Source organism: Methylobacterium sp. AC832, assembly GCF_979256025.1.
In genome coordinates, this window is the sequence record NZ_CEEDMV010000008.1 from 1 (window position 1) to 57671 (window position 57671).

Annotated in this window: 51 protein-coding genes and 1 other RNA gene; 20 read left to right on the forward strand and 32 right to left on the reverse strand. The window is 67.2% G+C overall.

The window, feature by feature from the left end:
- Positions 1–441 precede the first annotated feature (441 nt).
- The 4 genes from paoC to ssrA form a co-directional block, all read right to left on the reverse strand.
- The gene (paoC, locus tag AC0IXR_RS21020; RefSeq protein ID WP_471762012.1) at positions 442–2649 is read right to left on the reverse strand and encodes an aldehyde oxidoreductase molybdenum-binding subunit PaoC; all 2208 of its coding nucleotides are present in this window, start codon (positions 2647–2649) and stop codon (positions 442–444) included.
- A 3-nt stretch (positions 2650–2652) separates the two neighbouring features.
- A complete protein-coding gene (locus AC0IXR_RS21025; protein ID WP_420604714.1) occupies positions 2653–3603 on the reverse strand; it encodes an FAD binding domain-containing protein in 951 nt (316 codons plus the stop codon).
- A complete protein-coding gene (paoA, locus tag AC0IXR_RS21030) occupies positions 3600–4235 on the reverse strand; it encodes an aldehyde dehydrogenase iron-sulfur subunit PaoA (RefSeq protein WP_207411736.1) in 636 nt (211 codons plus the stop codon). The genes AC0IXR_RS21025 and paoA overlap by 4 nt, the downstream gene beginning before the upstream one ends.
- A gap of 369 nt (positions 4236–4604) precedes the next feature.
- Positions 4605–4932: a transfer-messenger RNA gene (gene ssrA / locus AC0IXR_RS21035) on the reverse strand.
- Positions 4933–5085: 153 nt separating this feature from the next.
- On the opposite strand from ssrA, the gene AC0IXR_RS21040 reads away from it, so the two are divergent.
- Positions 5086–5655 (forward strand): ClpP family protease, encoded by a 570-nt coding sequence (locus tag AC0IXR_RS21040; RefSeq protein WP_056425959.1) that lies wholly within the window; start codon positions 5086–5088, stop codon positions 5653–5655.
- A gap of 133 nt (positions 5656–5788) precedes the next feature.
- On the opposite strand, the gene AC0IXR_RS21045 is transcribed toward AC0IXR_RS21040, so the two are convergent.
- Together AC0IXR_RS21045 and AC0IXR_RS21050 are read right to left on the reverse strand one after the other, a co-directional pair.
- Positions 5789–8548, reverse strand: a complete 2760-nt coding sequence (locus AC0IXR_RS21045) for a molybdopterin-dependent oxidoreductase (protein ID WP_471762013.1) — start codon at positions 8546–8548, stop codon at positions 5789–5791.
- A complete protein-coding gene (locus AC0IXR_RS21050) occupies positions 8545–9372 on the reverse strand; it encodes an FAD binding domain-containing protein (RefSeq protein ID WP_471762015.1) in 828 nt (275 codons plus the stop codon). The genes AC0IXR_RS21045 and AC0IXR_RS21050 overlap by 4 nt, the downstream gene beginning before the upstream one ends.
- A 224-nt stretch (positions 9373–9596) precedes the next feature.
- Between AC0IXR_RS21050 and AC0IXR_RS21055 the strand changes: the two genes are divergently transcribed.
- On the forward strand, positions 9597–10469 hold the full coding sequence (locus tag AC0IXR_RS21055) for a DUF6925 family protein (RefSeq protein ID WP_471762016.1): 873 nt from the start codon (positions 9597–9599) through the stop codon (positions 10467–10469).
- A 30-nt stretch (positions 10470–10499) separates the two neighbouring features.
- Here AC0IXR_RS21055 and AC0IXR_RS21060 read toward each other — a convergent pair whose 3' ends face one another.
- The 4 genes from AC0IXR_RS21060 to AC0IXR_RS21075 are packed head-to-tail and all read right to left on the reverse strand — an operon-like array spanning position 10500 to position 13906.
- Entirely contained in the window at positions 10500–11348 is an 849-nt protein-coding gene (locus AC0IXR_RS21060; RefSeq protein ID WP_471762017.1) for an alpha/beta hydrolase, read from the reverse strand.
- Positions 11345–12124, reverse strand: coding sequence for an ABC transporter ATP-binding protein (locus AC0IXR_RS21065; RefSeq protein WP_471762018.1), 780 nt, complete (start codon positions 12122–12124; stop codon positions 11345–11347). The genes AC0IXR_RS21060 and AC0IXR_RS21065 overlap by 4 nt, the downstream gene beginning before the upstream one ends.
- The gene (locus AC0IXR_RS21070) at positions 12117–12962 is read right to left on the reverse strand and encodes an ABC transporter permease (RefSeq protein WP_471762019.1); all 846 of its coding nucleotides are present in this window, start codon (positions 12960–12962) and stop codon (positions 12117–12119) included. Before AC0IXR_RS21070 ends, AC0IXR_RS21065 begins: the two co-directional genes overlap by 8 nt.
- Positions 12959–13906 (reverse strand): ABC transporter substrate-binding protein, encoded by a 948-nt coding sequence (locus tag AC0IXR_RS21075; protein ID WP_056426233.1) that lies wholly within the window; start codon positions 13904–13906, stop codon positions 12959–12961. The genes AC0IXR_RS21070 and AC0IXR_RS21075 overlap by 4 nt, the downstream gene beginning before the upstream one ends.
- A 348-nt stretch (positions 13907–14254) precedes the next feature.
- On the opposite strand from AC0IXR_RS21075, the gene AC0IXR_RS21080 reads away from it, so the two are divergent.
- From AC0IXR_RS21080 to AC0IXR_RS21090, 3 genes are all read left to right on the forward strand, one after another.
- Positions 14255–15157 carry a LysR family transcriptional regulator gene (locus AC0IXR_RS21080; protein WP_471762021.1) on the forward strand — a complete coding sequence of 301 codons (903 nt, stop codon included), beginning with the start codon at positions 14255–14257 and terminating at the stop codon, positions 15155–15157.
- Between the two features lie 248 nt (positions 15158–15405).
- Positions 15406–16152, forward strand: coding sequence for a PIG-L deacetylase family protein (locus AC0IXR_RS21085; protein ID WP_471762022.1), 747 nt, complete (start codon positions 15406–15408; stop codon positions 16150–16152).
- Positions 16149–16997 (forward strand): glycosyltransferase family 2 protein, encoded by an 849-nt coding sequence (locus tag AC0IXR_RS21090; RefSeq protein WP_471762023.1) that lies wholly within the window; start codon positions 16149–16151, stop codon positions 16995–16997. Before AC0IXR_RS21085 ends, AC0IXR_RS21090 begins: the two co-directional genes overlap by 4 nt.
- Positions 16998–17208: 211 nt before the next feature.
- Here the strand turns inward: AC0IXR_RS21090 and AC0IXR_RS21095 are convergent, their stop codons facing one another.
- The 4 genes from AC0IXR_RS21095 to AC0IXR_RS21110 form a co-directional block, all read right to left on the reverse strand.
- Positions 17209–18285 carry a glycosyltransferase gene (locus AC0IXR_RS21095; RefSeq protein WP_471762025.1) on the reverse strand — a complete coding sequence of 359 codons (1077 nt, stop codon included), beginning with the start codon at positions 18283–18285 and terminating at the stop codon, positions 17209–17211.
- Complete coding sequence (locus AC0IXR_RS21100) at positions 18282–19397, reverse strand: glycosyltransferase family 2 protein (protein ID WP_471762026.1); 1116 nt, start codon at positions 19395–19397, stop codon at positions 18282–18284. The genes AC0IXR_RS21095 and AC0IXR_RS21100 overlap by 4 nt, the downstream gene beginning before the upstream one ends.
- Positions 19390–20499 (reverse strand): glycosyltransferase family 4 protein, encoded by a 1110-nt coding sequence (locus tag AC0IXR_RS21105; protein WP_056425992.1) that lies wholly within the window; start codon positions 20497–20499, stop codon positions 19390–19392. Before AC0IXR_RS21105 ends, AC0IXR_RS21100 begins: the two co-directional genes overlap by 8 nt.
- A 209-nt stretch (positions 20500–20708) precedes the next feature.
- Entirely contained in the window at positions 20709–21095 is a 387-nt protein-coding gene (locus AC0IXR_RS21110) for a tautomerase family protein (protein ID WP_471762028.1), read from the reverse strand.
- Positions 21096–21209: 114 nt separating this feature from the next.
- Between AC0IXR_RS21110 and AC0IXR_RS21115 the strand changes: the two genes are divergently transcribed.
- From AC0IXR_RS21115 to AC0IXR_RS21135, 5 genes are all read left to right on the forward strand, one after another.
- Positions 21210–22112, forward strand: coding sequence for a LysR substrate-binding domain-containing protein (locus AC0IXR_RS21115; protein ID WP_471762029.1), 903 nt, complete (start codon positions 21210–21212; stop codon positions 22110–22112).
- Between the two features lie 220 nt (positions 22113–22332).
- Positions 22333–22632 (forward strand): hypothetical protein, encoded by a 300-nt coding sequence (locus AC0IXR_RS21120; protein ID WP_471762030.1) that lies wholly within the window; start codon positions 22333–22335, stop codon positions 22630–22632.
- 337 nt (positions 22633–22969) lie between these two features.
- Positions 22970–24463, forward strand: a complete 1494-nt coding sequence (locus AC0IXR_RS21125; RefSeq protein ID WP_471762032.1) for an HWE histidine kinase domain-containing protein — start codon at positions 22970–22972, stop codon at positions 24461–24463.
- 58 nt (positions 24464–24521) lie between these two features.
- Positions 24522–25127, forward strand: a complete 606-nt coding sequence (locus tag AC0IXR_RS21130; RefSeq protein ID WP_471762033.1) for a sulfite oxidase-like oxidoreductase — start codon at positions 24522–24524, stop codon at positions 25125–25127.
- Positions 25120–25842, forward strand: a complete 723-nt coding sequence (locus tag AC0IXR_RS21135; RefSeq protein WP_471762146.1) for an FAD-binding oxidoreductase — start codon at positions 25120–25122, stop codon at positions 25840–25842. The genes AC0IXR_RS21130 and AC0IXR_RS21135 overlap by 8 nt, the downstream gene beginning before the upstream one ends.
- Positions 25843–26516: 674 nt before the next feature.
- On the opposite strand, the gene AC0IXR_RS21140 is transcribed toward AC0IXR_RS21135, so the two are convergent.
- The 3 genes from AC0IXR_RS21140 to AC0IXR_RS21150 all read right to left on the reverse strand — a co-directional run bounded on the left by AC0IXR_RS21140 (position 26517) and on the right by AC0IXR_RS21150 (position 29681).
- A complete protein-coding gene (locus AC0IXR_RS21140; protein WP_471762035.1) occupies positions 26517–27611 on the reverse strand; it encodes an NAD(P)/FAD-dependent oxidoreductase in 1095 nt (364 codons plus the stop codon).
- A 145-nt stretch (positions 27612–27756) separates the two neighbouring features.
- On the reverse strand, positions 27757–29094 hold the full coding sequence (locus AC0IXR_RS21145) for an acyltransferase family protein (protein ID WP_471762037.1): 1338 nt from the start codon (positions 29092–29094) through the stop codon (positions 27757–27759).
- Positions 29095–29552: 458 nt separating this feature from the next.
- Positions 29553–29681, reverse strand: a complete 129-nt coding sequence (locus AC0IXR_RS21150) for a hypothetical protein (protein WP_471762038.1) — start codon at positions 29679–29681, stop codon at positions 29553–29555.
- A 79-nt stretch (positions 29682–29760) separates the two neighbouring features.
- Here AC0IXR_RS21150 and AC0IXR_RS21155 point away from each other — a divergent pair, with 79 nt between their 5' ends.
- Positions 29761–31776: a right-handed parallel beta-helix repeat-containing protein gene (locus AC0IXR_RS21155; RefSeq protein ID WP_471762040.1), complete on the forward strand. Its 2016-nt coding sequence runs from the start codon at positions 29761–29763 to the stop codon at positions 31774–31776.
- A 435-nt stretch (positions 31777–32211) separates the two neighbouring features.
- Positions 32212–33927: a DEAD/DEAH box helicase gene (locus AC0IXR_RS21160; RefSeq protein ID WP_471762042.1), complete on the forward strand. Its 1716-nt coding sequence runs from the start codon at positions 32212–32214 to the stop codon at positions 33925–33927.
- A 200-nt stretch (positions 33928–34127) separates the two neighbouring features.
- Here AC0IXR_RS21160 and AC0IXR_RS21165 read toward each other — a convergent pair whose 3' ends face one another.
- Complete coding sequence (locus AC0IXR_RS21165) at positions 34128–34835, reverse strand: hypothetical protein (protein WP_471762044.1); 708 nt, start codon at positions 34833–34835, stop codon at positions 34128–34130.
- Between the two features lie 133 nt (positions 34836–34968).
- Entirely contained in the window at positions 34969–35538 is a 570-nt protein-coding gene (locus AC0IXR_RS21170) for a DUF308 domain-containing protein (RefSeq protein ID WP_471762148.1), read from the reverse strand.
- A 158-nt stretch (positions 35539–35696) separates the two neighbouring features.
- Between AC0IXR_RS21170 and AC0IXR_RS21175 the strand changes: the two genes are divergently transcribed.
- Complete coding sequence (locus tag AC0IXR_RS21175; RefSeq protein WP_471762046.1) at positions 35697–36572, forward strand: AraC family transcriptional regulator; 876 nt, start codon at positions 35697–35699, stop codon at positions 36570–36572.
- 49 nt (positions 36573–36621) lie between these two features.
- Here AC0IXR_RS21175 and AC0IXR_RS21180 read toward each other — a convergent pair whose 3' ends face one another.
- Entirely contained in the window at positions 36622–37647 is a 1026-nt protein-coding gene (locus AC0IXR_RS21180) for a hypothetical protein (RefSeq protein ID WP_471762047.1), read from the reverse strand.
- Between the two features lie 333 nt (positions 37648–37980).
- On the opposite strand from AC0IXR_RS21180, the gene AC0IXR_RS21185 reads away from it, so the two are divergent.
- Both AC0IXR_RS21185 and AC0IXR_RS21190 read left to right on the forward strand, forming a co-directional pair.
- Complete coding sequence (locus AC0IXR_RS21185; RefSeq protein WP_471762048.1) at positions 37981–39447, forward strand: ATP-binding protein; 1467 nt, start codon at positions 37981–37983, stop codon at positions 39445–39447.
- Positions 39444–40106: a response regulator gene (locus AC0IXR_RS21190; protein ID WP_056426034.1), complete on the forward strand. Its 663-nt coding sequence runs from the start codon at positions 39444–39446 to the stop codon at positions 40104–40106. The genes AC0IXR_RS21185 and AC0IXR_RS21190 overlap by 4 nt, the downstream gene beginning before the upstream one ends.
- A gap of 18 nt (positions 40107–40124) precedes the next feature.
- Here the strand turns inward: AC0IXR_RS21190 and AC0IXR_RS21195 are convergent, their stop codons facing one another.
- Positions 40125–41027 (reverse strand): LysR family transcriptional regulator, encoded by a 903-nt coding sequence (locus AC0IXR_RS21195; protein ID WP_471762049.1) that lies wholly within the window; start codon positions 41025–41027, stop codon positions 40125–40127.
- A 98-nt stretch (positions 41028–41125) separates the two neighbouring features.
- Between AC0IXR_RS21195 and AC0IXR_RS21200 the strand changes: the two genes are divergently transcribed.
- The gene (locus AC0IXR_RS21200; RefSeq protein ID WP_471762050.1) at positions 41126–42073 is read left to right on the forward strand and encodes an alpha/beta fold hydrolase; all 948 of its coding nucleotides are present in this window, start codon (positions 41126–41128) and stop codon (positions 42071–42073) included.
- A 28-nt stretch (positions 42074–42101) separates the two neighbouring features.
- On the opposite strand, the gene AC0IXR_RS21205 is transcribed toward AC0IXR_RS21200, so the two are convergent.
- From AC0IXR_RS21205 to tsaD, 5 genes are read right to left on the reverse strand one after another with little or no spacing between them, the layout of a single operon-like run.
- Positions 42102–42518, reverse strand: a complete 417-nt coding sequence (locus tag AC0IXR_RS21205; RefSeq protein ID WP_471762052.1) for an EVE domain-containing protein — start codon at positions 42516–42518, stop codon at positions 42102–42104.
- Between the two features lie 48 nt (positions 42519–42566).
- Positions 42567–43031: an opioid growth factor receptor-related protein gene (locus AC0IXR_RS21210; RefSeq protein WP_471762054.1), complete on the reverse strand. Its 465-nt coding sequence runs from the start codon at positions 43029–43031 to the stop codon at positions 42567–42569.
- Positions 43028–44017: an NAD(P)H-dependent glycerol-3-phosphate dehydrogenase gene (locus AC0IXR_RS21215; protein ID WP_471762055.1), complete on the reverse strand. Its 990-nt coding sequence runs from the start codon at positions 44015–44017 to the stop codon at positions 43028–43030. Before AC0IXR_RS21215 ends, AC0IXR_RS21210 begins: the two co-directional genes overlap by 4 nt.
- Positions 44014–44919, reverse strand: coding sequence for a GNAT family N-acetyltransferase (locus AC0IXR_RS21220; RefSeq protein WP_461228210.1), 906 nt, complete (start codon positions 44917–44919; stop codon positions 44014–44016). The genes AC0IXR_RS21215 and AC0IXR_RS21220 overlap by 4 nt, the downstream gene beginning before the upstream one ends.
- Positions 44920–44938: 19 nt before the next feature.
- Positions 44939–45982 carry a tRNA (adenosine(37)-N6)-threonylcarbamoyltransferase complex transferase subunit TsaD gene (tsaD, locus tag AC0IXR_RS21225; RefSeq protein WP_311276335.1) on the reverse strand — a complete coding sequence of 348 codons (1044 nt, stop codon included), beginning with the start codon at positions 45980–45982 and terminating at the stop codon, positions 44939–44941.
- 157 nt (positions 45983–46139) lie between these two features.
- Between tsaD and AC0IXR_RS21230 the strand changes: the two genes are divergently transcribed.
- The 4 genes from AC0IXR_RS21230 (at position 46140) to AC0IXR_RS21245 (ending at position 52220) form a co-directional block, all read left to right on the forward strand.
- Positions 46140–46856 (forward strand): uroporphyrinogen-III synthase, encoded by a 717-nt coding sequence (locus AC0IXR_RS21230; RefSeq protein ID WP_471762057.1) that lies wholly within the window; start codon positions 46140–46142, stop codon positions 46854–46856.
- Positions 46857–46992: 136 nt separating this feature from the next.
- On the forward strand, positions 46993–49275 hold the full coding sequence (locus tag AC0IXR_RS21235) for a COG4223 family protein (protein WP_471762059.1): 2283 nt from the start codon (positions 46993–46995) through the stop codon (positions 49273–49275).
- A 129-nt stretch (positions 49276–49404) separates the two neighbouring features.
- On the forward strand, positions 49405–50985 hold the full coding sequence (locus tag AC0IXR_RS21240) for a heme biosynthesis HemY N-terminal domain-containing protein (RefSeq protein ID WP_471762061.1): 1581 nt from the start codon (positions 49405–49407) through the stop codon (positions 50983–50985).
- Between the two features lie 107 nt (positions 50986–51092).
- Positions 51093–52220: a DUF2336 domain-containing protein gene (locus tag AC0IXR_RS21245; RefSeq protein ID WP_056426060.1), complete on the forward strand. Its 1128-nt coding sequence runs from the start codon at positions 51093–51095 to the stop codon at positions 52218–52220.
- 24 nt (positions 52221–52244) lie between these two features.
- Here the strand turns inward: AC0IXR_RS21245 and AC0IXR_RS21250 are convergent, their stop codons facing one another.
- The 6 genes from AC0IXR_RS21250 to AC0IXR_RS21275 form a co-directional block, all read right to left on the reverse strand.
- Positions 52245–52586 (reverse strand): DUF1491 family protein, encoded by a 342-nt coding sequence (locus AC0IXR_RS21250; protein WP_207411698.1) that lies wholly within the window; start codon positions 52584–52586, stop codon positions 52245–52247.
- A gap of 247 nt (positions 52587–52833) precedes the next feature.
- The gene (locus AC0IXR_RS21255; RefSeq protein WP_471762150.1) at positions 52834–53271 is read right to left on the reverse strand and encodes a hypothetical protein; all 438 of its coding nucleotides are present in this window, start codon (positions 53269–53271) and stop codon (positions 52834–52836) included.
- Positions 53272–53284: 13 nt separating this feature from the next.
- Positions 53285–53665: a glycosyl hydrolase gene (locus AC0IXR_RS21260; RefSeq protein WP_471762062.1), complete on the reverse strand. Its 381-nt coding sequence runs from the start codon at positions 53663–53665 to the stop codon at positions 53285–53287.
- 71 nt (positions 53666–53736) lie between these two features.
- Positions 53737–54198, reverse strand: coding sequence for a hypothetical protein (locus AC0IXR_RS21265; RefSeq protein ID WP_056426073.1), 462 nt, complete (start codon positions 54196–54198; stop codon positions 53737–53739).
- A gap of 401 nt (positions 54199–54599) precedes the next feature.
- Entirely contained in the window at positions 54600–55343 is a 744-nt protein-coding gene (locus AC0IXR_RS21270; protein WP_471762064.1) for a peptidoglycan-binding domain-containing protein, read from the reverse strand.
- A gap of 159 nt (positions 55344–55502) precedes the next feature.
- Complete coding sequence (locus AC0IXR_RS21275) at positions 55503–57416, reverse strand: sensor histidine kinase (protein WP_471762065.1); 1914 nt, start codon at positions 57414–57416, stop codon at positions 55503–55505.
- Positions 57417–57671 lie beyond the last annotated feature (255 nt).

Consider the following 57671-nt stretch of genomic DNA (forward strand, 5'->3'; position numbering starts at 1 on the left):
TCCGGTGGAGCGCCTCAGCGGTGGGGGCCGTCTAAGCCACCCAAAACTCCCTGTCAACCCCAGCCATCCAGCAAAACCAGACAACCAAAACCAACACCCAGACAACAAAAACAACAGATCACCCAGCCAACCAGCCAGATCATCCATCCATCAGTGCCCAGAAGACACAACAGCCGCCCGCCGAACCGAAGTCCCCGCTGGCCGCCGCCGATGAACAGGCTTCTAGACCCACCCCTCACTCTCGTCAATGCCAAAATGACAGGACACTGAAACTTTCGCGACAATCCCATGAAACAAGGACATGGCAAGGCTCGATAACGCTCTGCTATTTCTGGGAAAATTGCTCCCGAGCGCAGCTCGGCGGCTGGGCCGCCGGCTTACGTCGGCGCGCCTTGTCATTGAGTGAGACGAAGGCGCGCGGATCGCACGCCTTCGAGAGCGCTACGCAGCGTCGGGCATTTGGTCGATGAGCTTGTCCAGCGTGACCGGATAATCCCGGACTCGTATGCCGGTTGCGTTGTACACCGCGTTTGCCACCGCCGCGGCGACACCGCAGATCCCGAGTTCGCCAACGCCTTTGGCTTTCATCGGCGAGGAGATCGGATCGGTCTCATCCAGGAAAACCACCTCCTGGTGCGGTATGTCGGCATGGACCGGTACTTCGTAACCCGCGAGGTCGTGGTTGACGAAGAAACCGCGCCGTGTGTCGACGGCGAGTTCCTCCACCAGCGCCGCACCGACGCCCATCGTCATACCGCCGATGACCTGGCTCCTCGCCGATTTCGGATTGAGGATACGCCCTGCGGCGCAGACCGCGAGCATGCGTCTGACCCGGATCTCGGCAGTGCTTGTATCGACACCGACCTCTACGAAATGGGCTCCGAACGTCGATTGCTGATAGGTCTTCGAGAGATCGCCACCAAACTCGATCGTATCCTCGGCGACGAGCTCCCCAGCTTTCGCCGCATCCGCGAGGGGCACCGAACGGTTTCCGGAGCGGACATATCCATCCGCGAATACGGCATCGTCCGAGTTGACGCCAAGCGCCCGTGCGACTGCCTCGCGCAGCTTAACGCAGGCGGCGTACACGCCCGAGGTCGAAGAGTTCGCGCCGAACTGGCCACCAGAGCCCGAAGAGACTGGGAAGGCCGAATCTCCAAGTCGAACCACGACTTTGTCGAGGGTCAATCCCATCATCTCGGCGGCCGTCTGGCCGATGATCGTGTAACTGCCGGTGCCGATATCGGTCATATCGGTCTCGACAGTCACGACGCCTCGATCGTCGAGGCGAACACGCGCGCCGGACTTGACGTTGATGTTGTTGCGGAATGCGGAAGCGACACCCATCCCGACGAGCCAGCGTCCTTCGTGGACCTGACCTGGCTTCGCGATCCGCTTGTCCCACCCGAACTTTGCAGCACCCTGGCGCAGGCATTCGACGAGGCTGCGCTGGGAGAACCGGCGCTCGGGCTTCTCGGGATCGACCTGCGTGTCGTTGCGAATACGGAACTCCACCGGATCGATCCCGATGCGCTCGGCCATCTCGTCCATGGCGATCTCGAGCACCATCAGGCCTGGAGCCTCACCGGGCGCGCGCATGGAATTGCCCTCCGGCAAATCGAGCATGGCGAGGCGGGTCTGGGTCATGCGGTTGGCGCCGCCATAGAGCAGGCGGGTCTGCTGCACCGCAGCCTCCGGCTTGCCGCCGGGCAAGTTGCCGGACCAGCTTTCGTGGCCGATCGCCGTGATCGTCCCGTCCGGCGTCGCGCCGAGCCGGATACGCTGAATCGTAGCGGGGCGGTGAACCGTGTTGTTGAACGTAAGCGGCCGCGTCAGGGCGACCTTCACCGGTCGCTTGGCGGCTCGCGCGCCCAAGGCGGCCATCACAGCCTCCGAACGCAGGAACAGCTTGCCGCCGAACCCGCCGCCCACGAAGGGGGAGATGAGGCGGACCTTCTCCTTCGGCATACGCAGGGTCAGAGCGAGGTCCCGCGTCCCCCAATCGATCATCTGGTTCGAGGTCCAGACGGTGAGGCTGTCGCCGTCCCAGGAGGCGATGGAGGCATGCGGTTCCATCATCGCATGAGCATGGTCGGGTGTCGTGTAGGTAGCATCGAGCTGGATGGGCGCCGCCGAGAAAGCCCCCTCGAAATCACCGATCGATGTATCAGAGGGCGCGCTCGCGAGCTTCTCCGGCTTCCCGGTGTCCTTCACCGCCGCAAGATCGAAGGCGCCCTCGGTCTCGGTGTAGTCCACCCGCACGAGCGCTGCGGCTGCGCGCGCCTGCTCGAAGGTTTCGGCCACCACCAGTGCTACGGCTTGATGGTAATGCTCGATCTCCGGGCCACCCAGAAGCTTGGCGGCGTTGAGCTTGCCCTTGTCGAGGGGGCCGGCATTCTCAGCGGTAACGATAGCCAGGATACCGGGTGCCGCCTTGGCAGCGCTCAGATCCATCGCATTGATCCGCCCTTTTGCGATGGTCGCGCCGATGACATAGCCATAGGCTGCCTTCGACTTCGGATCGTACCAATCGTAGGCGTATTGCGCCCTGCCCGTCGTCTTGAACGGACCGTCGATCCGGTCCGTGGGCTTGCCCACCACCTTCAGTTCGTCAATCGGGTTCCGACCCGCAGGAGTGTCGAACTTCATGGTTCAGGCCCTCGCTTCGGTCAGGACGGCGCCAAGTGCGCGCTCGGTCAGCTTCAGTTTGTAGGCATTGTCGTCAGTCGGCCTCGCATCCGCGAACAGACGGTCCGTCACGGCCTTCGCTCCCTTCGGAAGCTCCGCTTCGGCGGCCTCGTCACGCCAGGGCTTCGGAGCGACACCACCGATTGCCACGCGCCCGCTTCCGTCGCGCTGGATAACGGCCGCCACGGAGACCAAAGCGAACGCGTATGAGGCGCGGTCCCTGACCTTGCGGTAGATATGCGTCCCCGCCACCGGCTTGGGGAGCGTGACAGCGGTGATGAGTTCGCCGGGCTGCAGGCTCGTCTCGATCTGCGGCGTGTCTCCCGGATTGCGATGAAACGCGGCGATGGGGATCGTCCGGGTAACTCCCTCACCGTTCACCGTCTCGACATGAGCGTCGAGGACCCGCATGGCCACGGCCATGTCGCCGGGATGCGTGGCGATACAGGCTTCACTGGCACCGACCACTGCCAGCTGGCGGCTGATACCGCCGATGGCGGAGCAACCGCTTCCAGGCTGGCGCTTGTTGCAGGGCTGCGCAGTGTCATAAAAGTAGGGGCAGCGGGTTCGCTGAAGCAGATTGCCGGCCGTGGTCGCCTTGTTCCGTAATTGGCCCGAGGCACCGGACAGAAGAGCCCGGCTCAGCACGGCGTAACCGCGCCGCACCCGCATGTCGGCCGCCAGATCGGTGTTGCGCACCAAGGCGCCGATCCGTAAGCCCCCCTCCTCCGTCGGCTCGATCGTATCGAGAGCCAAGCCGTTGACGTCGACGAGGTGGGTGGGCGTCTCCACCTGTAATTTCATCAAGTCCAGGAGGTTGGTGCCGCCGGCGATGAACTTCGCGCCGGGGACGCGCGTGATGGACGCAGCGGCTTCGGCCGGTGATGTTGCCCGCTCATACGTAAAAGACTTCATGCCTGCCTCCCCGCAACTTCGGACATGGCATCGACGATGTTGGAGTAAGCACCGCAGCGGCAGATGTTGCCGCTCATACGCTCGCGGATCTCGTCAGTGGTGAATGAAGCGGTCGCGGTGAGATCAGCGGCGACATGACTTGGGATGCCAGCCTTGATCTCATCGAGGACCGCAATGCCCGAGCAGATCTGGCCCGGCGTACAGAACCCGCATTGGTAGCCGTCATGCTTGATGAAGGCTGCCTGCATCGGATGTAACTCGTCAGGCTTCCCCAATCCTTCGATGGTGGTGACGGTATCGCCCTGGTGCATCACCGCCAGGGTCAGGCAGGAATTGATGCGTCGGCCGTCGACGATCATCGTGCACGCCCCGCATTGGCCGTGGTCGCACCCTTTCTTTGCACCCGTCAGGTGAAGGTGCTCGCGCACGGCGTCGAGGAGGGTCGTACGAGTATCGAGGTCGATTTCGTGGGCCGTTCCGTTCACGGTCAGCGAAACCTTGGACATGACGGGGCCTGACGCATCGCGAGAAGCAGCCCACGCGGCGGAGGGACAGGCAACGGCGACGGCACAGGCTGATGCTCCTGCCATCAGATCGCGCCGGTTGAGTTCGAGGTCTTCAGTGCCATGCATGGCGTTCTCCGAGCCTGAGCCATAGACATAAAATTCCGTTGAGCCATGTCGCGGAAGTCTTCGCGAAGCTTCGACTAGCCTCCGGCAAACGCTCAATGGTCAACAGCTTTCCCTGATGATGCGAATTAGCGCAGGCACACCAGACAGCAACGCTTTGGAAAAGTTCTAGAGCACGAATGTGCGTACGCACACATGACCTGCTGGCACGAACACGCAGCAGGAATTGTTGTGACGTGCCGGACGGTCTGACGCTGAAATCTTGCATGGGAGATCTATGCGACAAACATACGACAATAGAGCCGAAAACGGCAGTGCCGCGGCTGACTGATATTCATCAAATGAGTGAGAAAAAGTGGGTCCCGGGGCCGAAGCCCCGGGTTCTGTTTCGACGGTTACCCTACCGCAAGATGCTTACGCCGCGAGGCGGGCATCCATGACAACGTTATCGTTGGCATTTAGAGTTTTGGCCAAATATTTGGAACAGGGGTTACCTGCGCCAAACCGGTCGAGTCCTTACCGACGCTCTCGCGATCCCTTTACCGCCCAGTCGATCCTATTTCGCCCCCATCAGAAACGCATCACGATGCGCTTTTGGTGGAGGCGCCGGAGTACTGCCCTCCGGGTCCTGAAACGTTATTACGAACCGGTCATCAAACGCAGGCTCGATATAGGCTTGGTGGGCTGAAAAGTCCAGATCCGTCGCCGGGACGTGCGGATGGCCTCACCGCCCCACCCGCGATTTTTCGCCGTCACCGCAACTGCCTGCGGGATTGGGGATTCTGATCGGACAAGAGCCGGGCATGAGTCCTGCGGGAGACCGCTCCCCGCGCAGCCCGGCCAAGGATCGACAATGGACACTTCGCCTCTTTCCGCCCCGGATTTCAAGGCCCCCGCCATCCTGCTGTCGGGCCCGGTCGACAATGCGATGTACAAGGACTTCCGTCGCCAGTTCGACGCCGCCTGCGAGCGCGATCTTGTGGTGGTCGAACTCACGACCCTCGGCGGCGACCCCGAAGTAGCCCGTATGATGGGCGAGGATATCCGCTTCGCTAGCGAGGTCACGCCTCACCGTCGCCTTGTCTTCCTCGGAAAGGCCGCGATCTACTCCGCCGGCACGACCCTCATGAGCTTCTTCGCCCGCCCCAACCGCTATCTCACGCGGGGGACGCGGCTCATGATTCATGAACGCAAGATGGCGAAAACCCTCGAGATCCACGGCCCGCTGACCACATGCATCGCCAGCCTAAAAGCGACGTTGCACGAGATCGAGACCTCCATCGAGATTCAGAACGAGGGTTTCGCCAACCTCGTAGCCGGCTCGAATGTCACCCTCGACGAGGTCATCGAGAAAGCGCCGTACAATTGGTACATCGAAGCTGACGAAGCCAAGCGTCTCGGGCTGATCGAAACGGTTCTCTGAAAACTTCCCGCCTAAGTATAAGTCGCTTCGGCGAAGAAGAGCGTAGCAAAAAACATTCAACAGCTGCACTCGACCAAACGTGGTTGGGCGCAGCTCTCTTCACCGGTACGAAATCGTCGGCAAATGGCCGATGTTATACCGGGCTGTCCCGATGCTCTACCGCCTCCATCACCGACAGGTAGATACGGTCCGGCGCAAACGGGGTCGCGGTGAGCCGTGCACCCGTCGCGTCGCGGATGGCATTGGCAAGTGCCGGAGCAACCGGGTTGAACGGGCTCTCGCTCATGGATTTCGCGCCGAGCGGGCCAATGCGGTCGTAGGTGTCGGCAAAAAAGACCTTGGTGCGGGGTACATCGGCGAAGGCTGGGATGTGATAGTTGCGGAACGTCTGCGTGACCACACGCCCCTCGTCATCGATGCGCACCGCCTCGTACAAGGCCGCACCGATCGCTTGGGCTACGCCACCCTCGATCTGCCCACGGCATTGCATCGGGTTCATGACCCGGCCGGCATCGGCGGCATGAAAGCTATCGAGGATGCGCACTTCGCCGCTCGAGCGGTGCACTGCGACCCGGAAACCCTGGACGTTGAAGGCGACGGAGCGGGGCGAGCCATCTGCCTTGCCCCTGCGCACGATGGGGCCATCCGAAAGGAGGTCCGAGAAGCCAATATCCCCCGACGTGCTCGAGACGCCGTCGCGGTGTACACGGTATTGCTCGGGAGCCCCCCCTCCCCTCTCGGCGGCAGCCTCGCGGAGGACCTGCGCCAGCGCGAGTGCGGCTTTCAACGTCGCCTGCCCGGCCACCACGATACCGGTCGATCCATAAGCACCGGTGTCGTGGCCGATGCGGTCGGTGTCGCCGTGGCAAAGGGAGATGCGGTCCGGGATCGTGCCGAGGGCGGAGGCCGCAATCTGCGCATGAACTGTAGTCGTCCCGTTACCGAACTCGGCGGTACCGACATCGAGAGCGTAGGTCCCGTCCGCTCGAACCGCGATTCGCGCTTCGGCGAAATGCCCGCGCGGCGGGATCGTGTCGATCATCGCCAGGGCCATCCCTGTGCCGACGAGCCAATCAGCGGAAGGAATGTCCGCCGGGGCGAGTTCGCGCATGGCGGCTGCGACGAGATCGAGGCACTGATCGAGGCCGTAGCTTCCGTATTCCACGTCGTGCGGTTCGAGGCTGTTCGACACCATCGGATCGCCGGGGCGCACGACGTTGCGGCGGCGCATCTCGAACGGGTCGAGGCCAAGGCCGCGGGCCAGTTCGTCCATGGCCGATTCCACCGCGAAGATGGTCTGGCTCAAGCCATAGCCCCGGAACGCGCCGCTCGGCAGAGTATGCGTATAGACCGCATATCCGTCGACACGCTTGTTGGGGCAGCGATAGACGCCGATCACCTCGTTGCAGCCATGATGGATCACCCCGCCGGCATGGTTGCCGTAGGCGCCGGTATTGGAGACCACATTCAGCGCGATCGCCGTCAGAGTGCCGTCCCGGCGGGCACCCATCTTTACGGCCACTCGCATCGGGTGGCGTGTCGTGGTGGCGCTGAACTGCTCCTGACGGGTCAACTCCCATTTGACCGGGCGACCGGTTGCGAGAACGGCGAGCGCCACGAGATCTTCAGTCAACATCTCCTGCTTGCCGCCAAAGCCGCCGCCGACCCGGCCACAGAGCACCCGCACCGAGTCGCGCTCAAGCTCGAGGAGGTCGGCCAGCGCATCGCGGGTGAGGAACGGCGTCTGGGTGCTGGAGCGGATGACGAGGCGGCCGTCCTCATCGCGCCAGCCGAGGGCCCCATGGGTCTCGAGATGGGCGTGCTGCACGCGCTGGGAGTGATAGGTCGCCTCATGGATCAGGTCCGCCTCTGCGAAACCCGCCGTGACGTCGCCGACCTCGCCATGTACCTCTGCAGCGAGATTAGGATGAGGGAGGCGAGGCGGCGCATCCTCTCCGGGCTGGTCGGCACTGTCATGGACCAGGGGTGAGCCGGGTCGCATGGCCTCGTCTGGATCGAGCACCGCATCGCGGATCTCGTAATCGACGAGGAGCGCCGCACAACCAGCCTCCGCCGCTTCCTCGCTGATGGCCACGACGGCCGCGACCCGCTGGCCGATGAAGCGCAGAATCGGATCGAGAATCCGCGTATCCGCTGCGTCGTCGAGGGGATTTTCATGCCGCCCGGTGGAGAAGCTCTTCGCCGGCACATCCTCATGCGTGAAGATGGCGACGACACCCGGCACGGCCAGAGCAGCCGCCCTGTCGATCCGTAAGATTCGCGCATGGGCATGGGGCGAGCGCAGCACCTTGAGATCGAGCAGGTCGGGCACGGCCAGATCGAAGGTGAAGGCGGCATCACCCGAGACGATTCCCCTCCCCGCCAGGGCCGGGATGCTGCGCCCGCACGGCTCGCCGTCACCATCCGCGAGGCGTTCGACGCGCGCCACCCCCGCGACGGCGTCGGCGATGGCGCCATATCCGGTGCAGCGACAGAGATTACCCTTCAACGCGGTGGCGAGATCGCTCCTTTGCCCCTGATCCAAGACCGATGCGGTCATGATCATGCCGGGGGTACAGAAGCCGCACTGGTACCCCTGGGCGTCGAGGAAAGCCTGCTGCATCGGGTGTAATCCCGCCGTCTCACCGAGGTCCGGTTTGCAGGACCCAGCCAGCCCTTCGATCGTGGTGACGCGGCGCCCCTCGGCGCGGAAGGCGGGCAGCAGGCAGCTATGGACCGGCTCGCCGTCGAGATGGACCGTACAGGCGCCGCAATCTCCGGCATCACAACCCTTCTTGACCCCGAACCAGCCGAGTTCGCGCAACATCGTGCGCAGACATTGGCCGGGCCGTGGCGATGCAGCCTGCTCCTGGCCGTTGACGTGCAGGATCATGCCGGAGTCTCATTCTCGAATTCGCGCCTGATCTCTTCGGCGAGGCTGAAGGTCATGTGCCGCCGCCAATCCGGCGCGCCGTGAACGTCGTCATGGTACATCGCCATTGGCACCGCTTCGGTGATGGCAGCGATAAGCGCTGCCTCATCCGGCAGCGCGGGGAAGACCAGGCGCAGCGGGCGACGCGTCGAGGCCGTGATGGTCAGAGCGAAAGAACCGCCTCGGTCCAGGGTACCGATCAACAGGGCACCGGAACGTCCATTGGGGCTTAGGGAGATCTGGCGGAACGCGGTCCGGCGTTCCAGCGCGGCCACAGGAAGATCGATGCGCCGGAGGATTTCTCCGGGCGCCAGGGCATTGCATTGCGCGCCGACGATGAGGTCGACGATGGCGACCTCACGGTCCGCCCCCTCCGGCGTCCAGACGAGGCAGATGCCCTCCAGGGCCGTGGCGAGCGCGATCATCGGCGCGGCCGGCAGCGCGAGGCAGATGTTGCCTCCCACGGTGGCCATGTTCCAGATCTTGAACGATCCGAGCAGCGCCCGGCAGCATTGCGCGAAGAGCGGCGACGCGCGCCAGGACACCGGCAGATCGAGACGAAACAAGTCGGCGATGGTGCAAGTCGCGGCGATGGAAAGGCCACGCTCACTCACCTCAAGTGCTTGCCAGCCGAGCCGGGAAAGATCGACGAGCCGGCGCGTATGCGGCTGGGGCTCGGAGAACAGCCACGTCCCACCGGCCAGCCACGCATCGCCGTCCTGCCAATCGGCCAAGTCGAGGCGAGTCCTCGGCGTGGCGACGGCGCCGACTGAATTCAGGTCCATCCTCGAAATCCATGAATGATCAGGCCGAGAGACTGCCCGGTCGAGACGACGTTGGGAAGCGCCCGGCGAGGGCGAACGCGTCGGGTCCGCAGCAATTTCAGTGCCGCCTGTGATCGCGTCTCGCGCACGACGCTCCGCCCCGGTAATCTGCTGCGATGGAGCTACTCACCGACGCGTTTCTCACGACAAGGCGCTCACCGGGCGCAACCTTCGGGAGCCCCGTCATGGATCTGATGGCGAAGGCGCTCGAAGATCCCTCTACGACTTGGAGTTTCGGCAGTTTCGGCGCGGTCGCGAGCTTTCTCCGGGACCCGGCTGAAGAAGCGCGACCCCTGCCGGACGCACGGATGGGTCTGACCACGGCACGGGGAGCCATCGCCCTCGACCCAGACGCCGACTGTCGACCACTGGCTTACGAAACAGGATTCGCCTTCGGCTGGAGTCATGCCGTGGCCCTATGCCTGCCCGATGATGCCTGCGCCATGAATAGACGGTCGGTCATCACCGAACTCGGCCCCGATCATCATGCTGCAAGACCCGAGGATCGCGATGGTATAGTGTTCGATCTCGGTCTAAACCTACTCGCTGTCGATGCCTGTATTCGGACGAACGATCCCGGGACGATCGCACTGCTTAGAAGGGCCGCCGGAGGGGGTCTTTTCGGACCCGGCGATCCCATCGCCGCTCAGCTCGTCGCCGCCGGTCCTCATCGCGTCTTCGTCACCCGAATCGGGCGGATCGAGGTGTTCTCGCCCATCCGCATCGAAGCGGGATCGGCCCCGGTCGGCCCGAGGACCCATCTCCTGCCGAACATCCTGCGGCTCGGCCGGACCCATCCCGCCACGGCTCCGATCCCGCCCGGCTGGGTGCCCTGCGGCGCAATCCACCCACCTCATCCCTGCAGGGACAGTGCCGGGGGGAGAATTCCCTTTCGGCGCGAGCGGCACGAGGCATTTCAGGCCATGCTGGCGCGCTGGGGCGACCCTGACCTGCTCGCAGCGAAGAAGGGGGAAGCCGTCATCGGACGCCATGCGAGGAGCGCGCGGCGAGCGGGCGAGGCTCAGGAGGCGTGCCTGCGCGGCGAAAGTTCGGAGTGACGGGCCGGCTTAGGCACGGCGAGAGGAGCGCTACGGGCCCTTCCCGGCCAGCTCCACGGCGAGGGCCGTCAGCGCGCCGTCGGGGCGGATAAGCTCGTCGAGAATCGAGAAATGGTCGTGGCCGGGCAGTTCGACGAAGCGTGACGCGTTCCCGGCGCACCGCCACGCACGGTCGTAATCAGCGGAATGCCGTCGCAATTCGGGCAATTCGTTCGATCCGCACACGATGGCGAGGGGCTTTTCCGAATGCGGAACCTGCCGGATCGGCGAGAGGGCCTCGATTTCCGCATCGGTGAGGTGCAGCCGGTCGTCGAGCTCGGTGTGCCGGATCGGCTCCAGATCGAAGACGCCGCTGATGGCGAGGCCCGCATCGACCTCGGGCCACGCCATGGCAAGCGCCGCGAGGTGGCCGCCGGCCGACCAGCCCGAGACGACGAGGCGCCGGCGCCCCCTCCCCTCATCCCGGTCGCGCAGGAAGCGCAGCGCCGCCCGGATCTCGGCGGCGATCTCGGTGAGGCTGGCATCGGGCGCCAGGGTATATCCCACCAATCCCACATCGAGACCGTGATGCAACGGTCCTTCGGCCATGCAGGCGAAATCCTGGCGCGTATTGCGGATCCAATAGCCTCCATGGATGAAGACGAGGAGCGGCGCATCCTCCGCCCCGCTTCGGAACAGGTCGATCCGGTTTCGCTCAGCCGGCCCATAGGGGAGGTCGAGCGTGTGGGGGTGGAGCGCGCGAAACGCGGCGCTCCGGGCACGCCAACCGGACAGTCGCGCGGCGCTGTCGGCGACGGCGCGGGTGTTGTCGTAGGCGCGGCTCAGGGTCTCGCGGTCCATCCGGCGCCAGTCGCCGGATCGCGACGCCGCGCTGCTCATGCGGCCACGGGGGCGTGGTGGCTGTGGAGCTGGGCCGAGAGCATCCGGCGCACATCGTTGAAGGCCGGGCTCGACACGTCCCGGCGGCGGGCGAGGTCGATGGTGTGGATCGCGTCGATCCGGCCTGGGCTCGGGGACATGACCACGACCCGATCGGCGAGGAAGATCGCCTCCTCGATGGCATGGGTCACGAACAGGACCGTCAACCCGGTGCGGCTCCACAGGTCGAGGAGCTCGTCCTGCAGCCGCTCGCGGGTCATGGCGTCGAGTGCCCCGAAGGGCTCGTCCATGAGGACGATTTCGGCATCGTTGGCCAGTACACGCGCGATGGCGACCCGCTGCTTCATGCCCCCGGAGAGCTGGTGCGGAAAGGCGTCGGCGAAACGCTGTAGCCCGACGAGGGCGATGTAGCGCTCCACCGTATCGCGGATTTCCGCCGCCGGCCGGCCGCGCGATTTCGGGCCGAAGCCGATATTGTCCCGCACGGTGAGCCAGGGGAACAGGCCGTAATCCTGGAACACCATGCCCCGGCTCGGGCCGGGTCCCTCGATGGGCTTGCCCCACATCAGCGCCTCGCCGCCGGTGGCCGTCTCGAACCCGGCAACGATGCGGAGCAAGGTGGACTTGCCGCAGCCCGAAGCGCCGAGCAGGCAGATGAACTCGCCCTTGGCCACGGAGAGGTTGGCGCCGCTGAGAGCCTGTACCGTGCGGCCCTGGACGGCGAAGGATTTCGACACGCCGCGAATGTCGAGGATCGGCACGGTGGGCTCAGCCATGTGAGGGGCTCCAGGCGAGGAGGCGCTGGCCGATCAGCATCACGGCCCGGTCGCAGACGAAGCCGGCGACGCCGATCACGATCATGCCGCAGATCACGATCTCGGTGCGCGAGAGTTGCCGGGCCTCCATGATGATCGCGCCGAGGCCGGTGGGAACGCCGGTCATCTCGCCGACGACGATCACCACCCAGGCGAAGCCGAGGCCGAGGCGCAGACCGGTGAAGATCGAGGGAAGTGCCGCCGGCAGCACCACGCGGGCGAACTGCGCCGACCCCCGGCAGCCGAGCATGGCGGCGGCCTCGAACAGGCGCGGCTCGACGGAGCGCACGCCGAAAATGGTGTTGACCAGGATCGGGTAGAACGCGCCGAGGAAGACGAGGAAATAGGCCGAGCGCGGGCCCAGGCCGAACAGGATCATCGCCAGCGGAAGCCAGGCGGTCACCGGCACCGGGCGCAGGATCTGCAGGGTCGGGTCGAGGATCTGGCGCATGAGCGGAACCCGGCCGATGAGCAGGCCGAGGGGCACCGCCGCCAGGGCCGCGAGGCTGAACCCGCCGAAGACGCGGGCGAGCGAGGCGGTGAGATGCGAGAGCAGCGTGCCGCTGAAGGCATCACCCTCCGGTCCGCCGATGGCGAGATCCACCATCGCCATCCAGACTTCCGCGGGCGGCGGGATCAGGCTGTAGGGTTTGCCGACCGTGAGCAGATGCCAGGCAATGCCCATCGCCACCGGCAGGGCGAGGGCGAGCAGCGCCTGCTTGAGGCTCGCGAAGCTCGGAAGCGCGCGGCGCGTCGCGACCTCCTGCACCGCCGGGGCGGAAACCGCCGGCGCGCTCACGAATCCCTCATCGCATCGACGAAGCGGGTATCGATGAAGCTGGAGAAGTCGGGCAGGCGCTTGATCTGCCGGGCCGCCAGCATGTGCTCGGAATAGGCCTTGGCCTGCTTCACTTCGGTCTCGCCGAGCTTCCACTTGAATTCGACATTGGGTACGGAGAGCTCGATGGCCTCCCGCTTTTGGCCGAGCTTCTGCACCGCCATCGCCACGGTGGCGTCGCGATTCCCTTGCGCGAAATCCGACCCCTTGCGGTGGATCTCCAGCATGGTCTTCACCACCTCCGGCCGCTCGGCCAGCGTGTCGCGATGGGCGCCGAACACCATGTTGAGGGAGCCCATCTCGGTGCCGTAGGGATACTCGACCAGTGTGCCGATTCCCGTGGAGAGGCTGACGCCGGGGGCGGGCTCCGCGCCGACATAGGCGTCGACGTCACCGCGTGCGAGGGCGATGTGCATCTCGCTGAAGGAGATGCGGACCGGCGTGATGTCCTTCACGCTCACCCCCTCCATCCGCATGCGCTCCAGGGCGAAGACCTCCTGGGTCGAGCCGGGCCAGATCGCCACGCGCTTGCCCTTGAGGTCGGCGACCTTCTGGATGCCCGACCCGGTCTTGGCGATGATGGCCATGCCGCGATTGCAGGTGGAGGCGATGACGACGATGGGCTCACCGGCCGCGGCGCCCAGGGTGCCGGCGGCGATCCCGAACGTTCCGAAATCCACCGATTTCGTCACCACCGCGTTCTTGCACTCGGTGGGACTCTCGAACGGGATCACCTCCACGGTGACGCCGGGCGGCGCGAACTGGGCGTAGAAATACGGCGCGATGGAATGGATCAGCTTCAGCGATCCCATCCGGATCACGATGGGCGTCTCGGCCCGCAGCACCGACGGTGCGGCGACGAGGCCGGCCCCGAGGCCGGCGAGGAAGGTGCGACGACGAATCATCTGAGCCGGCTCCGACATGATGTGAACCCGGAGAGGGTATGTCGGGATGCCGTTGCAAACGAGTGCTGGTTATCGACGATGGTGTTGCGAAAATCGCAACACGCGGAGTAGTTGGTTACCGCGTCTTAGTGATCGTCCGCCGCAAGCATGTTTGAGTAGTTTATCCAAGGCCTGAACCTCATCCTGAGGTGCCGCGGAGCGGCCTCGAAGGAGCCCTCCAGGGATCGCCGCCGCATCTGGAGGCCTCCTTCGAGGCCCGCTGACGCGGGCACCTCAGGATGAGGTGGTCGGCTTGGATAATCGACTTCGGCATGAGCATTCGCTGAGACATCCGATCGAACGGGCTCCATGAAGCATCTGCGTACCCTGACCTACGTGTCCGACGTGGCCCGGCGGGGCTCGATCCGCCGGGCGGCGGAGGCCCTGAACATCGCGCCTTCGGCGCTCACGCGGCAGATCCAGGACCTCGAATACGAACTCGGGACGCCGATCTTCGAGAGGCTGGCGCAGGGCATGCGGCTGAACGCGGCCGGCGAGTTGCTGGTGCGTCATATCCGGGATCAGGTGTCGGATATGGAGCGGGTCCGCTCGCAGATCGCCGACCTGTCCGGCGTGCGGCGTGGACATGTGGCGCTGGCCTGCAGCCAGGCTTTCGTGAACCAGATCGTGCCTGACGAGGTCCGGGCCTACCGGGCGCGCTTCCCCCTCGTCTCGTTCACCGTCCAGGTGCGCGACCATGCCCAGGCGGTGGCGGCCCTCGTCTCCTTCGAGGCCGACCTCGCCCTCGTGCTGCAGCCGCCGCCGTCGGTCGATCTCCACGCTTTGTTCACCTGCCGGCAGACGCTCTGCGTGGTGATGCGCGCCTCGCACCCCCTGGCCCAGGAGGAAGGGCCCGTCCGGCTGCGCGAATGCCTCACCCATCCGCTCGCCCTGCCCGACCGGTCGCTGGCGATCCGCCATCATCTCGACGATGCGCTGGCGCGCCGGGGAACGCCGTTTCGCCCCGCCGTCGAATCGAGCTCGCTCGAATTCCTGCGCAACCTCGCCCTGCGCGAGGATGTGGTGAGCCTGCAGGTGCCGAGCGGCATCCCCAATGACCACCGCCTCGTCAGCCGGCCCATCGACGAACGCGACCTCTCCCCCATGACCCTGATTCTCGGCCAGCTGCGTGGGCGGATGCTGCCCGTGGCCGCCGCGAAATTCGCCGACGGCCTCGCCGCGAGCCTCAACGACCGCTACGGCGCGGCGTGACTTGTTCAGGCGACATTCCGGTTCGGTCGATACACTCCACTGATCTTCGCTACGGAGGTCCCGCCCAATCCCCCTCATAGCTGCGGCATTCACCCATCTGATGTTTCAGGATGACCGCGTCCCTCTCCCCCTTGTGGGGAGGAGAGCCGCGCTGCCCGCGAAATCGGTGAATGCCGTGGTGACAGGGAACGGGTTGGGACAATCATGGCGATGGCGCTGCCATCCTTTCACAGGGACTACTCGCTTCCATGCATGCCGACGCCTTTCTCACCGCCGCCGAGAATCTCCCCGTGGCGGGTCTCGATGCCCTCACCGATGGTGGCGGGCTCGTCGTCGTCGCCCCGCATCCGGATGACGAGAGCCTCGGATGCGGCGGCCTGATCGCCGAGGCCTGCGCGCGGGGGCGCGAGGTGCGGCTCGTCATCGTCAGTGACGGCTGCGGCTCGCATACCCATTCCGCCCTCTATCCACCGCTCCGCCTGCGGGCGCTGCGCGAGGAGGAGACGCTGGAAGCGGTGGCGGCGCTGGGCCTCGCGCCCGCCAACGTCACGTTCCTGCGCCTGCCCGATGCGGGAGTGCCGAGCAGCGGCCCCGAAGCGCAGGCGGCGGCGGATGTGGTGGCGTCCGTGGCCAAAGAGAGCGGGGCCGGCGCGGTCTGCGTGACCTGGGCGCACGATCCCCATTGCGATCATCAGGCGGCAGCCGCCATCGTGCGGCTCGCCCAGCCGAAGCTCGGCGCGACGAAGGCCTTCGCCTATCCGGTCTGGGGCTGGACCCTGCCGCAGGGCACGGAGGTCGGCGCGCCTCCCGCAGGCTACCGCCTCGATGTCAGCGCGCATGTGGCGGCGAAGGCGCGGGCCGTGGCGGCGCATCGTTCGCAGACCACCGACCTCATCTCCGACGACCCGACGGGTTTTCGCCTCGCGCCGGAGATGATCGCGCGCTTCCTCGGCCCCTACGAGATCTTCGTCGCGATGCCGGCGGACGCCGCGTGAGCGCGACTGTCATCACCCTGAACAAGGGCCGCGACGCGCATCTGGCGCGCCTTCTCGAAGGTCTCGGCCGGGGAACGCATCCGGCCGAATGCATCGTGGTGGAAATGGGGGCGAACCCCGCCCCCCTCCCCGATCACGGCTTTCCCATCCGCCGCATCGACTTGCCGAGCGGAGGTCTGCCGCTCGCCCGGGCCCGCAACGCCGGACGCCGCGCGGCTTGCGGCGATCATCTGATCTTCCTCGATGTGGATTGCATTCCCTCGGCCGATCTCGTCGCGAGCCTCGACGCGGATCTCGGGCTAGCCGACGGGCTGATCTGCTGCGAGGTGAGCTACCTGCCGGCGCGGGCCGTCGACGATGGCTGGACCGAGGCGGGGTTGCGCGCGTCGGGCCATACCCATCCGGTGCGGAGCTTCCCGGCGACGGGCTTGTCCCGCACCGACAATCCCGGCCTGTTCTGGTCCCTCGCCTTCGGCGTCCGGGCCACGACCTTCGACCGGATCGGCGGGTTCGACGAAGCCTTCGACGGCTACGGCGCCGAGGATACCGACCTCGCCTTCCGGGCCGATGCCGCCGGCATCCCGATCCTGTTCAGTGCCGGGGGCCACGCCTACCACCAGTATCACGGGGCCTTCGACCCGCCGCTCCAGCATTTCGCCGACATCATCGCCAACGCCACCCGCTTCCATGCCCGGCACGGGCTCTGGCCCATGGACGGCTGGCTCGATGCCTTCGCGCGGTTGGGATTGCTGCCGCCGAATTGGCGCAAGGCGCCGACGATCCTGCGCATGCCGACATCGGACGAGATGGAAGCCGCGCGGGTGCCGCTGGACCGGCCTTTTTAGATGTTTGCGCGAAGAAGCGGTGCAGACTTCTCTCTCGGACGTCGAGAACCGGTTTATCCGACCCGTCCACCTCATCCTGAGGCGCCGGAGCATAGCGGAGGCCTCGAAGGAGGGCTCCAGAGGCCGATGCGATCCCTGGAGGGCTCCTTCGAGGCCGCTCCGCGGCACCTCAGGATGAGGTGAAGGCTTGGAATAACAGATCAAACAGGCACTAGACCCTCCGCGCGCGGCGGCGCTCGATCTCCTGAATGACCTCTTCGATGATCGCAACCGTGCGACCGATGGCGTCGGCCTGGACCAACCCGCCGATCACGGCCGGATCGAGGGCGAGGCCCGCTTGAATCAAAGCCGGCCAGTCCGTGGCGTCCGGCCATGCCGGGCGGACGATGGCCGCGCCGAGTTTCGCCAAAGCCTCCGCTTTCGCCGTCTGTTCATCGAAGGCGCGGGGTTCCGGCAGGCAGAGGAAGCGCTTCGCCCGCGTCGCTACCGCCGCGACGACGCCGTCGCCGCCACCACCGACCACGAGGGCGGCGCGGTCGAGATAGGGGCCGGTCTCGGCGACCCAGCCGTGGAGATGCAGGTTCGGCGGGAGATCGGCGGTCGGGGCCTCCACCGGGCCGAGAACGTGCCAGTGCCGGTCGGGCACGGCACGCGCGGCGGCCGCGAGGTCGGAGACCGAGCCGCCGGCCCCGCCTCGCCCGTAGATCACCGCAATGGAGCCGTCTTCCGACGCGCCCGCCTTGGGGGCATCGGCCAGGAAGCCGGCATAGAGGGTCTTTGCCCTCACCCAGTCCGGCGTTCCGGCCGTCTCGATCTCGGGCGGGTTGAAGGCGAGCAGGCGCTCCGCCGAGCGGAAGCCTTCGAGATGCGGAATGTCGGTGCGGTTCCCAGCGAGGCGCACCACCAGGGTCGGCACCGATAGGAGACGCGCGAGGAGCGTCACCTCCACCGACACGTCGACGATGAGCAGGGCCGGATCGTGCTCGGCCATCCAGGCGGCGAGCATCCCCATCCGGGCGCGGATGCGATCGATCCCCACAGGGACATAATGAAAGCAGTCCGGCCGGATCGCCTCGCCGTCCTGACCGTCGAAGCCGGTGAGGCGGTCGTCGGGCAGGTCGAGAATCGCGCCGTTGGCGCGCGAAGTGTCGATCTCGGCGAAGGTGCCGATGAGGGTCACGGGCCGGTCCAGGCGGGCGGCGATGAGATTCGCGCGCTGCCAGTGACCGGCGCCCTGATGGTGGACGTAGTAGCCGACGGGACGCCGGTGCGCCGCCGCCTCACTCACGCGACGCGCGCCGTGCGCCTGTCGATAAGCCGGGCGAGCAGGGCATCGAGCCCCGCGATGGCCTCGTCGAGGGGGACATGGGCCGGCTCCGGCCCGATCTCGCCGACCCGCTCTCCCACGCGCTCGGCGAAAGCGATGGCGTTGACGCAGGTCCCCGGTTCGATGGCGGCGATGTCCTCCGCCGAGACGCCAAGCGCGCGCAATCCGGCTTCAGGGCCGCCCTTGGCGCTCCAGGCGAGGCGGAACGCGCGCTGGCGCTCGATCACGGCGAGCCAGTGGCTGGCGGGCGGAAGGCGATACTCCTCCTCGCCGGCGACGACGCGGGCGCGGCGAGCCATCTCGGTGGCCATCCCGCCGGTGACGCGGCCGGTGCCGCGATCGGACACCGAGATCGAGACATGGGGGCAATGGCGCACGCGGCCGCCCGCGAGGCGGACCTTGGCGACCAGGGCGTTGTCCTCACCGCAGGGAATCGCGGGCAACCCGCCGACCTCGCGGTAGAGCGCGGCACGCAGGGCGAGGCTCGCCGCCACATGGTCGCCGTGGCGGGGCGCCGGATCGTGGGCCGGCGGATCGATGGCCTCTTCGAGGGCGCGTACCGCGACCCAGTATTGTTCGATCCGGCGATGGAGTGCGTGGATCTCCGGGTCCCGGTTCTCGCTCTCCTCCGTCTCGATGACGAGACGGCCGCCCACGAGTTCGGAATGTTCCAGGGCCACCAGATTGGCTCGAGCCCAGTCGGGCGCGGCGACGGCGTCGGCGTCGGTGCTGAGAAGAACGGCATCCTCGACGCCGTCGGAATCCAGCCAGTCGGCCCCCGCATCGAGCGCCATCCGGCGCGCGGTGCCCACATGGGCCACCTCACGCGGCACCACGGCTTCGATCACCCGGAGATCGAGATGGCGCGTCTCGCCGTTGCGCTCCATCTCGCGGATCAGCGACACCGTCGCGTCGGTGCAGTTATTGGCCAGGATCACGACCCGCAGCAGCGCGCCGTCTCCCGAACCGATCTGCCGGTCCAGGGAGCGCACGAGGCGCGGCAGCACCTCGGCTTCGTTGCGGGCGGGAACGCAGACGACGGCCCGGCTGAGGGAGAGCGGGTCGTTACGCATTGTCGAGAAGCGATGCGCGAGCGCCGGCCGGGACCGGACGGACGGAGACGGGGGTCGACCAGCGGCGGATTTCGGCATGGTACATCGCCTCGTAGCGGTCGGTCATGGTGTCGGCGTCGAAGAGGTGCTCGGCCCGGCGGCGGCAATCGTGCCGGTCGAGGCGGATGGCGCGGGCGAGTGCACGGCCGAGATCCACCGGATCGTCGGCGACGGCGAGAACGCCCGACGTCTCGTCCAGGATGTCGGGGATGGCGCCGCGCGCGAAGGCCGCGACCGGCGTGCCGCAAGCCAGGAACTCCGCCAGCACAAGGCCGAACGGTTCTTCCCAGCGCGGCGTGCACAGGGCCACATGCGCCTCGCCGACGCGGCGGGCGAGTTCGGCATGGCCGAGATGGCCGAGATAGGTGATGTCCGGGCCGAGGCGGGGCGCGATCTCGGCGTCCCAATAGGCGCGGTTGCTCTGCGGACCGGCGAATTTCAGGGGGATGCCGGCGACACGGGCGGCATCGATGGCCAGATGTGGCCCCTTCTCGGGGACGAGGCGTCCCATCCAGATCGCATGGGGCTCGCCCTTGGGGACGGGCGAATAGGCGAAGGCGTCGAGATCGATGCCGTTGCCGATCACCAGCGGCTCGTCGATGAGCGGCAGCCACTCGCGCGCCAGGGATTCCGAAACGGCGGCGAAGGTCATGTCGTCCGCCCGCGCCTTCACGCCGCGCACGAAGGGCTCGAAGGGCGGCGTGTGCAACGCCGTCACCATCGGCGCGCCGAGATCGCGGGCGCGCAGCAACGGCAGGTAATGCAGGCTGTTGTTGTGGATGATGTCGAAGTCGCCGCGCGCCACATCCGCCACCATCGCCTCGTAGGCGGCGAGCTCGGCGCGGTCGATCCGCAGGGCGGATTCGTCGTCGACGGCGCTGCCGGTGGGCGGGCAGACCGCCTTCAGGCATCCGCGCGCATCCGACCCTTCGGAGGCGTAGAGCGTCACGCTGTGCCCGCGGGCACGCAGGGTGCTCGCGAGCAGATGAGTGTGCATCTCGAGCCCTCCCGAGAAGGGCTGGGCGATGGGATATTTGAGGTGGGCGAGCAGGGCGATCTTCACGGGGCTGCAGACATCACTTCTCGAGTGTCCTACGCCGCGAGTGACGCGGCCGACGGACACTGGAATGCCCCCACGGTCCCGTTCGACGCGACAGTAAGGCCGGCAAAGGCCTCTACCGTGCTCATCTAGGATGACACAGGTGAACGTCGCCCGAACGACCTCGGCAATATGCCGATTGTCCGAACCCGTACCATCCGGCCCGCCGAATCTCAGCGCGCCGGCCGCCGGTGTTCCTGGGTCAGGCCGTCATAGCCCCAAGACTCGGCCGCGATCTCCTGGACCACCACGTAGGTCGCCAGCGGCAACCCATCCCCCAGCACCCGATGCAGCAGGGCATTGGCCTCCGCGATGAAGCGGGCCTTCTGTTCGGCATCGTTGGTGCCCGCCGTCACTGCCGCCTGAATATGCGCGGCGCAGCCCAGCGGCCGGGCTCCCACCTGCCATGCCTGCAGCGGCACCTCTTCCACCAGCACCGACGTCAGGTCGGCGTTCTTGCCGAGCACCCCGGCCATCAGCTCCGTCACGCCGCGATGCAGGCTGTCGAACTGCTCCGCAGCGATGGCCGGACCGGCGATCTTCACATTCACGAACGGCATCAGGTCTTCCTCCCCTTCGGATCGCGGACGCTCCGCGATTGACGGTCGAATGATGACCCCTCAAGATGATTTGGAAAATCTCGTAATTCTGAAGCGTCCGTTCGGAAAACCTCAATGATCGTGCCGGTCAACCTCGATATGGACGTGTTGCGGTCCTTCGTGGTCGGGATCGATCTCGGCAGCTTCGCCAAGGCCGCCTCGCGTCTCGGCCGTTCGCCTTCCGCGATCAGCCTGCAATTGCGCAAACTCGAGGATCAGGTCGGCCAGCAACTCGTGCAGAAGCATGGGCGCGGGCTCGTCCTCACCGAGGCGGGCGAGATGATGCTGGGCTATGCCCGCAGATTGCTCGACCTGAACGATGCCGCCGTGAGCGCCCTCGGCTCGCCGGCCCTCACGGGCAGCGTTCGCATCGGCCTGCCGCAGGATTTCGCCGAGACCTGGCTGCCGGAGACGCTCGGACGTTTCGCGCGCCTGCATCCCGGCGTCAGGATCGACGCCCATGTGGATCGAAACGCCATCCTGCGCCCTTGCCTGGAGGCCGGGGAGCTCGACCTCGCCCTCCTCTGGGACGAGGATGGCGTCGAGCGGGATGGCACCGTCATCGGAACCCTGCCGATGGCCTGGATCGGGCCACGCCACGGCATCGTACAGAGCGCGGACCGTCCACTCCCGCTGATCCTGTTCGGATCGCCCTGCATCTTCCGGCACGCGGCCCTCGAAGCGCTCGACGCGGCCTGCATTCCCTGGCGGATCTCGTTCAGCAGTCCGGGGCTCGCCGGCCTGTGGGCGGCTGTCTCGGCCGGGCTCGGCCTGACCGTGCGCACGCCCCATGGCCTACCTGTGTCCCTCGAGGCGCTCGATCCCTTAAACGCGGGCCTGCCGCCTCTGCCCTCCCTCTCGTTGAGGCTGCTCACGGCGCCGGCGGTGAAAAATCCAGCGGTAGAACGCCTGGCAAGTCTTCTCCGCGAGGTTCTGACCGATACGATAGACGTCAAGAATCACCAGATAACAGCATGATTCGACTATGGTTTCGAACCCTAAAGCATTAATGGAACCAGCTTTTGTGCGGCGCAAAACAATTCTCGAAACAACCGTCAGAGCGCTGCAGGAAATGGTGGCGGACGTTACGCACGACCTGCAATTTTGTCCTTATAGATGCGGGACAATCCGGAAAAATATTGGAACGAATGACGCATGCCATCCATTACGACATGAGGAATACTTCCTGGAGGAACAGATGCGACAGATTTCCAAGCTCATCGGCGCCGGCGCCATCGTGATGCTCAGCTCCGCCATGGCTTTCGCCGCTCCCTGTGCCACCGGCTCCACGGCGGATGGGAAGGCGGCCATGAACGACAAGAGCTCGAAGGTCGATCCTGGCGCGACCGGCAATGTCAGCCCCGGCGCAAAGGCCGAGTCGCCCGGTACGGTCGGCGCCATGAACAATGTCGGTGCCAACACCGCGACCTCGGCCTCGGACGTCGCCAAGCAGCAGGACGGCAAGCCCACGGCCGCGGATGCCGCCAAGGGCTGCTGAACGCCCTTTCACCGATCGTCAGGACGCCCGCCCGGTTCGACCGCGGCGGGCGTTCCGCGTTCTGGGCAGCGTCCCGGCGTTTGAAAGGATCGATTTCGTCAAAAAGCACCGCTTCAGTCAAAGGACCCTGCGCTCTGTATGTAAACATACACAAATCAAGGCGAAATAACGGCCAGGGAACTCTTCACGAGAGCGCGGTCAGATAAGTCGAGATGAAGCCTTGCTTAAGCTTAGCTCACGCGTACAACGAATAATGTCCGAATCGCTTCATCGCGCACGGGTCGGATTCTAGGTCGAGGCAACGCGTGAGACATTGGACCATCCTGGGCGCCGTATCGTGATCCGGTTTTCCGAACAGGAGCGGATCGCCTCGGAGATCGCCCGCACCGTCGACGGACCGGACCCTTTCGCGGCGGCCCTCCGGGCCACGCGGATGCCGATGGTCATCGCCGACCCGAACCTGCCCGACATCCCCATCGTCTTCGTGAATGCCGCTTTCGAGCGCGCCACCGGCTACTCCCGCGACGAGATCCTCGGCCGGAACTGCCGGTTCCTTCAGGGCCCGAAGACCGATCCGGCGGCCGTTGCCCGCATTCGCGACGCCATCGACAGAGCCGTTCCGATCGAGATCGACCTGCTCAACCATCGGAAGAACGGAGAGGTCTTCTGGAACCGCCTCCTCATCGCGCCGGTCTTCGATTCCCAACGCAAGGTCGCGTATTTCTTCGCCTCGCAATACGACGTGACTTTGGAGAAGGACCGTCTGGTCCGGTTGCAGAACGACCACGACGCGCTGGAGGCCGAGGTTGAGCGCCGCACCGTCGCGCTTCGCCGCAGCGAGATGAATCTGCGCTTCGCGCTCACCGCCGGCCAGATCGGCTCATGGAGCCTCGATCTCGTCGCGATGACGCTGGACACGTCGGACCACTTCCGGGCGAATTTCGGCCGCGATCCCGACGAGCCGTTCAGCTACGGCGAGATGAGCGCCGCGATCCATCCCGGCGACCGCGAACGGATGAAGGCGCAGATGCGCCGATCCATCGAGCAGAACATCGATTACGATATCGAGTACCGGGTCGTCACGCCGTCCGGTGACCTGCGCTGGGTCCATATCCGCGGGCAGACCGTCTACCGTCCCGATGGAACGCCCGTCAGCATGGCCGGGGTCTCCCTCGACATCACCGCACGCAAGCACGCGGAGGAGCATCGCTCGCTCCTCGCCGGCGAATTGACCCATCGGGTGAAGAACACCCTCACCCTGATCCAGTCGATCATCCGCCAGACCCTGCGAACCGCCCCCACCCTGGAGGAGGCGGGCCGGTCCCTCGAAGCCCGGGTGGTGTCGCTTGCCGCGGCGAACGATGTGCTGACCGAGGAGGCCTGGGACAGCGCCTCCATCGCCGACATCGCCGAACGCGCCCTCGCCCCGTTCCAGAGCAAGGGGCGGGAGCGCGTGCATGTCGAGGGCGGCGAGATCAGGCTGCCGCCGCGCGGTGCCCTGGCGCTCGCCATGGCGCTGCACGAACTCGCCACCAACGCGGTGAAATACGGGGCCTTGTCCAATGATACCGGCCTGGTCCGGCTGTCCTGGACCCTCCTCGACGACACGGCGTCCTTCTCCTTCCGCGTTCTCTGGCAGGAGACAGGCGGTCCTCCGGTGGCCGTGCCGACACGAAAGGGGTTCGGATCGCGGCTGATCGAGCGGGCTCTGGCACAGGAAATCGACGGCACGGCGAAGATCTCGTACCGGCCGGAGGGTATTCTCTTCGTGGCCGAAGGCATCCTGCCGGGACATCCGCAGGATGAGGGCGAGTCTCAGGGCTCCGCTTGACCCGCTGGTTCTGAAGCTCGAAGGAAGTCGCACGGCAAGCGCGACGACGGAGACGAGCATGGCCACACGCGGTTTCACGGGACGACGGCCACCGGAGGCGACGCAGGAGCGGCTTCCGCCGGGCCAGTATCTCGAACAGGACTTTCCCGTCCTTCAGATCGGTCCGAACCCGCGCATCGACATGGACAGCTGGAGCTTCACCCTGCGTGAGGGCTCGCGACCCATCAAGAGCTGGAATTGGGAGGAATTCTCCGCCCTGCCCCGGACCTCCTGGCGCGGCGACATCCACTGCGTGACGAAATGGTCGAAGTTCGACACCGGCTGGGAGGGCGTCAGCATCGACGACATCCTCGCGGCGGCGGGGATCTCAGCACCGACGGACTATCTGCTCGCCGAGGGCTACGACGATTACACCACCAACGTGCCGGTCGCCGATCTTGCCGGCCCCAAGGCCATGGTGGCGACCCATTACGAGGGTCAGCCGATCGAGCCCGACCATGGCGGCCCGGCCCGGCTCTTGGTGCCGCACCTGTATTTCTGGAAGAGCGCCAAATGGGTGAAGGGCCTGCGCTTCACCAATAAGGACGAGGGCGGCTTCTGGGAGCTGCGCGGCTACCACATGTACGGCGATCCCTGGCGTGAGCAGCGCTTCACCGGTGATTGAGCCCGCTGCGCGGCCCCTCCCCTGGCAACAAGCCACCCTCCTCGCCATCAAGCCGGTGACGCGGCGGGTGAAGAGCTACCGGTTCCGGACCGCTTTCGACCGGCCGATGCTGGCCGGACAGCATGTGGACGTGCGCCTGACGGCACCCGACGGCTACCAGGCCCAGCGCAGCTACTCCATCGCCTCGGCGCCGGGCACGGACGAAACCATCGAACTGATGATCGAGGGCCTGCCCGAAGGCGAGGTCTCGGGCTTCTTCGATTCCGTGGCGGAGATCGGCGACACGATCGAGCTGCGCGGCCCCATCGGCGGCTCGTTCGTCTGGCGCCCGGAGGATGGCGGCCCCCTGCTTCTCGTCGGCGGCGGGTCCGGCGTGGTGCCGCTGCTGGCGATGCTGCGCCACCGCGCGGCAGCGGCGGCTCAGGTGCCCGCCCTGCTGCTCTACTCGGTGCGAGAGGCGGATGAAGCGATCGCCGCGGAGGAACTGGTTGTCCGCGCCCGTGACGAGACGCATTTCGACCTGATGCTCAATCTGACGCGCGCCGGTGGCCGCCGGATCGATGGGGCGATGATCGGCGAAGCGTTGGGCAAGCTCGGGGCTCCGCGCCACGTCTATATCTGCGGCGGAAACGCGTTCGTCGGCAACGCGGCGGACCTGCTCCTCGATGCCGGGTTGGAACCGGGACGCATCAGGACCGAACGTTTCGGCGGCTGAGCGGACAGGCAAACGCTGGCGGGCCGGGGGCGCCCTACGCCCAATGGCGCGCCCACAATGCCACGCCCCCACCGACGGCGAGGGCCAGGAGCGGGGTCACCACAAAGGCGACGAATTGGATCTCGGTCATGGCTTGAGGCCTTTCAGGACCATGCGCGCTAGGGCGTGAAGCCCGACACTGCATCTCAGGACGATTGCGCGCCCAGCAGAAGTGTCAACGGGCCGACGCCCCGTCCTCAGGCCTACGATAGTCACACATCCCACAGGAGACGCGGGTCCCCTCTCCTGGAAGGAGAGGGACAGGGTGAGGTGTGTGACCTCTCCGGAGATGGACCGCACCTCACCCCAGCCCTCTCCTTCCAGGCAGGGCGATCGCATATGCCGATTTGCCTGTCAGAAACCCGCTGGCACCACCCCGTCATCCCGGGTCCGCGCAGCGGAGCCCGGGATCCAGAAACACAAGTGGTGCCGGACTTTACACTGTCGGCGGCTCTGGATTGCACGCCTCTGGCGCGGCCCTCCGGGTCCGGGCTCGCCTCTGGCGAACCGGAATGACGGCGTGGTGCCATATGCGATCGCCCTCTCCTTCCAGGAGAGGGAGCACGTCGCGCTTCGGGTTGAACCCTCTCGGATGAAGGAAAAGCCAGCGGGGAGATGTGGGAATCCGGCAGCCCTCACGGCTCGTCCCCGACCAGCCGATCCGCCACCTCCTCGGCCAGCGACAGGCTCGATGTGAGGCCGGGGCTCTCGATGCCGAACAGGTGGACGAGGTGCGGCAGGCCGTGCTCGGCCGGCCCGTCGATGAGGAAATCCGCCGCCGCCTCGCCCCGCCCGGTGAGTTTAGGGCGGATACCGGCGTAATCCGGCGTCAGCGCATCCTTAGGCAGTCCCGGCCAATAGCGCCGGATGGCATGGGCGAAGATTTCGGTGCGGGCCGGATCGACCGCGTAGTCCGGCGCGTCAACCCACTCCACATCCGGCCCGAAGCGCATCCGACCGGCGAGGTCGAGGGTGAGATGGATGCCGAGCCCGCCTTCCATGGGCGCGGGATAGATCAGCCGCGAGAAGGCCGGACGGCCGAGGCATCCGAAATAGCTGCCCTTGGCGAGGACCTGCCTCGGGATGCGCTCGCCCGAATAGGGCTCGACCGCCCGCGCCACGGCCTGCGCGCCGAGGCCGGCGGCGTTGACGACGGCGTCGAAGGACAAGGCCTCGCCACAGACCTCCACTTGCCAGCCCCCGGACTCGCGCCGGATCGCGCCGACCTGACTATGGAAGGCGATGGCCCCGCCGGCATCCTCGATATCCCCCTGCAGGGCGAGCATCAGGCCGTGGCTGTCGACGATGCCGGTCTCGGGCGAATGCAATGCCGCGACGCAGGCGAGGTTCGGCTCCAGGGCGCGGGCCTCCCGGCCCTCGATGAAGGCGAGGCCCTCGACGCCATTGGCCCGGCCGCGTTCGGCGATTCCCTCCAGGGCGGCCCGCTCGGGCTCGGAGGTGGCGACGATGAGCTTGCCCGGACGCGCATGGGGCACGCCGTGGCTCCGGCAGAACTCGTAGAGCATCCGGCGGCCACGCGTGCAGTGACGCGCCCGCAAGGAGCCCGCGGGATAGTACATGCCGCCATGGATGACTTCGGAACTGCGCGACGACACGCCGGTCCCGATGGCCCCTTCGGCCTCGGCGACGATGACGGAATGCCCGCGCCGGCCGAGGGCCCGCGCCACCGCGAGGCCGACGATTCCTGCGCCGATGACGAGCACGTCCATCTAAGGTTCCTGCCTGAGAGTCTTCTTTGGCCCCATGCACCAGGGCCTCCCTTAGCAGGTCCCGGGTCACGACGGGGATGGGGCTTCTCGAAAGGCCCCAGCCGGCCGTTGGAATGACCGACCATTCAGGTCCGCCGACCCAATGCTACGGCCGGGCGGGAGATCGACGCCAGAAGCCAGTGAACACGTCCCTGACGCTTTGGGTCAGAGGGATTTCGATCTGACGATGCACGATCCAGGCAAGAATTCCGGCGAGCGCCACTGCACTAACGAATGCGGCCAATCTCAAATAGAGGCTCTCCGGATCGAAAGCTTTGAAGACAATCTTCTCGCAGAGTTGATAGGACAGGAAATGCGTCAGGTATAGCGCGTAGCTGCTGTTGCCCTGTTCTATGGCAAAGGTGGTTTTCGAGACGACGCCCTTGGTCTCCAGCAAGATCGCGGCGAGGACGAGTGAAGCTGCAGGCAGACCGAGGCCGATGAAGCGGGGAACGGTCGGCCAAAGAAACTCTGCCGCCAATAAAAGACCGAAACTGGCGAGGCCCAAGGTGCCGATCATCGGGACGTTGAAGAGGCTCGTCAGAATCGCGACGTGTCGCGCGATGTAATAGATCCATATGCCTGCGACGAACTCGAGTATGATCGGGTCCGTATAAAACCGGCCGAGCGCATCCTCGGGGCGAAACATCGCTCCGAGGATCACAAGCGCGACCATGGTGAGGCTGAGACAAAGGTATCGATTTAATTCCGTCTGAATGTACAGGCTCAGACAAAAGAGGCAATAAAAGAAGATCTCGTAATTGAGCGTCCATCCGAGGAACAATACCGGCTGGATCAAACCGTTCGATTTCTCAAACGGAATGAACGCCAGCGACATGAGCAGCTGCGCCGGCCCGGCATCGACGCTGCGGAATAGAAAGGGCATCGATAGGGCCGTGAGAAAGACAGCGATTGTCATGAACCAGTATAGGGGAAGAACGCGAACCAGTCGTTTGACGATGAATTGACGTGGGCTCACGTTCCGGCCGTCGGTGGTGTAGGCCATCACGAACCCGCTTATCACAAAGAATATATCGACGCCCCAAGCCCCCATTGAATATTTCAGATCACCGAAAAGCAAGATTTGGCAGTGAAAGCCAACAACGAGATAGGCCGCGATCGCCCTCAATGTCTGGACATTGTATATCATCGGATCGTCTCCACTGAGATGATATGAACGATCGTTCGACGCTATCCAGGCGATTGCGTTTGACTGCTCCGATGGGGAGCGCACCGCCACCATCATCACTGCCGCGCGTTCTTCGAGAAAGTGCGCATCGGGGCTATCTCGGTCTTTAGCGAAGTAGCATCCGCCAATGCGGACGGCGGCAAAGCCCGCCGTCACTGGCATTCGCGGCCACTGCCACCTCGGCGAGATCCGCCACGCCACATAGCCGCCGCCATGGTCGCGATTGCGAAGGGCCGGGCTCAGGCGGTCGCGCACCAAGGGGTTCCGGGACCTCGGCGGATGGGAAGCGGCATCCTGCGCGAGAGCCCCGTTTCCGTCCGGTAGTAACCATCCGCCACAATGCACGCACCGGCATACGACCCGCTTTTCAGGCGAGACCGGCGAACCTCGCGCCAATGATCGAAAATCATCCGTGACACATTTTGAACAAGATCTGCTCACTAAGATTTGTTGTGACAATAAAGAACTAGAATACTGAAGTGTACCGATCTGTACATTTGCCAATTGGCACAGAGGAAGTTCTTCTTAGTGCTGGCTGGTAATTCGTACGATCCGATTATTCGCTCATCAGTGCGACAATAATCTTGGGAATAGTGTCGGCAAACAACGCCGATGCTCATGGGGATCCGTGGCCAAAACAGCAGCGGATTGAGAGGGTCGGCATCAGGACCGGCCGCAGAAACAACTGGAAATTGAATGCAGCATTCGCAACATCACGTCGCATCGTGCGACGACGCGCGTTCCGCCTCCGACACGGGCCTGGGGTCGAGCCCGATATCCGACGTCGTTTCGGCACTTGCCGACGGCAGCGTTTCGAGCACGGTTCCGGTCATCGACAGCACGGAACCCGTCTCCGACGTTCCTGTCGCAGTGGAGTCGGACGCCGGGGCGACATCCGCATCCCGCGCCAGCGCGGCTCCGTTGACACGCCACGATGGGACGATCGTTGCCAAGGAAGGCGATGTCATTCGCAACCTCGACATCTATGTCGATAGCGGTCCCGGCATCGATATCGACAACGTAAACAATGTGACGGTCGAGAACGTCCGCATCCATATCAATGGAAACGGCGGCACAGAGGAAGGCGCCGGCATCCGCATCATGCGGGGCAACAACGTCGATATCCAGAACGTGGAGGTCTTCAACGAGGGTGCACCGGAGACGGGCGCCGAGCGGACCCCGGACCATTACGGGATTTCGGCCTTCGAGGCCGAGGCTCTGAGCGTGATGAACGCGACGTTCCACGACACCTCGACGGGCGTCCTCGTGCAATACTCGCCGGGCGCCACACTCGAGGGCATCGAAGGCTACGATATGCGCGGGCCCTTCCCTCGCGGACAGCTCGTACAATTCGGCGAGTCGCCGGACAGCAGCCTCAACAACTTCTACGTCCACAACGATCCGAAGGTCGCTTGGACCGAGGACAACATCTCGGTTTACTACAGCGACAACGTCACCGTCTCGAACGGCGTGATCGACGGCAACAATTCGCCGAGCGGTCAGGGGGTCATCTTCGAGGGGTCGAACAACGGCACCGCCCGCAACATCGATACGATCCATATGGGCAACGGCGCGTTCGCGGATTACGGCCAGAACAACACCTTCGATTCCACACGCTCCTTCGACAACATCGCAGAGGACCAGGGACGGGGAAATCCTCTCTCGAACGCGCTGCTCTGGGGCGTGAACGAGAATACGGTGGTGACCAATTCCTCGTATCAGAATGCGGGAAATCCGGGCAACATCGTCTGGGGAGAGGGCAATATCGGCGCCGGCATCGACGTCACCGAAGTGAACGGCCAGACGCCCATGGCCCATTACACGAACGCGTTCAGCGAAGGCTTCTCGGGTTCGGTGCCCGAGGTCGACACTCCGGATCCCATCCCCGAGGGGCCGGATGTGGTGGTGCCCGACATCGGAGCGACGCCCACGCCCGAAGAACCCCCGGTCGTCGCGCAGCCCTCCGAGCCGGCACCCGTGGACGAGCCCCCGACCGAGGGCGGCAACGCTCCTCTCACGCGCCATGACGGGACGATCGTCGCCCAGGAAGGCGATGTCATTCGGGACATGGACATCTACGTCGATAGCGGTCCCGGCATCGACATCAATCGCGTGGACAATGTGACGGTCGAGAATGTCCGCATCCATTTCAATGGGAACGGCGGCACCGAGGAAGGCGCCGGCATCCGCGTCATGGATGGTGACAACGTCGATATCCAGAACGTGGAGGTCTTCAACGAGGGCGCACCCGAGACGGGCGCCGAACGGACCCCGGACCATTACGGGATCTCGGCCTTCGAGGCCGACGACCTGAGCGTGACGAACGCGACCTTCCACGACACCTCGACGGGCGTGCTCATCCAATACTCGCCGGGTGCGGAACTGGAGAACATCGAAGGCTACGATATGCGCGGGCCCTTCCCCCGCGGACAGCTCGTGCAGATGGGCCAGTCGCCGGACAGCAGCCTCAACAACTTCTACGTCCACAACGACCCGAACGTCGCTTGGACCGAGGACAACATCTCGATCTACTACAGCGACAACGTCACCGTCTCGAACGGCGTGATCGACGGCAACAATTCGCCGAGCGGTCAGGGGGTCATCTTCGAGGGGTCGAACAACGGCACCGTCCGCAACGTCGATACGATCCATATGGGCAACGGCGCGTTCGCGGATTACGGCCAGAACAACACCTTCGACTTCACGCGCTCCTTCGACAACATCGCGTCGGATCAGGGACGGGGAGATCCTCTTTCGAACGCGCTGCTCTGGGGCGTGAACGAAAATACGGTGGTGACCAATTCCTCGTACCAAGATGCGGGAAATCCGGGCAACATCGTCTGGGGAGAGGGCAATATCGGCGCCAATATCGACGTGGCCGAAGTGAACGGCCAGACGCCCATGGCCCATTTGACCAACGAGTTTACTTGGAGCTGATCCGATCCGTGTCTTCGGACAGGCTTAGGCTCGTTCGACATGCATGATGAACGATGCTCGGTGTGAACGAGCACCGAGCATCTGATCTTACACAGCTGAACTCGAAACCAATGTGGGGTCCCGACGGGCAACCGTCGGGGCCCCCTTTCGTGTCGGACGTCGTTTTGGGCGATCCGCCTTCACCGATCGTGCCCGCATTGGCCGCGGTAAGGATTTGGATGGGAGGGCCCGCCCGGTGCCCTCGCCACGGGATGCACGCAAACCACGCTTGGAAGCATTGCAGCATGGGGCGTGGCGTCAGCGCCGCATTGCGGCTAGAAGCACACGCTCCGTAACCGAACGAGGCCGGACCCACGACCGGATGCAGCGACGTCGCCACTCAGGGTGACTCGAATCCGCAGGGTTTGCCTTGTCTGCCTGCAAGGCCTCTGCCCCGTGCCCTTTCCTACCCTGCCGGCCCCGCTCGTCCGAGCGCTCGAGGCCCGCAACTACGAAGACCCGACCCCCGTCCAGAGTGCCGTGATCGAGGCGGCGGCCCAGGGCCGCGACCTCCTCGTCTCGGCCCAGACCGGTTCCGGCAAGACCGTCGCCTATGGCCTCGCCTTCGCCGACACGCTCCTCGGCGATGCCGAGCGGCTCGATCCGCCCGGCCCGCCGCTGGCCCTCGTCATCGCCCCGACGCGCGAACTCGCGCTTCAAGTCCAGCGCGAGCTCGAATGGCTCTATGCCGAGACCGGAGCGCGCGTCATCGCCTGCGTCGGCGGCATGGACCCGCGCCGCGAGAGCCGGGCTCTCGCCGAGGGCGCCCATATCGTCGTCGGCACGCCGGGCCGCCTGCGCGACCATCTGGAGCGCCGCAACCTCGCCACCCAGAACCTGCGCGTCGCCGTCCTCGACGAGGCCGACGAGATGCTCGATCTCGGTTTTCGCGACGACCTCGAATTCATTCTCTCGGTGACCCCGAAGGAGCGGCGCACCCTGCTCTTCTCCGCGACCCTGCCGAAGGCGATCGCCAGTCTGGCCGAGCGCTACCAGAACGACGCCCTGCGCATCGCCGTGAAGGGCCAGGAGCGCGGCCATACCGACATTACCTACCGCGCCGTGCGGGTGGTGCCGCGCGAGATCGAGCACGTGGTGGTCAACACCCTGCGCTACACCGATGCGCCCACCGCCATCGTCTTCTGCAACACCCGCAACGCCGTCCGCCATCTCCAGGCGGTGCTCACCGAGCGCGGCTTCTCGGCGGTCGCCCTGTCGGGCGAGCTCGGCCAGGGCGAGCGCAACGCCGCGCTCCAGGCCCTGCGTGACGGCCGCGCCAAGGTCTGCGTCGCCACCGACGTCGCCGCACGCGGCATCGACCTGCCGACGGTGAGCCTCGTCATCCATGCCGACCTGCCCCACGATGCCGAGGTGCTGCAGCACCGGTCCGGCCGGACGGGGCGCGCGGGCCGCAAGGGCACCAGCGTCCTGCTGATCCCGGCCTCCAAGCGCCGCCGCGCCGAGCAGATGCTGGCCATCGCCAAGGTCAATGCCGAATGGGCCGCCCCGCCCACGGCGGACGAGATCCGCCGCCTCGATGGCGAGCGCATGTGGCTGGACCCGCTCTTCACCGAGACGCCCTCCGAGGAAGACCTCGCCATGGGCGAGGCGCTGCTCGCCCAGCGCACGCCGCAGGAACTCGCCGCCGCTCTGGCCAAGATCTACCGCGCCCGCCTGCCCGAGCCCGAGGACGTGACCGATCCGGGCGCCGGCCCCGAGCGCAAGGAGCGCAAGGTCTACGACCCGGCCGATTCGGCGCGGATCGATGCGGAAGGCCCCTCGGTCTGGTTCCGGCTCAATCTCGGCCGTCGCGACAATGCCGATCCGCGCCGCCTCCTGCCGATGCTGACCCGTCGCGGCAATATCGGCCGCCAGGAGATCGGCGCCATCCGCATCTTCGACCGGGAGACCAAGTTCGAGATTCGTGGCGGCGCCGCCTCGCGCTTCGCCGCCACCTTCGCCAAGAACGGCTCGCCGGAAATCCAGGTCGAGGCGCTTCTCGGCGGCGAGCCCGAGCGTGAGGCCGAGGGCCCGAAGGGTTTCAAGAGCCCCCGCGCCGCCCGCCACGAACGCGAAGCCGGCAAGAAGCCGCCGCAGCGCCGTCCGCGCTAAAAGGAACCGCGTTCCTCTCCCCCTTGTGGGGAGAGGTTAGGAGTGGGGGTGGCGCCGCTTGCCTCCGCAGCTTGAGGGTCGCCCAACCACCCCCACCTCCGACTCCTCCCCACAAGGGGGAGGAGAGCCGCGCATCCGGCAAAATGATTGCCTCCAATAGCGGCTCGCGGAGGGAGCAGGGCGCTGCCAACACCGCTCCGTCACTCGAACGACGCCGTGACGAACTGATCCATTTCGTTCGCGGGCCGGTAAGGCGTCCGGCGCAGGGTGACGGAGCGCTCGGTGAAATCCGGGTCGTCGGCCCGCGAGACCATGACCTTGCCGTCCGGTGAGACCCGGCTGAACGAGAAAAGCGAGACCGCGAGGTTGTCGAAGGCGGCTTCGGTGGACCGGAACCGGCCGGGGGCACCGTTCGCCCGCTCGAACAGGCGCAGCACCTCCCGCGCATCGAGGGAGAAGATCCGTTCGTTCCGAAAATGCGTCTCGGCATGACGCGCTTCGACCGTGACGCCATCCAACCGGCCGTTGCGATATTCCAGTAGGATGGGCGTGCGGTCCTTCTCGAGGTTCTGCCGGTCCAGGCTCGCCAGATCGGTGGCGGCTCGCCTCATCGCGGAGATGTCGGCCGCCGACAGAGATGGTCCCAACGCGGCGATCAGGCCTTCGGTATCGGCCGCCGCATCCACGCCTCGGATGAGCGCTGTCGGGGTGCCGTAGACCGGGGCCGCCGCGGCGGCGACCTCCCCCGGCGTGAGACCGAAGACCAGACGGCCGATCCCGGCATGGGGCTCCGCTCGCCAGTCGACGTTCATGACCTCTCCTTCCCGCTCCATCGGATGGGCGAGCGCAGCGGCGGCCGCCAGAAGACACGCCCAGAATGCCAAACGCCATGGCAGGATTCGCGTCATGTTCGGGTCGCCTCTTCTTCGACGATCGCGCCGTCACCTTCAGTTTCGATCCCGCACATCTGCAACACGGCCTCGCGACCGTGATGCGAGGAGGCCGGAGCATGGAACCCGGCCATGATTGCCGATCCCGACATCACGCTGTGCCCTCCACCGAGGCTTGCCGTGCCCGTGCCACCGCCAGCCACACGGCCGAGACGAGGAAATAGAAGGCGCCGAAGGCGGCGTAGGGCGCGACGTCCATGATGCCGGGCGTTGCGACGTCGTTCGCCTTCGCAAGGAAAAAGAGGCCCGCGAGCGACGATTGCGCCCCGCTGAGAACCATCGCCCATTGGGCACCGCTGTTCCAGCGCCGGATGCCGGTGGCGAGCTGCAATAATCCGGAGAGAATGGCCCAGCAGCCGAACTCCGCGAGGACCGCGTGGGGGCCGAGGCCGAGTGAGAGGGCGACCGCGAGGGCGGTGACGGTGCTGATCGCGGCGTTGACGATCTGGCTGGGATTGGCTCTCCATCCACCGCTGCGCTGCGCATCGACGAGATTGGCCGCTGCATCCCAGGCGGGATACGCCACGAGAAGGGCCGCCGCGACCGGGGATACGCTTCGTCCGACGGTCACGGCTGCGGCGACCCAGGCGGCGGCAATGCCGGCACGGACGAAATAATAGGTTGTCAGCCATTGTGTCGAGGCGGGAACTGGCACGTCGATGTCCTTCTCATATGCCTGTCGCTCCGAGGATCGGCAAAGTAGCGCCAGCGCGCTGAAGGCCTTGCGGTATCCTCGATGCTCGTGAGACCTTGCCCATCGCCGCAGCGGGGAAACGTCTCCAAGGACCGCAAGTGTAATTTTTGGACCCCGCATCGGCCATGACGGATCCGCCGAAAGACTTGACCGATCGTCCGGAGATCGTTTCCGCCGGCGCGGGGAACGCGGATCTGCTGTCGCTGGTGTTGGCCCAGATTCGGCTGAACGGTGACCGGGTCCAGGCCCGCACCGTTTCGCACGGCGAACCGCTGAAACTGGACGTCGATGCGGCCCATGTTCTCGTCGTCGCCGAAGGTGTGCTTCAGGTCGGCGGAAGCGCCGGACAACCGCTCGTGCTGGATACCGGTGACCTCATGCTCCTGCCACGCGGCCCCGGGGCGGCACGGCTCGTGGCGTCACCCGAGCCGGCGACGGTCATCGTCTGTCGGTTCTGGTTCGACCCCTACAGCCTTCGCGGCATGATCGCGGCCCTGCCGGACCTCATCCACATCCGACACGAAGAGGGGGCGGAATGGCTGGACGGCATGGTGCATTTCATGATGCGGGAGACGACCGACCCGCAGCCCGGCGCGGCCCTGATGATCTCGCGGATCATCGATCTGCTCGTGATTCGTACCCTGCGGACCTGGGTCCATCTCGGGCATTCGTCCGGCTGGCTGAGCGGTCTCTCCGATGCCCGCATCGCCCGCGTGCTCAAGGCCATGCACGAGCGGCCGATGCAGCCCTGGCGTATCGACGAATTGGCAGGCCTTGCCGGCATGTCCCGCTCGGGCTTCGCCGAGCGGTTCACCGAACTCGTGGGACGCTCGCCGCTGCGATACCAGAACGAGTGGCGGCTCAGCCTCGCGCGGGACATGCTGGCGAGGCGTGAGGCACGGGTCGGCGAGATCGGGCTGCGGGTCGGCTATACGTCGGAGGCCGCGTTCAGCCGCGCCTACAAGGCCCTGTTCGGGCACCCGCCACGGGACGAAACGTAAGTCCCCGGACTGGCCATCGGCGTCCGCAGCGCGCGTCTACGGTCGCCGATCAGAACTGGTTCGGCAGGTTCTTCACGGCGTTGCCGAGGGCTTCCACGCTCTCGGCGATCTTGCGACCGGCCGGGGCGAGGGACGGCACTTTCAGGCCGAAGATTTCGCTCTGTTCGGGTTCCGGTGCCGCTGCGGGTGCCGCTGCGGGTTCGGCGCTGGCTTCCTGCACGGGCTTCGCGGGCTTGGCCGGCTTGGGCTTGGCCACCGCCACACTCGGCTTGGCGACGCTGGCGGCGGGCTTCACGACCACGCTGGCGCTGGGCTTCGACGTTTCCGCACCGGCCTCGGTACGGGTCGGCTCGGGGGGAAGCGACGCGAAGCTGGTGGCGGCCGAGCGCGCGCGGATGGTCTGGGCCGCACTCGGGGCGATCACCGAAGCGACGCGGTTCGGCACGATGGGCGAGAGTGCGTTGGGCGGCAGCGCCAGGCTCACCGGCTCGATCGGCGGCAGCGCCTTCGGACGGGGCGCTTCGGCCTTGACGATCGAGGGAGCGGGCGTCGCCGCCGCCAGCGTCACGGGAGTATCGACCTTCGGGGGTACTTCGACCTTGGCAGTGGCTTCGACCGGCGCGGGACTTTGAACCTTCGACATCGCCTCGGCCGTAACCGGCTCCTCGACGAGGGCACGCCTCTCCACGAGCTGAATACCGGTCTCCCGGACCGGCGCGCGTGATCCGGCGGCCGAGGCCAGGGCCGGCACGCCGTCGCGCAGGTCGGGCCAATCGGCCGCTTTAGCCTGGAGGGCCTGCGCCTTCTGCATCTGGTAGAGGTTCGGCCGCACCACCTGCGGACCGGCGAGGCTGCCCATCGCCGAATAGGCCGCGTAGGACAGGCCGGCCACGGCGACGCAACCCAACGTTCCGAGAACGACCATGCGACCGCGCGCGGCGGGCTTCGACCCAAGCTTCGACCCAGGCTTCACCGGCCTGGCCGCGACCGGCTTGTCAGCAACAACCTTGTCAGCGACGGGCTTGCGGGAGCCAGCGTCGCGCCTTTCGCTCGGGTCGATGGCAACCTGCATCATCGGGCGAGTTCTCTAACAATGGTCGAAAAAATGTTTGACCGTCACGGAATCGCGACGGCGTGGGACGGACGTGATGCCGACATTCGGGCACAAAGATGTCCTCGGACATCGTGCCAGTCACGCCCGTGTCGTCGCTCACATGTATCTGGATAAAGATTGGCGCTTAACGCTCGGTATCCGTCGAGCACTTGCGGCCGAGCGCCATTTTCAGATGGTCGCGGCGTCGGGGTGAAACGGGCGCTGTGCGCCCCATCCCGCATGCGCGCATTCCCAGCGGATGGGTTATCGCTACAAGCACAACGCGGCACTAGATCCATCCCGGTACGATCGACGATGACCCTATCTCCCCCCGGCCCTCAACCCGTGGAACCGGCCAAGCGCGCCTCGCCGCGCCTGCGCTGGGCCTCCCTGCCGACGCGGGCACGCCTCGTCGTCCTCGTCCTCGCCATCGATCTGCTGGCGGCCGTGGTCTCGTTCAGCCTCATCGTGGTGAATGCCCGCTCGGCCGTGCAGGTCGAGATGCAGGCGACCCTCGCCAATATCGAACTGGTCGTGGCCGACACGATCGGCCTCGCGCAATCGGCTTCCCCCGCGAGCCTGCTGCGCACGCTGGAATTAAGGGTGCAGGACCTCCGCCATGTCCGCGTCGCGGTGTTCGATGCCGAGGGCGGTAAGGTCGCCCTGGCCAACCCCCGCGCGCGCCGCGAGAGCCATCTCGCTCCGCACTGGTTCGCCGCCCTGATCGCCCCGGCACCACAGCGCGACGAGTTGCCCATCGTGGCGCAGGGCCAGCGGATCGGCACCGCGCTCATCACTACCGAACCCCTCGACGAGATCGACGAGGTCTGGGGCTACACGGTCTCCCTCTCGCTCGCGAGCCTCTGCCTCAATCTCGGGCTTCTCGGCGCCCTCTACATTGCCTTCGGCCGCGTCCTCGCTCCCCTGACGCAGCTGGCGGACGGCCTGACCCAGCTCGAGCGGCACGATTACACGGTGCGGCTCGATCCGCCCGCCTCGCGCGAACTCGCCATCATCGCCGAGCGCTTCAACAGCGTCGCGGAGGCGCTCTCCGAAGCCCGCGCCGCCAATGGCCGCCTCAACCGGCAGCTTCTCACGGCGCAGGACGACGAGCGGCGGCGCACCGCGCTGGAACTCCACGACGAGTTCGGCCCCTGCCTCTTCGCGCTGGAGGCCAATGCCGCCTCGGTGACGCGGATGGCGCAGGCCGAAAGCCAGCCGGACCGGGCCAAGCTCACCGCCCGCGCCGACGAGATCAGCGCCATCGTCGGGCAGGTGCAGGGGCTGAACCGTGACCTCCTGAATCGCCTGCGCCCCCATGCCCTGGGTCAGGTGCCGCTGGCCGAGTGCCTGCAACTTCTCCTGCGGAATTTTCGCAGCCGCCATTCCGAGACGGTGTTCGAAGGCCGCTTCACCGATCTCGCCCGCGGCTACGGCGACCTCGTCGACCTCACCGTCTTCCGCTGCATCCAGGAGAGCATGACCAACGCAGTCCGGCATGGGGAAGCGCGCCATGTGACGGCAGAGGTGAGCGAGAGCCACGCCTCCGAAGCGTTGCGGGTGGAGATCCGCGACGACGGCACCGGGCTGGCGGAGAAACGCACGTCCGATCTCGACGGAGGTTTCCGCGGTGGAATCGGTTTGTCGGGGATGCGAGAGCGCGTCGAAGCGCTCAGTGGCACATTTCACCTTGACAACGCGGCGCCGGGGACGGTTGTCCGAATAGTGATACCGCTCGATCCCGAGCGGACCGAGGACACGAGCCCGATCGTTTCCGTATGAACGCGTTCACACCGACATCGACCCAAGCGCCCGTCCTCGTGATCGACGATCATCCGATCGTCCTCCAGGGCTGCCGTCGCGTCCTCGAAGACGCCGGTATCGAGCGGATCGCCGAGGCGACCAGCACGGTGGCGGGCTACCGCCTGTTCTTCCGCCTGCGCCCCTCGATGGTGATCTGCGACCTGACCTTCCAGGGCAGCGGGCTCGCGGGTCTCGATCTCATTCGCCGGATGCGCAGCGCCTCGCCCGGCATTCGCATCCTGGTCTTCAGCATGCACAACGATCCGGTGATCGTATCGCGGGCGCTGGAGGCCGGGGCGCTGGGCTACGTGCTGAAGGACCATGCATCGGTGGAATTGTACGAAGCCTTCGAGAAGGTCCGTTCCGGCCAGGTCTATCTCGACCGTCGCCTCGCCACCGAGGTCGCTATGCTGCGCACCGACCCGCGCCGTACGCCGGAATCGCAATTGACCCCGCGCGAGCAGCAGATCCTCACTCGGCTGGCCCAGGGCAAGTCCTATGGCGTCATCGCGAGCGACCTGTCGGTGAGCTACAAGACCGTCACCAACGCCTGCTCGCAGATGCGCCAGAAGCTCGGCGTGCGAACGCTGGCCGAACTCATCCATGTCGCGGTGACCCAGGCGCAGCGGCAGGGCTGAGATCGTCCTTCTCGGCAATCAGACGATGCCGTCGATCCGGCGCAGGGCCGGGACGACGAAATCGACGAAGGCGCGCACCGTCGGCCGCAGGAACTTCGCCGAGGAATAGGTGAGGTAAAGCTCGGTCGGCCGGATCTCGTGATCGCCCAGGACCCTGACCAGACGACCGCTCGCCAGTTCCTCCGTGACGAGTTGGACCTGCGCCGTCCCAATCCCCCGCCCCGACAGCATGGCGTCGATGAGGACGCGCGCGTTGTTGGTCGTCAGCACCGGCCGCACCGGGACCTCGACCGTCTCACCGTTCCGGCACAGGGGCAATGTATCGGCCCGGGACAGCACCGTATCGGTGACGAGGAGGCTGTGGTCGGGGAGATCGTGCGGCTCGGTGACCGAAGCGCGTTTCGCGAGATACGACGGTGCCGCGACGAGGATGCGCTGGACCAGCCCGATCCGACGCAGGATCGCCTCCTGGTCGACCGGGCGGCCCATGCGGATGGCGAGATCGAAGCCTTCGTGGATGAGATCGGCCGAGCGGTTCTCGAGGGTCAGGCGGACCGAGACGGCCGGGTGCCGATCCTGAAAGTCGGCGACGATCCGGTGGAGGCGGCTCTCTCCCAAGCAAACCGGGCCGTGCACGCGCAGGGAACCTCCGATCGTCCCGGCTTCGTTCCGAGCCTCGTCGATTGCGACGTCGATGGTGGCGAGGGCGCCATTGGAGGCTTCGTAGAGACGCAACCCCACGGGTGTCGGCCGGATGGCGCGGGAGTTTCGCTCCAGCAGGCGGGCGCGGGTATGGGCTTCGAGATTGCGCAGGAGTTTGCTCACCGCCGGCTGCGAGATACCGAGATCCTCGGCGGCCGCCGTCATCGAACCGCGCTCCACGGTGCGAATGAAGGCTCGGAGGGCGACGGTGAGATCCACGCATAACCCCTGGTTATGGCAACGAGCGCTGTCCAGCGCGTAGACGCTGCGTCGGCATCGGACAACCATTCTGCATCGCAACGATGACGGATGCCGACATGCCGATCCAGCGCCGAGACCTCCTCCGTTCCGCCGCATGCGCCTCCCTCGCGCTCGGGATCGCGCCCGCGCTCGGGGCGGTGCCCGATTCTGGGCTGGATGCGGGCGTGCTGCCGCCGGGAGCGGCCAGTCGCTTCGCGCAGCTCAATGGCATCCGCATGCATTACGTCGTCGCCGGGTCCGGCCCGCCCCTGGTCCTGCTGCATGGCTGGCCGCAGACATGGGCGGCCTGGAAGGCCACGATGGCCGCCTTGTCCGACCGCTTCACCGTCATCGCGCCCGATCTCAGAGGGCTCGGTCTCTCGGAGCGCACCGTATCGGGCTACGACAAACGTACGATTGCGGAGGATATCCGTGCTCTGATCGACCACGAGGCGGGTGGCCGTGCGGGCGTGGTCGGGCACGACATGGGCGGCAAGGCGGCCTACGTCCTGGCGCATCTGCACCCCGACCAGATCTCCCGACTCGTCCTCGCCGATTGCCTTCTTCCCGGCACGGAGAACATGGACCCGCTCCGGGGCGGAGCGTGGCACTATGGATTCCACATGGCCCCCGACATCCCCGAAAAGCTCACGGCCGGTCGGGAGCGTGGCTATATCCGCGACCAGATCAGGGCGTGGTCCCACCGCAAGGAGGCCGTTACGGACGAGGCGATCGCGGAGTACGCGCGGCACTATGCATCGCCCGGCGGCATGAAAGCGGGGTTCAACTACTATCGCGCTCTCAAGGACGACGCCGCGCTCGCGGCCAGCTTCGCCGGACGCCGTCTCGCAATGCCGGTCCTGGCCATCACGGGCCGTTACGGGGTGGGCTCGCGCCTGTCGGACGCGCTGAACCGCGAGAGCGATCGGCTGGAGACGGTCATCGTCGAGGAGAGCGGCCATTTCGTCGCCGAGGAAGCGCCGGGGGCGTTTCAGCGTGCCGTGGCGCAATTCATGACAGCCTGATCGCCCGATCGGACCATGGGCAAACGCCCTAGCCGAGACCGCCCATCCCGCGCACGATCGCCCATTCCTCCTCCGTCACCGGCTGGACCGAGAGGCGGGAATTGTTGGCCAGCACCATCGCCTTTAGGCGCGGCTCGGCCTTGATCGCCTCCAGGGTCACCGGCTTCTTCAGCGGCTCGACGGCCCGCAGGTCGACCATGCCGAACCGGCCGGTCGGGTCGGTGTCGTCGGGGTAGTAGGGGCGGATCACCTCGACGATCCCCACCACCGCCTTGCCCTCGTTGGAATGGTAGAAGAACCCACGCTCGCCCACCTGCATCGCCATGAGGTTGAGCTTGGCGACGTGGTTGCGTACCCCGTTCCACGGCGTGCCGTGCTCCCCCGCCGCGACCTGCTGGTCCCAGGACCAAGTCTTCGGCTCGGATTTGTAGAGCCAATACGCCATCGTTCGCCTCGCTTGTCGGCCCCTCCTTAGCGCGGGAAAGCGTGGCCGTCAGGCGTCGCGGAGGGCCGATCCCCAATAGCGCAGGCTGTCCTGGTTGATGGGCGAGCCGGCTTGCGCGTTGCGCGCGGTCACGAAGGCGTGGAACGCCTCCGCCGCGTCCGGACCGAGGAGGCTGCGGATCGCGGTGAGGATCCGGGTGATGCGCAGGTGGTTGTGGTCGCAGGGGCGGAGCCAGCCGTCGGTGCGGGTATAGAAGAGCCGCATCCGTGCGAGCGCCGAGCGCAGGCCTTCTCGCGCGGTCTCGTCGGCGCGGATCGCCTCGGCCTCGTCGCGCCCCAGCACCGGGGCGCCCGGCACCGCGCGGCTGGCTTCGGCCAGGGGAAAGCACCATTGGATATAGTCGTGCACGCCCTCGATCCGCGCATCGTCGAAGGCGAGGATGTCGGCGAGGCTGCGCCGCGCGCCATCACGACCCGTGCCGGCGAGGAAGGCGTGGATCGGCCCCGTGCTCATTCGGCCTCCCCCTTGAGGGGACGGGCGAGGAGCCCCGCCACCACGGCATCTACGCTCGCTCCCCCGGAGACGATGGCGGCCACGGCCTCGGCCACCGGCATCTCCACCGCGTTGCGGCGCGCCAGGGCGATGAGCGCGGCGGCGGTGAAGGCGCCCTCGGCGAGCTTGCCGCCCGCCGCCTCCTCCGGGGTGGCCCCGGCGCCGAGGCGCTGGCCGAAGGCGAAGTTGCGCGATTGCGGCGAGGAGGCAGTGAGGACGAGATCGCCGAGACCGGACAAGCCCATCAGCGTCTCGGGCCGCCCGCCATAGGCGCGGGCAAAGCGCATCAGCTCGGCGAAGGCCCGCGCGATCAGGGCGGCGCGGGCGCTCTCGCCGAGGCCGCGCCCCGCGACGATGCCGGAGGCGATGGCGAGCACGTTCTTGCCCGCCCCGCCGATCTCGACGCCGCGCACATCGTCGGTGTGATAGACGCGCAGAGCCGGGCCGGACAAAGCGGCGGCGAGGCGGCCGGCGAGGGCGCCATCTTCCGCGGCCAGGGTGACGGCGGTGGGCAGGTTGCGGGCGACATCCGCCGCGAAGCTCGGGCCGGACAGGACGGCCACGGGCGTGCCGGGCATCGCCTCGGCCGCCACCGCGCTCATGAAGGCGTCGCTGCCCCGCTCGATTCCCTTGGCGCAGAGCACGATGGCCGCATGCGGATCGAGGGACGGGCGCAGGGCGCCAAGCACGCCGCGCAAGGTCTGGGCCGGGGTGACCATCAGGACGATGTTCGCGCCGGCGAGATCCCCGGATTCGCCGGTGGCGCGGATGCCGTCGTGCAGCGTCACGCCGGGCAGGTAGCGGGCGTTCTCGCGGCTGGCCTGAAGCCGAGCGGCGGCCTCCCCGTCGCGCAGCCACAGGGTCACGGGCCGCCCCGTGGCCGCCGCCGCGTTGGCCAGCGCCGTCCCCCAGGCGCCGCCGCCCACCACCGCAATCCGCTCGCTCATGATCGATGGTCCTCTGGCGCTTCGTCCCCGATCGAGGATGTCCCGCCCGCCTTCAGCCGATAGAGCCGATGCGGCTGGAGACGGTCGTCCGCCGGAAGGGCCGGATGCAGGAAATCCTCGGCGAACACCATGCCGAGCCGGTGCATGACCCGCAGCGACGGGGTGTTGCACGCGGCGGTGAAGGCCACCACGGCCGGCACGCCGCAGCGCCCGAACAGGTCGTCGAGGGCGAGCCTGGCGGCTCTCGTGGCGAGGCCGCGTCCCCAGGCGGAGCGGGCCAGTCGCCAGCCGATCTCCACCGTCGCGCCCGCCGTCTCCCCACCCCCGAACGGCATGGGTCGGACCAGCCGCATGGCGCCGACGAAGCCGACGAACCCCTCCCCCGGCACGTCGAGCGCCCAGGGCCCGAACCCGTCGGACTCGAAGCGCCGGTCGATGGCGCGCGCCTCGATCAGGCTCTCGCCCCGGCTCTTGGTGGAGGGGAAATGACGCATCACCTCCGCATCGGCATTGAGATCCGCGAAAGGCCGATCGTCTGCACGAAGCCAGCGTCGGAGGACGAAGCCTTGCCCCTTGAGCGAGGCGGGAACCGGCGGCGGCACGCTGCGCCGGATCTTACCGCGCCAGGCGAGGGAACGCCGGTTGAGGAGCCCGAGATCGGCCTTCTCGGCCAGCACCGCCTCGCCGAGATCGATGGCGAGGGAGAGCCGGTCGGGCGGCATGTTCGCCCAGGCGGGCGGGGCCACGCTCTCGCGCCAGGGACCGCCGCAGGCATTGTCGAGGAGGATGCGCGCGAAACAATGATCGAGGCGCACCGGCCATTCCGGCCGGGCGCGTGCCGCTTGGGGGAGACGCCGGTCGACGAGGTCGCGCCAGCGCCTCTGCAGGGCGACGGGCGGCACGGTCCCTTTCAAAAGACCCTCAGGCAACCGCCGCCGCCTCGGCGAAGGGCCAGCGGGCGCGGGCCGGCGCGGTGAGATCGTCCACGAGGCCGAGGCGCAGGCGCTCGATTCCCGCCCAGGCGATCATCGCGCCGTTATCGCCACAGAGGGACAGGGGTGGGGCCACGAAAGCGAGACCGGCCTCGTTTGCCTGTGTCGTCAGCGCACGCCGGATCGCGCCGTTGGCGGCGACCCCGCCGGCGGCGACGAGGGCGGTCGGATGGCCCGCGATGGAGCCGAACTCGCGCAGGGCGACACGGACCCTGTCCACCACCACGTCCACCACCGCCGCCTGGAAGCTGGCGCAGAGATCGGCCACATCGGCGCTGGAGAGCGGGGCCAGCCGCTCGGCCTCGATCCGCAGGGCGGTCTTGAGGCCCGACAGGGAGAAGTTCGGCTCGCGGCGGCCGAGCATGGGCCGCGGCAGGGCGAAACGCTCCCCGTTGCCGGTCTCGGCCATGCGCTCGACCTCGGGGCCGCCTGGATAGCCGAGGCCCAGGAGCTTTGCCACCTTGTCGAACGCCTCGCCGATGGCATCGTCCACGGTGGTGCCGAGGCGGACGTAATCGCCGACGCCCTTCACCGCCACAAGCTGGGTGTGGCCACCGGAAGCCAGCAGCAGCAGGTAGGGAAAGCCGATGCCGTCAGTGAGCCGGGCCGTCAGCGCATGCGCCTCCAGATGGTTCACCGCGATGAGGGGCTTTCGCGCCACCAGCGACAGGGTCTTGGCCGTGACGAGGCCGATCAGCACCCCGCCGATCAGGCCCGGCCCGGCCGCGACCGCGATGCCATCCACCTGCGACAGCGTCATTCCGGCGCTGTCGAGGGCACGGGCGACGAGGCGGTCGAGCACCTCCACATGGGCACGGGCCGCGATCTCGGGCACGACGCCGCCATAGGCCGCGTGCTCGGCGATCTGGCTCAGCACCTCGTTGGAGAGGATACGGCCGCGCCCGTCCTCGCCCGGCATCACGACGGAGGCCGCCGTCTCGTCGCAGGTCGTTTCGATGCCGAGGACGTTCATGACGATGCTTTGGATTTCACGGAGACAAGGTTTCCCACCCTAGCCGGGCATGACGGTGGAGGGCAACGACGGCCGGAGCCAGCGATGGTCGTCCACCGGCAACGACGTGTCATCGAAGCGGCTTGCCAACGGCCCGCCGAGGAGCGAATCCGACGCCATGGTGGCGACACGAATCTGGATCGCGCGGCCCGAGCCGGGCGCCACGCGCACGGCCGAGCGACTCTCCGCCCTGGGCTTCGAGCCCCTGGTGGCGCCGGTCCTCGTGGTGGCGGCGACGGATGCTCCCCTGCCGGAAGGCCCCTTCGACGGTCTCGTCGTCACCAGCGCGAACGCGCTTCGGCAAGCCTCGCGATGGCACCCGCTTCATAGCGTCCCCGTCTTCGCGGTGGGTGCACGCACGGCGGCGCTGGCACGGGAATGCGGGTTTACATCGGTGAAGACGGCCGCCGGCAACGCCGCCGATCTCGTCGGCCTCGTGGAGCGGGAAGTCTCGCCGGGAGCATCCCTGCTGCATGTGGCGGGGGAGGACCGCAAGGCGGAACCGGAGGCATCCCTGACACGAGCCGGCTTCCGGCTGACGAGCCACATTGCCTATGGCGCACGAGCCGTGCCGTCGCTGCCCGCATTGGTGGCGTCGGCGCTCGCGCCCCCGTCCACGCTGACAGGCGTGTTGCACTACTCACGAAGAAGCGCCGCGACGGCTTGCGAACTCGCCATCAAGGCGGGATATGGCGGAGCTTTCGCGGCGCTCAGGCATTACTGCTTGTCGGCGGACGTGGCGGCTCCCCTGGCTCGCGCTGGGATCGCTCCCCATTTCGTTGCCGGACAGGCCAATGAGGATTCACTTCTCGCGGGCCTGACATCAGGATTCTGACAAGCGGTCTCGCCGAGGCGGCGGCCTCGGTGCTAGGACGAATGACAAGCTGTGACCGCAGGGCGGCAAACGGAGCGCGGAACGCGCCAGGTTGCGGAATGCGGCAGACGAAAGTCGGGAAGGGAGCAAGAAGCCCGTGAATCCACCCAACAGCGACGGAAAAGGTCCGGGAACGCCCACCGGGGCGAACGGCCCCAAACCCGAGACCGGCAAGCCCGAAACCGGCAAGCCTGAGACGGGAAAGCCTGAAATGGGCAAGCCCGGCACGCCGATTCCCGGCTCCACGAGTGCTGCCTCCACGAATCCTGCCGCCGCTAAGCCGGGCTCCACGAATCCTGGCTCTTCGAATCCCGGCTCCGCAAGTTCAGGCGAAGCAAAGCCGATCGTGCCGCCCGTAGGATCACCGTCCCAGCCGGCCAAGGCCGAGACGCCTGTCGCCGGCACGACACCGGTATCGACGGTCGCCAAACCTTCTGACGGCAAGCCGGCCGACGTGAAGCCGGCTGACCAGAAGCCCGATGCCGCGAAGGCGGGCACGTCTCCGTCCAGCCCCGTGAAAGCGGATGCGCCGAAGGTGGAGCCGGTCAAATCCGAGCCGCCGAAATCTGCCGCATCGAGTTTCGACGCCGGCAAGGCCGGTGGCCCCAAGCCCGATCTGTCCAAGCCCGATCCCGCGAAGTCGGAGCCCGTGAAACCCGCCGGTTCCGGCCCCATCGGCGCAGGTCCGGCGGCGAGCGGTGCGTCATCGATGCGTAACGATGCGCCGAAGACCGGGGCGGCCACCAGCGGCCCGCAATCCACGCCGCAGAAGGCAGAGATCACCGACGGGCCGATCATCGACCTGAAGGCGAAGCGGATTTCCGATTCCCCCGAGGCCACCAAGACCGGTCCTGCTTCGAGCGCGACCAAACCCTCCGGCTCCACCACCTTCACGGGCAGCCCGGACAAGCCGTCCGCGCCCTCCGACACGAAGAGCGCCGGTTCGACGACGCCCAAGATCGGTCCGGCCGTAACCGCGCCCGAACCCAAGCGCGGCGGCGCGGGCTTCGGCTCGGTCGCCACGGCCGGGCTCCTCGGTGGTGTCATCGGTGCCGGCCTGCTTTTCGCCGTGGAGCGCTCCGGTGCCCTGGGCGTCGCGGAGGACGGTCGCATCGCCGCCCTCGACCAGAAGATCGCCGCGCTTGCGCCGAAGGAGTCCCTCGCCGCCCTCGACAAGCGCATCGGCGCCAACGAGGCCGGCCTGAAGCCGCTGCAAGAGTCCATCCGCTCGGCCGATGCCACCGCCAAGGAGGCGTTGCAGAAGGCGGGATCCGTGTCCGCGGTACCGACCACGGTGCCGACCGGTGACGGATCCGCGCCAGCCGCGACCCTGCCGCCGGATCTCATGGCCCGGCTCGATGGGCTCGACCAGCGCGTGGCGGCTCTACAGGAAGAGCCGGGACGCGACCAATCCGGCAATGCCGGTCTCACCGCCATCACCCCCCAGACGCTGACCGGTCTAGAGGACAGGCTGAAGGCCGTCGAGGGCAAGGTCGACACCGCCGCCAAGCCCGCCGCCAACGACGGCCTTGCGAGCCAGGTCACCGCCCTGAAGGGTGAACTCGAGACGCGCACCAAGGCAAATGCCGAAGCCGGGGAAGCGCTGAACCAGAAGCTCGCGAGCCTGCAGCAAACCCTTGAGAGCCGCGTCAAGGCCGCGACGGAAGCGGTCCAGACCGCAACGCAGGCCAGCCAGCAGGCGGTCGACGCCAACAAGGCCCAGGCGGCCGAAGCGGCCAAGGGCGTGGAGCGGCTCATCCAGGCCCAATCCGAGAAGATCGCCGGCCTCGATCAGGCCCTGGCCAGCCGCGCGGAGGCCTCCACCGTCCAGGCCGCCATGCGGGTCGTCGCGGCGGACCGCATCGTCGGCGCGCTGAACACCGGCTCGCCCTATGCCGATGCACTGGCGGCCCTGCGCAGCTCCGAACCCGGCGATCCGGCACGGCTCAGCGCTGTCGCGGCCTTCGCCGACAAGGGCGCTCCGACGGCCGCGTCTCTCGCCGCCGAGTTCCGTCCCATCGCCGAGCGGATCGCCGCGAACCGCAAGGCGGCCCAGGCGAAATCGGTGGCCGAGACAGGCGACATCAAGCAGCGCCTGATGAGCATGGCCGAATCCATCGTCCAGGTCCGCAAGGTCGACGCGCCGGCAAAGCCCGGCGAAACCGTCACCGAGGATGCCGTACCGAAGGTGCAGGATGCCCTGGATCGCGGTGCCATCGCCGAGGCGGCCAAGGCCTTTGCCGGCCTGCCCGAGGATGTGCGCGGGCAGTTCGGCGAGTTCGGCACCAAGCTCGCCTCGCGGGCCGCGGCGGGTGACGCCGCGCGGATGCTGCTGGCGGACGCGTTCAAGGCCTTGCCGTCGACCGGTACCGCCCGGTGAGGTCCCTCCGTCCGCGCGGATCGCCGGGCGGCGTCGTCTCGATCATTGTGTGCGGGCGCAGCTTGCCCGCCTTTCCCGATACTCGCGTCCCCTCCCCGGCCGACGCCACCTTCCGGAGTTCGTGATCCCATGTGGCGCGCCCTCGCCTTTCTAGCCCTCCTCGCCATTGCCGCCTTCGGGGCGACATGGATCGCCGACCGGCCCGGCACGGTCACCATCGTGTGGAACGGGTACGAGGTCGCCACGAGCCTCGCCATCGCCCTGATCGGGGTGCTCATCGCCGCCATCGTCATTGGGTTCATCTGGGCTGTGGTGAGGGGAATCATCACGCTTCCCGAGGCCCTGGTCCGTGGCTCCAAGGAGCGTCGGCGGGCCAAGGGCTTCTCCGCCCTCTCGCGGGGCATGGTCGCGGTCGGCTCGGGCGATCCCCTGGCGGCGCGTCGCCATGCCAGCGACGCCGAGCGTCTGCTTGGTGCCGAGCCGCTGGCGCTCCTCCTGAAGGCGCAGGCCGCGCAGATCTCCGGTGACCGCGAGGCGGCGGAACACGCGTTCCAGCGCATGGTCAACGATCCCGAGACGCGGGTGCTCGGCCTGCGCGGGCTGTTCGTGGAAGCCCGCCGCCGCGAGGACGACGTGGCCGCCCGTGCCTATGCGTCCGAGGCCGCACGGCTCGCGCCGAGTGTCACCTGGGCCAACGAGGCCGTGCTGGAGGCGCAATGCGCCGATGGCGATTGGAGCGGCGCCGTCGAGACGGTGGAGCGCCGTGCCTCCCTCGGCCTCATCGAGAAGGGGCTCGCTCGTCGCCAGCGCGCGGTCCTTCTCACCGCCGCCGCACAGACCCGCGAGGCCGGCGAGCCCGAAGCGGCGACGCAGCGCGCTCTCGATGCGGTCAAGCTCGCGCCCGACCTCGTCCCGGCCGCCTGCATCGCCGGACGCCTGCTCGCGCGGCGCGGCGACCTGAGGAAAGCGGCCAAGATCGTCGAGGCGGCCTGGCGCGCCAATCCCCACCCGGACCTCGCCAAGGTCTATCTCGGCCTGCGCGTGGGCGATTCCGTGCGCGACCGGCTCGCCCGGGCTGAAACCCTCGCCAAGATTTCCACCTGGCACCCCGAAGCCCGCCTCGCCATGGCGCAGGCCGCCTTGGAGGCGCAGGAATTCGGCAAGGCCCGCGAAGCGCTGGCGCCCCTTCTCGCCGACCGTCCGACCGTCCGCACCTGCCTCGCCATGGCGAAGATCGAAGAGGCCGAGCACGGTGCGGGAACAGGCCGGGCACGCGAATGGCTGGCCAAGGCCGCCCACGCCCCGCGCGACCCGATGTGGATCGCGGACGGGATCGCCTCGGAGCGCTGGGCACCGGTCTCGCCGGTCACCGGCCATCTCGACGCCTTCGTCTGGAAGGCGCCGACCGAGTTGCTCGAGGGGCCGTCCAGCGACGATGTCACCGGCGACCTCGTCGACAAGGACGATCGCAGCCAAGCGGCCCTCGCGCCCGCCCTGCAGGGCAACGAGATGCCGGCGCCCGTGACTGCACCCGTCGCGGCACCCGCGAAACCCGCCGAACCCCAGCCGGTGAACGGCGCCGCGATGGTGTCGAAACCCTCCGCGCCGGCCACGGGTCCGATGGCGCCTGGCGCCGTGACACCGGTGGTGTTCCCCGCGCCGAAGGGTTCCGATTCCACGTCTGAGAACAAGGCGCGTCTGGTCGGCTGATCCCGCAATGGGGCAAGAAGGGCGGCGCGGCGGCGTCGCCCTTTAAAGGTCGGTTCACGCAAGCTCGCTAAAGCTGTGTCCAGCGAGTTCTGCGTAAACGAAGTGCCATGTCCCCATCTCTCGACGATGCGCCGGACTTCTCCGGCCTGATCGAACTGTCGCGTCTCGGTGACCTCGATCTGAAACCTGTCATCCTCCGGGTGCAGACCGATCTCTTCCTCACCGCGACCGCGCGGGACAGGAAGACGGTGGAGGCCTTCGAATCCCTGGCCGGCGGCCTGATCCCGACCGTCGACGACGAGACGGCCGAGATCGTGGCGCGCAAGCTGGCGCCCTTCCCCGCGACCCCGCAATCGGTCCTCGCCGCACTCGCCGCACGCGGCGGCGAGATCAGGGATCTGGTGATCGCGCAGGCGCCGGACCTGTCGGCACTCGTGATCGAGGCCGCACTGGCGGACGGGTCGGACATCGCCGTCGCCATCGCCCGACGGGCCGATCTGAGCCGCAGCCTCATCGACGAGATGGCCTCCCGCGACGTCGCGGCCATCGATCTCGCGCTTGCCGAGAACTGGCAGCTCAGCCTTCAGGGCACCACCGTCGCGCTCCTGGTCGGTCGCGCTCGTACCAGGCCGGACCTGGCCCAGGCGCTGCTCGCCCGTCCCGACCTCGCTCCGGGCGATCTCGGACCACTGTTTCTGTACTCCGACGAGGAACTCCGCGAGGCGATCGGCCGGGCGGTGGGCTCGCGCGCCGCACTTCGGCCAGCGCCTCCCCTGCCGCGCGAAGCCGGAGCCATCCTTACCGGTTTCTCCGGGCGCAAGGATGTGGCCGGCTTCGTCGGCGCACTGTCGGACATGCTCGGGCTGCAGCGCAATTTCCTCGCCGGAACACCCGACCCGAGCCGCCGCTACGACCTCCTGACCCTGGCGCTTCGCGCGGTCGGGCTGCACGAGGAAGAGGCGGTGTATGTCTTCCTCACCCTCAACGAGACCGTGGCCCGCTCCGTGGACCGGGTCTACGATCTGGTGAAGCTGTTCCGCACCATCCCGCGCGGTGCGGCCCGAGACCTTCTCTGTGCGGTTCTCGACATGCCGCTGGCCGAGCGGCTCAACGGCGGCTCCGCCCACCAGCCCTACGCGGCCCCCGACGCGGTGCGTCCCCGCATGCCCGCCACCGAGCGCGCCCCGCTACGCCCGGCCCTTCCCGGCAGGGTGCGGCAGTCCGGAACGGCCTGACGGTCCGCCGGAGCCCGCGTCGTTCTATTCGGCGAGATCGAGATGGTGGCGGCCTGCGCGGTCGTCGATCTCGATGATCCAGAGATCGTCGTCGAAACGCAATTCCTTGCCGATGCGGAGTTCGACATCGGGCGGCGCGGCTTCGCTCATCAGCCGGACGAAGCTGCGGTCCGCCCCGTCCCCGGTATCGACGAGGGATTGCGGGGCCGGACCATAAAGGTCGGCCCGGCCATCCAGACGGTCGACCTTCACGAAGATGGCTCCCGCCTCGGGCGCACCGCGCCGGCGCTGCACCGCGTCGATCCCCTCGACGGCAAGACGGCGGAGATGGGCCGAGACCCAGAAATCGGAGCGCAGGCGAGGCATGGCCCGCCTATAGCACCGATGGATTGGCGCAAGCATCGGACTCCGGGGACCAAGGCCCGGATTGGATCCGGCGCTCGATGGCGATCGCCCGTCTCGGGTCTATAAATAGACCGGTGCCGGGTTGATCGACGAGGCTCCTGCGCCCGAATCAGACACAAACGGGACCACCTTTGCGAGGGGCGGTCCCGTTGGGTTTCCAGAGAAGCGTCCAGCCTGAGCACGCCAGGATCGGGGCTGCCCGGAAAACCTACTGGGCGACGGTCGAACCGGTCGTGGTGGTCGATTTCACCGGCTTCGAACCCGGCTCGTGCGACATCGTCTTGGTGCGGGATTCGACGCTCTCGCCATCGCGGACCTTGGCCTTGGTCTGCGACTTCGAGAAGGTGCCGCCGTCATGGGACATCGCCTTCGCCTGTCCGTTCAGGCCACCGTTACCGGTCTCGTTCACGTGCGAGCGATCCTTGGTCTTGCCGCCGGCGGCGCTGCCACCGGTCGCGAGCGAGGAGCCCGTCGCGCCGTCCGAGCCCGTCGAGGTGCCGCCCGTCCCGACCGTCGAGGCGGACGTGCCGCCGGCGGCGGCGGAACCGGCGCTGCCGCCCGTCGCGCTGCCGCGAGTCTGGGCATCGGCGATGGCGGGCGCGAGGAGGAGCCCGAGGGCCGCGAGCGCGGGAAGAACCTTCGTCATCGTCATGTCAGCCTCACCTTCTGTCCTTGGGAACGGTGACCACGCAGTCGCCGTCTCCGGTGGTGGTCATCGTGGTGCCGTTGCCGGAGCTCGAACTCGAGGCCGAGCTGCTCGTCGTGCCATCGGCGGATCGGGTGGTGACGGACGGGCCCCCGGTGGAGGAACTCTTCACGCCGTCCGGACCGGCCGTGACCGAACTCGACACCGCTCCGGTGTTCTTCGCCGCATCGGACGAGACGATTTTACAGGGTTTTCCGTTCGGCCCGGTGGTGACCGTCGTGCCGCCCGAGACGCCGTTCGGTCCCGCGGTGACGGTGCTGGTCTGGGCATGGCTCGCGGCGACCCCGGCGATGGCGAGGGCGCCGCCGAGAAGCGGCAGGATCATACGCGCCATGGTGCAACTTTCCTCGGAAGCGGGATGGGCGCGGCTCCGGGGAACCGCGCCCGAGGGGTCAGACCTGCGGCTCAGCGCTTGTTATGGCCGGGCGCGTTCTCGGAATTGCCGGGACCGCTCTTGTCGTGGCCAGCAGCGCTGCCGGACTTGCCGGCGCCGCCGGACGTTCCGGCGGACGAGCCACCGGTGCCGACCGTCGAGCCGCTGGTGCCCTTGCCGGCCGACGAACCGCCGGTACCGACCGTCGAGCCCGAGCCGCTACCCGTGCCGGCGGACGAACCACCCGTGCCGACGGTCGAGGAGCTGTTGCCGCCACCGGCCGACGAACCGCCCGTGCCCAGCGTCGAGGACGTGCCCGAGCCGCTTCCGGAGCCAGCCGACGAACCACCCGTACCGACCGTCGAAGAACTGGTGCCACCGCCCGCGGAAGAGCCGCCGGTTCCGACGGTGGACGACGACTGCGCGACCGCCAAGGCAGCGCCACCAAGGACGAACGTGGTCGTGAGGGCGACGATGCGAATCTGCTTCAACATAAGGTTGCTCCAGTTGTTGTAGTCTTTACGGAGCAATAAACGGAGACCTGCCAAATACCGTTCCAACAAAATGCAGCTTACTTGAGCAAAGCGCCTATCTGAACGGCAGATTAACGCGCCGTTCTATTTATCCCGAGCGTGGCCGACCGTTCAGGGACTTGCCCTGCTCGAGAAAGGACTGGTTGGCCGGAACTGCCAAACGGTGTTCGGCCAGAATCTCCGCCATTCCTGAACCGTCAGGGGAGAGGCGCGAGCGGGCAGGAACGACGATTGCCGTTTGACCGTTCCACGCCGACATCGCGGGGGCTGCGCGCGTTCACGCGCCGTCGACACCGAAAGCGGCTTTGCCGCTCTCAGTCCCTCACACACCGAGGTCTGAGGCAGAACGCCGGATCCGACCCTTATCCCTTGGTCGAGCCGGCACGGGAGGCGAGTTCGCGCAAGGTGCGGCCGGCGGCGACGCCCTTGACCGGGAGCTTGCGGTCACGCTCGAATTTCTCGATGGCCGCCCGTGTGCCGGGGCCGAGGACGCCATCGGCGGCGAGCGGTCCGTAACCGAGTTTCACCAGGGCACGCTGTGCCTGCGCCACGGCCTGATCGGGTTTCGGCGTCACCGACGCCGTGGTTTCCCCGGCCTTGATGATGTCGGCGATGACATCGCGCTTGGTCGACGCCGCCGCCGGAGCGGGCTTGGGCGCGGGTTTGGCCGCCTCGATGGCCGGCGCGGCTTTCGGCTCGGGAGCGGTCTCGGGCTTCGGCACCTCGATCTTGCGCGGCGCGGCTTCCGCCAGTTTCGCCGGCTCGGCTGTCTGGCCGGATACCGGCTTGGCGGCGGTGGTGGTGCCGGCACCCTTGCCGAGGGTGGGGAAGAGCGGCGCGGGGTGGCGGCCACCCTGGTAGCCGAGCGCATTCAGGGCGACGGCCGCCACCGCACCGATGGCAACGACCGAGCCGAGCACCTCTCCCGGCCGGCGCAGGCACAACCGCCCGAACCCGCCGACGGCTTGCACGACGTTCCGGAACCAGCCGGAGGCGGGCCGCCGGGCGGGACCGGAGGCGGGTTTGCGGCGGGGCGCGGAGGTCTGCGCCGTCCTGGTCGGCACGACGATCTCGCGCTGGTCACGCTTCGGCAGCGGTTCGCGCATGGTCTATCCCCTCGAACGCAGACGACGGCCCGACAGATCGAGCCGGGAACGGAAAACCGGCCCCGGCGAAACGCCGTGCCGGTACGGAATGCGCGCCTCGTCCGGGGCATCGAAGCCGGGACGAGGCGAGCGTGGGGCCTTGGAGGTCGCGGAGATTTCTCATCCCGCGCGCTGCATCGGGATGTAGCGTTCGCTCACCGCCTCGGGTGCGGGGTCGAACAGCCCCATCGGTCGGCGCACCGGCACCACCGTCCCGTCGAGGCTCGGCAACGGCGTCGAACGGCGGATACCGGTGCGGATCGGGGCCGGCGGTGCGGTGCTGGACCCGCGCCGGCAATCGAGGGGAAGCGTCACGGTCACGCTGGTGCCCTGGCGTTCGGCGCTCTCGATGGAGATGCTGCCGCCATGGAGGCCGACGAGGCCCTGCACCACCGAAAGACCGAGGCCGGTTCCCTCATGCGTCCGGTCGTAGCCGCTGCCCGCCTGGAAGAACGGCGCGCCGATACGCGGCAGGTCGTCCGCGCCGATCCCGATCCCGGTATCGGCCACCACGATGTCGAGATGCGCCGCGCTGCGCCGGACGGAGACATCGATCCGCCCGCCGGGCGCGGTGAACTTCACCGCGTTGGAGAGGAGGTTGATGAGCACCTGACGGCAGGCGCGGGGGTCCGCCATGATGTCGATCCCCAACCCGTCGGTGCCGCGCACCAGGGTGATCCCGCCCTGGTCGGCCCTCAGCTGCATCAGGTCGCAGCAGGTCCGCACGAGCGCGCCGACATTCACCACCTCGGGAACGTAATCGAAATTGCCGCTCTGGATGCGCGACATGTCGAGGAGCGCGTTCACGACATCGAGGAGATGGCGACCGGAACTGCCGATGATCTCGGCATATTCGCGGCTGCGCTCGGGCCCGAGCGTCATGGAGCTTTGCCCGGCGAGGACTTCCGAGAAGCCGATGATGGCGTTGAGGGGCGTGCGCAATTCGTGGCTGACGGTGGCGAGGAACCGGCTCTTGAGGTCGTCGGCGCGTTCGGCCTCGGCGCGGGCGCGCTCCAACTCTTCGGCATGGCGACGGTGCTCGGTGACGTCGCGGGTCACGGAAACCACACTCGATCCCTCGATCCCCGACAGGGTGCCGACGATGCAATGGGCCCGCATTTCGGCGAAGATCACCCGCGGCTCGCCTTCGGCGCGCTGGGCGGCCGCGTCGAGATGCAGCCGGAACTGGACGGTGGCGGGCTTGCCGCTGGCGGCCACGTCGCTGATCGTCTGCAGCAGGGCCGGACGGTCTCCCACATGGACGCGGTCGAGCAGGCCGTGTCCGCGCAGGCGCCCCGGTTCGATTCCGACGAAACGTGTCGAGGAGGCGCTCGCATCGATGACGCGGCCATTCCGGTCATGCCAGGTCACGAGGTCGTCGATGGCCGAGAGCAGCATGCGGTCGCGCAATTCGTTGTCGCGCATGCGGGCCAGCCAGCGATCCTCGTGGCGCAGATGCTCAAGCGCCTGGGCGGCCACGTGACCGATGGCGGTGATGGCGAAGACCGGCATCGCCAGGGAGCGGGACAGGTCGAGGAGGGGCAGCGATATGCTGCCCGGCGGCAGGAAGGCGACGACCAGGGCGCCGATCATCGCGATGAAGGCGGCGGCCAGCGTCGCGCGGCGCGAGCCGGACACGACGGCTTCCAACGGGATCGCTACCAGCCAGATCGCGGCGGCGGAATTCACCCCGCCCGACATCTGAGCGAGGCAGACCACGAGGCCGGTGAGACCCGCCGACGAGATCGCATGGGCGACCCAGAGTATCCCGGTCCGCGACAGGAACACGGCGGCGAAGATCGGCAGGATCAGGCTGGCGATGGCCAGCACTTCGAGACCGCTGGGGACGCCCCGCCAGAGCAGATAAGGCGGGAGGCAGGCCATCATCACGATCCCGGTCGCGAGCCGCGACACCAGGAACCGCTCGTGCCGGAACCGCACGGCATCGTCGTCGATCACCGACTCATGCACGAGTCCGGCGAGCCGGAGATCGATCAGGGAAGCCAGGCCGCTGTAGATACGCAATACGCACACGCACAGCGCGAAGTGCCAAACAGGCCGCTTCGTCGCCCCTTGCTCGACTTTGACTCGGGTTCGACTTGAACTCGACTGATGCCAAACCTCGCAGACCCGACTTAAGCGAGTGTTGCGCAGACCCCTCCGATTGTTCGCGGATGCTTTCCGGTCCGTAACCAAGCCTATTCGGCGGAAGGTCCCTTTCGGGGCACATCGCCCGCTATCCACAGGGCCGGGCACCACATGCCGGTTCGCTGGAGGGTGGTGGCAAAG

Coding starts and splice junctions, on each gene's coding strand:
- paoC (WP_471762012.1), bottom strand. CDS start 2,649: ATGAAGTTCGACACTCCTGCGGGTCGGAACCCGATTGACGAACTGAAG.
- AC0IXR_RS21025 (WP_420604714.1), bottom strand. CDS start 3,603: ATGAAGTCTTTTACGTATGAGCGGGCAACATCACCGGCCGAAGCCGCT.
- paoA (WP_207411736.1), bottom strand. CDS start 4,235: ATGCATGGCACTGAAGACCTCGAACTCAACCGGCGCGATCTGATGGCA.
- AC0IXR_RS21040 (WP_056425959.1), top strand. CDS start 5,086: ATGGACACTTCGCCTCTTTCCGCCCCGGATTTCAAGGCCCCCGCCATC.
- AC0IXR_RS21045 (WP_471762013.1), bottom strand. CDS start 8,548: ATGATCCTGCACGTCAACGGCCAGGAGCAGGCTGCATCGCCACGGCCC.
- AC0IXR_RS21050 (WP_471762015.1), bottom strand. CDS start 9,372: ATGGACCTGAATTCAGTCGGCGCCGTCGCCACGCCGAGGACTCGCCTC.
- AC0IXR_RS21055 (WP_471762016.1), top strand. CDS start 9,597: ATGGATCTGATGGCGAAGGCGCTCGAAGATCCCTCTACGACTTGGAGT.
- AC0IXR_RS21060 (WP_471762017.1), bottom strand. CDS start 11,348: ATGAGCAGCGCGGCGTCGCGATCCGGCGACTGGCGCCGGATGGACCGC.
- AC0IXR_RS21065 (WP_471762018.1), bottom strand. CDS start 12,124: ATGGCTGAGCCCACCGTGCCGATCCTCGACATTCGCGGCGTGTCGAAA.
- AC0IXR_RS21075 (WP_056426233.1), bottom strand. CDS start 13,906: ATGATTCGTCGTCGCACCTTCCTCGCCGGCCTCGGGGCCGGCCTCGTC.
- AC0IXR_RS21080 (WP_471762021.1), top strand. CDS start 14,255: ATGAAGCATCTGCGTACCCTGACCTACGTGTCCGACGTGGCCCGGCGG.
- AC0IXR_RS21085 (WP_471762022.1), top strand. CDS start 15,406: ATGCATGCCGACGCCTTTCTCACCGCCGCCGAGAATCTCCCCGTGGCG.
- AC0IXR_RS21100 (WP_471762026.1), bottom strand. CDS start 19,397: ATGCGTAACGACCCGCTCTCCCTCAGCCGGGCCGTCGTCTGCGTTCCC.
- AC0IXR_RS21110 (WP_471762028.1), bottom strand. CDS start 21,095: ATGCCGTTCGTGAATGTGAAGATCGCCGGTCCGGCCATCGCTGCGGAG.
- AC0IXR_RS21115 (WP_471762029.1), top strand. CDS start 21,210: ATGATCGTGCCGGTCAACCTCGATATGGACGTGTTGCGGTCCTTCGTG.
- AC0IXR_RS21120 (WP_471762030.1), top strand. CDS start 22,333: ATGCGACAGATTTCCAAGCTCATCGGCGCCGGCGCCATCGTGATGCTC.
- AC0IXR_RS21130 (WP_471762033.1), top strand. CDS start 24,522: ATGGCCACACGCGGTTTCACGGGACGACGGCCACCGGAGGCGACGCAG.
- AC0IXR_RS21140 (WP_471762035.1), bottom strand. CDS start 27,611: ATGGACGTGCTCGTCATCGGCGCAGGAATCGTCGGCCTCGCGGTGGCG.
- AC0IXR_RS21165 (WP_471762044.1), bottom strand. CDS start 34,835: ATGACGCGAATCCTGCCATGGCGTTTGGCATTCTGGGCGTGTCTTCTG.
- AC0IXR_RS21175 (WP_471762046.1), top strand. CDS start 35,697: ATGACGGATCCGCCGAAAGACTTGACCGATCGTCCGGAGATCGTTTCC.
- AC0IXR_RS21180 (WP_471762047.1), bottom strand. CDS start 37,647: ATGATGCAGGTTGCCATCGACCCGAGCGAAAGGCGCGACGCTGGCTCC.
- AC0IXR_RS21185 (WP_471762048.1), top strand. CDS start 37,981: ATGACCCTATCTCCCCCCGGCCCTCAACCCGTGGAACCGGCCAAGCGC.
- AC0IXR_RS21190 (WP_056426034.1), top strand. CDS start 39,444: ATGAACGCGTTCACACCGACATCGACCCAAGCGCCCGTCCTCGTGATC.
- AC0IXR_RS21200 (WP_471762050.1), top strand. CDS start 41,126: ATGCCGATCCAGCGCCGAGACCTCCTCCGTTCCGCCGCATGCGCCTCC.
- AC0IXR_RS21205 (WP_471762052.1), bottom strand. CDS start 42,518: ATGGCGTATTGGCTCTACAAATCCGAGCCGAAGACTTGGTCCTGGGAC.
- AC0IXR_RS21210 (WP_471762054.1), bottom strand. CDS start 43,031: ATGAGCACGGGGCCGATCCACGCCTTCCTCGCCGGCACGGGTCGTGAT.
- AC0IXR_RS21215 (WP_471762055.1), bottom strand. CDS start 44,017: ATGAGCGAGCGGATTGCGGTGGTGGGCGGCGGCGCCTGGGGGACGGCG.
- tsaD (WP_311276335.1), bottom strand. CDS start 45,982: ATGAACGTCCTCGGCATCGAAACGACCTGCGACGAGACGGCGGCCTCC.
- AC0IXR_RS21230 (WP_471762057.1), top strand. CDS start 46,140: ATGGTGGCGACACGAATCTGGATCGCGCGGCCCGAGCCGGGCGCCACG.
- AC0IXR_RS21240 (WP_471762061.1), top strand. CDS start 49,405: ATGTGGCGCGCCCTCGCCTTTCTAGCCCTCCTCGCCATTGCCGCCTTC.
- AC0IXR_RS21245 (WP_056426060.1), top strand. CDS start 51,093: ATGTCCCCATCTCTCGACGATGCGCCGGACTTCTCCGGCCTGATCGAA.
- AC0IXR_RS21250 (WP_207411698.1), bottom strand. CDS start 52,586: ATGCCTCGCCTGCGCTCCGATTTCTGGGTCTCGGCCCATCTCCGCCGT.
- AC0IXR_RS21255 (WP_471762150.1), bottom strand. CDS start 53,271: ATGACGAAGGTTCTTCCCGCGCTCGCGGCCCTCGGGCTCCTCCTCGCG.
- AC0IXR_RS21260 (WP_471762062.1), bottom strand. CDS start 53,665: ATGGCGCGTATGATCCTGCCGCTTCTCGGCGGCGCCCTCGCCATCGCC.
- AC0IXR_RS21265 (WP_056426073.1), bottom strand. CDS start 54,198: ATGTTGAAGCAGATTCGCATCGTCGCCCTCACGACCACGTTCGTCCTT.
- AC0IXR_RS21270 (WP_471762064.1), bottom strand. CDS start 55,343: ATGCGCGAACCGCTGCCGAAGCGTGACCAGCGCGAGATCGTCGTGCCG.